The organism is Rheinheimera sp., from assembly GCF_030690345.1.
Taxonomy (GTDB): domain Bacteria; phylum Pseudomonadota; class Gammaproteobacteria; order Enterobacterales; family Alteromonadaceae; genus Alishewanella.
In genome coordinates this window covers 57348-115018 of sequence record NZ_JAUYGV010000001.1, presented here as the reverse complement: position 1 = coordinate 115018, position 57671 = coordinate 57348, and the positions used below count along the sequence as shown (strand labels likewise).

Below are 57671 nucleotides of genomic sequence, written 5' to 3'. Positions count from 1 at the left end.
ATGAAGGCGTGATTAAAACCAGCGACACCGAACACAGTGTGCGGCAATTTGTGCAACAAGCCGCCGCGCTTTGCAAAGCGTTAGTGCGCTTGCAGTTGTTCACGCACGGCAATTTACTGATCAGCGGCGCCGGCTCTGCCTGGTACGATATTGTTGGCGCTGAACTTAACAAAGCCACCTTGCCGGCCAGTATGCAAATAGTCCTGCGGCCCGGCTGTTATATCAGCCATGATCAGGGTATCTATCAACAGGCACAGCAGTTAATTGAACAGCGCAGTGTGCTGGCCTGTAAAACAGGCGACAGTTTGCACAATGCGTTGGAACTGGCGGTTTATGTGCAATCAATGCCACAACCCGGGCTGGCGGTATTAGGCTTTGGTAAACGCGATGCCGCCTTTGATGCCGGACTGCCGCAGGCGTTGGCTATTTATCGTGATGGCCGCTTAATCAGTGACCAGCTGCAGGACTGCCATACCACTAAGCTGATGGATCAGCATGCGTTCTGGCAATACAGCAAGGATCTGACACCACAGATTGGCGATATAGTGCTGCTTGGCACCTCGCATCCGTGCCTGACCTTTGATAAATGGCGCAGCTTGTGGCTGGTAGATAACCAGTACAACCTGTTGCAGCAAGTAGAAACCTGGTTTTAGGCTTGCTGCAACAGGCTTTCCAGGCAATGCTCGCTAATGCCGTAAAACTGTTTAATATCAGCAATTTGCTGCAATATTTTACTGTTATCACGCGGCTGTTTACGTTTGGTGGCGAGGATCATCTTATTTTTGCTGGTATGCTCCAGCGAGATAAATTCAAATACCTTGGTATCATAGCCGTACGCTTCTAACAGCAGTGCCCGTAAGCTGTCGGTGACCATTTCAGCTTGCTGGCCCAGGTGAATGCCGTGGATTAACATTGGTGCCAGTACCGGTGGTAATTGCATTTGCGGCCGGATCTGTTTGTGGCAGCACGGTGAGCACATAATAATGTCGGCGCCGGTGGCTATACCCATATGAATGGCATAGTCGGTGGCGGTATCACAGGCATGCAGCGCTATCATTACGTTAATACCGCGGGCTTTAAAGTGTTTAACATCACCTTGCTCAAAAGCAATACCCTGCAGGCCCAGTTTGGCAGCCGTACCGTTACATAAATCGACCAGGTTTTGCCGCAGCTCTACGCCGGTAACTTTGGCGTCCAATCCCAGGCTATTGGTCAAATAATCATGCACGGCAAAGGTTAAATAAGCCTTACCGGAGCCAAAATCAGCCACATGCAGCTGTGTATTGCTACTCAGGCCGGTATCCTGCACCGCGCCGGAGAATATCTCGATAAATTTATTAATCTGTTTCCATTTACGCGACATGGCGGGGATCAGCTGCAGCTGTGCGTCGGTTACCCCCAGCTCGCGCAAAAATGGCCGTTCAAGGGTTAAATAACGCAGCTTTTCGCGGTTATGCTCTGTTGCTGCGGTGTTCAGCTGCTTACTCAGGCGTTTTTGTTGGTACAACACTTTACCTTTTTTACTGATACTCAGCTGCACTTCTGTTTCAGCGGTAAACAAATTAGCCGCACTGAAACTTTGGCCCAGTAAGGTTTTAATTTCGCTAAGCGCCGCATCGGCACTGAAATTACGTGTCACATCGTTGGTTTGGTATTTATAGGTAAAGCTGAGTTGCCAGTGCTGCTTTAGCATAACCGGGCGAATTTGCAGCTGTTTTAATGGCTCAGTGCCGTGGTATTTACTCAATACCAGTTTATGCAATTGTTGGCCGGTGATGGCACTGCTCAATTGCTGTAAAAAAGGTTCAAGTTCAGCTGCAACAGCGGCTAAGGCAGACATAGGTGGTTCCGCGACAGTAAAAATTGCCGCTAGTGTAGTCGGATCTGCCGCTAAGGGAAATAACGCAACTGAAAATCAGGCGCTGTGACGGTATGGAATAGCGATATTGAGCGGGCTGACCCGATTGCGCAGTACACGGATCACCTGCAAACGTGGCAGCTGTTTGCCCGCCAGGGTACTGAGCTCACCCAGCAGTAAACAGTTTACGCAGTCGCTGTCAGCAGACAGCACTAAAGCATACTGGCTGCTTAAACCACGCAGCATGACTACGTCATACTGCGCCGAATCAGCGCTGCTGCCCTGCTGAAAATACCAGCTTTTATGCGCTTGCTGCTGCAAAAACGGCGCACAAAGAGCCGTAAGGCATAGCTCCAGGCGCACAGCCGCAGGCATATCTAACTGTTGCAGGCTGTCTTCTATCAATTGAAAAGCTTCAGCATCAGCCATGGTCAGCGCTTGCTGTCGCGGCTGTTGTACTAACTGTGAGGCGCTAAACGGCGAGCAAAATTGCGCCTGGTCGCTGATATCCAGCAACAAGCGGTCTTTTTGCGGACAATAGGTCCAATACCAACGCTCTGAAGGCCTGAGCATACAACTTCCTGCCGGTTAAAATACGATTATTTATTAAACATTTACAGAGATACACTAAGCTGATCAAGATGTTAAAGACTATTTTGTTCTAACTGTGCAGGATCAGCTATTGATCCTTATAAGCTGGTAACGATCTGTTTAACCAGCTCCGGGCCACGGTAAATAAAGCCGGTATACACCTGCAGTAAATTGGCTCCGGCGGCGAGTTTTTCCTGTGCCGATTGCGCGTCACTAATACCGCCGACGCCAATAATCGGCAGTTGAGGCCCCACTGCTGCGCGCAGCAGGCGCAGCACTTCGGTGCTTTTATCCCGCACCGGCAAACCGCTTAAACCGCCGGCTTCATCAGCATAACGCTGGCCCTGCACTAAGCTTCTGTCCAGCGTAGTGTTAGTGGCAACCACACCATCCATTTTGCTTTTTAACAGGGTTTCCGCTACTTGACTAACGGCCACCGGATCCATATCCGGGGCAATTTTTACAAACACCGGCACATATTTATCGTGCTGAGCCTGCAAATCCAGTTGTTCATTCTTCACGCTTTGCAGTAAATCCAGCAGTGCATCACCAAATTGCAAATCGCGCAGCCCGGGCGTATTGGGTGAAGAGATATTTACCGTGATATAGCTGGCATGGGCATACACTTTACGCATACAGTAGATATAGTCATCTTTACCCTGTTCATTCGGCGTGTCTTTGTTTTTGCCGATATTAATACCCAGTACGCCTTTGTAGCTGGCGTTTTTCACATTTTCGACCAGATAATCTACGCCTTTGTTATTAAAACCCATACGGTTAATAATGGCTTGAGCTTGTGGTAAGCGGAAAATACGCGGCTTGTCATTCCCCACTTGCGGCCGTGGAGTTACCGTGCCCACCTCAATAAAACCAAAGCCCATCTGGCCAAAGGCATCAATACACTCGGCATTTTTATCCAACCCGGCCGCTAACCCCAGCGGGTTGTCAAAACGGATCCCGGCCACCGTTACCGGTTTTAACGGTAACTGCTGTCGCCATAAACCGGCCAACGGTGTATGCGCCAAACGCTTTAAGCTACCCAGCGCGAAGTTATGTGACCATTCAGCGTCACAAGCGAACATTAATTTCTGTGCAATCGGATAAAACATAGCCTGCCTTATAGAAACAAAAAAATACCCCGGACCAGCCGGGGTATTGTAGCTATTACGCTGCTTATTTTACAGGGTCACAATGATGACTCAGCAGCATTAATTCACGCAGTGCCACCGAGAACTTGGCAAACTCATGGCTCTTCGTGGTTTTAAACTCGGCCAACATTAAGCGCCAACGCTCTAACAAGGCATCGTGCTCCGTTAACCAGCTGTTGATCACTTCGTCTGCGGCACACACTTTACCACAGCTGCGTACGACAACGGCTGACAAGGCCCGTTGCTGCCAGTCCAGCTCTTCGCGGTACGACGCCCTGGCCAAGGCCTGCCAATGGTTTGCCACCGGCTGATTGGTAATTTGCTCCAGGAACCAGTGCAAATCCATTTTGTCACCCAGCTTGAAGTAAATTTCTGCCACCATTGCCAGCGGTACTTTTTCGGCATCGGCAACCTGGGCAATATCCATGGCCGAGAATACCGTGCTCAGTTGCGCCAGATACTGCGCCACGTCTTCCGGTACGCCCTGCTCTGTTAAGCCGCTTTGTTTTTGTTGCAGTTGTTCTACTTCTGATGCAGCCAGATAGCTGCTCAGTTCTTTGTTTAACTGCTGGTAAGCCGGCTTAAAGAATGCCAGGGTTTGCTCAATATCCAGCGCCTTGTTGCGATGGCGCACAAACCAGCGTGTCGCACGGCGCATGGTACGGCGCAGCTGATGTAACAGCTTGCTTTGTAATGCAGCCGGGATCACGTTATCTAATTGCTCCAGCTTGCGCCACACCGCAGACATATCGAACAGCTCGCGCGCGATGGCATAACACAAGGTTACTTCGCCAACACCGGCACCGGTTTCTTCCAGCATACGCTGGGCAAAATTCGGCCCCATCTCGTTCACCAGCATATTCGCCAGTTTAGTGGCGATAATTTCAGCCTTCAGCGGATGGTTTTCCATCTCTGCAGCGTATTTATCCTGCAGCATCTGCGGGAAGTTAGCGAACAACTGCCGTTTAAAGTAGGCATTGTCGTAAATTTCCGGCAGTACCAGACGCTCTTTTAACACCATCTTGCCGTAAGCGGTAAGAATCGACAGCTCCGGCCGGGTTAAGCCCTGGCCTTTAGCCATGCGCTCTGCCAGCTCATCATCTGATGGCAAAAACTCCAGTTCGCGGTTTAACTTACCTTCTTTTTCCAGCGTGTGGATAAAGCGGGTGTACTCTTTTAGCTGCTCTGCGCCCAGTAAAGATGAAATACTGATGCTCTGCGTTTGACGATAACAATCTTTAATAACAATGGCAGCAACATCTTCGGTCATATCCAGCAGTAACTTATTGCGCTGTTTCAGCGTTAAATCACCGGCTGCAACCAGGGTGTTAAGCAAAATTTTGATGTTAACTTCGTTATCAGAGCAGGTAACGCCACCCACGTTGTCAACAAAGTCGGTATTAACCAAGCCGCCGTGCATAGCAAATTCGATACGGCCACGCTGGGTTGCCCCCAGGTTACCGCCTTCACCAAAGATTTTCGCTTTTAACTCTTTGCCGTTAACCCGCAATGCTTCAGAGCCGCGGTCACCCACTTCGGCATGGCTCTCGCCACTGCCTTTAACATAAGTACCGATACCACCGTTCCAAATTAAGTCCACCGGCATCATCATCGCTTCACGGATCAATTCGTTCGGTGTCATGCTGGCTTTAGTGGTACCCAACATTTCTTTCATTTGCGGTGACAATTTAATTGCCTTAGCACTGCGCAGGAAAATACCGCCACCTTCTGAGATTAACGACTTATCGTAGTCATCCCAAGTTGAAGTTGGCAGGTTAAACATACGGTTGCGCTCTTCCCAGCTCTTTGCTGCATCCGGATTCGGATCAACAAAAATATGCATATGGTTAAACGCTACCTGCAGGCGAATATGCTTTGACAGCAACATGCCGTTACCGAACACGTCACCTGCCATATCGCCAATACCAACACAGGTAAAATCGGTAGTTTGGCAATCTATGCCAATTTCACGGAAGTGGCGTTTTACCGACTCCCAACCACCGCGGGCAGTAATACCCATTTTCTTGTGGTCGTAGCCGTTTGAGCCACCGGAGGCAAAGGCGTCGCCCAACCAGAAGTTATACTCTTCTGAAATTCCGTTAGAAATATCAGAGAAAGTAGCAGTACCTTTATCGGCCGCAACAACCAGATAAGGGTCGTCTTCGTCATGGCGCACCACGTCTTTGGGCGGCACTATAGCGCCCTGCACGATGTTGTCGGTAACATCCAGCAAGCCACGGATAAAGGTGCGGTAACAGTCTTTACCTTCATTAAGGAAGGCTTCGCGGCCACCGGTTTCCGGTAACTTTTTACAAACAAAACCGCCTTTAGAACCGGTGGGCACGATAACGGTGTTTTTCACCTGCTGTGCTTTTACCAGGCCCAATACTTCGGTGCGGAAATCTTCGCGCCGATCTGACCAACGCAAACCACCGCGCGCCACTTTGCCAAAGCGTAAATGCACGCCTTCCACCCTGGGTGAGTAAACAAAAATCTCAAACATTGGTGTGGGTAACGGCATGTCCGGAATAGCGGCAGATCTGATCTTGAACGAGATATAAGGCTTATCATCGCCCTGCGCGCTTTTCTGGAAATAGTTGGTACGCAAAGTTGCGTTAATCATGTCGACAAAGCGGCGGATAATGCGGTCATCATCCAGGTTCGCCACGTTTTCCAACTGCGATGCAATTTGCTCTTCCAGCTTTTCAATAGTCTTGGCAGCAGTTTTAGATTTAGGGTCAAATTTGCTGTTAAATAATTGCACTAACAAACCGGCCAGGCCAGCATAACGGGCAAAGGTGCTCTCAACGTAGGACTGACTGAAGGTACCGCCAATCTGGCGTTTGTATTTAGCAAAAGCCCGCAGTAAAGACGCTTCACGGCCGCTTAAACCCGCGCCCAGAATTAACCGGTTAAAACCGTCATCTTCCAGTTGGCCATTCCATACTTTGGCAAAAGACTCCTGGAAAGATTGCTGCGCTGCAGCAAAGTCAGCCGGTACCGCGCAGTTCAGTTCCATAGCGAAGTTCAGCACCCAACTAACCGAGCCATCGGCGCACTTCACGGCGTAAGGCGTTTCACCAATCACCCGCATGCCGAAGTTTTCCAACATTGGTAATACGTCTGACAAATGAATAGGATGGTCTTTATGGAACAGGTTTAACCGCACGGCTTTGCTGTCCGGCTTCTCTTCCTGTGGCCGGTAAAACAGCATTTCCAGTTTGTGGTCATCATTCAGCGCTTCAAGCTTGCCGATATCCACCAGCGCATCGCTTGGCAGCATCTCTTCTTTATAGCTACGCGGAAACGCATTAACGTACTTACGGATCAGTTCGCGACCTTTGGCCTCACCATAAACTCCGATGATGGCGCTTTCTAATTTATCTTCCCAGGTACGGGCCGCTTCAACTAAATTACGTTCAATTTCTTTCACTTTATACTCGACATGGCTATCGTTGATCCGCACCAGGTAATGGGTACGCGCCAACACAGATTCAGAAAAATAAGTGGTAAATTCCACCGGCTCATCCGAGCCCAGCGCACTTTGCAAGATTGCCTGGGTTTCTTTACGCAACTGGGTGTTGTAACGCTCGCGTGGTACGTACACCATAGCGGTAACAAAGCGACCAAAACTGTCTTTTCGCATAAATAAACGCGTCATATCGCGTTCCTGCATTTGCAGTACGCCCATAGCAACATGCAGCAACTCGTCTGCGGTAGCCTGGATCAGTTCATCACGCGGATAAGTTTCCAGAATATTCAGCAAGGCTTTATAAGCATGAGTACCGGCCGCAAATTCGGACTTTTGCATCACCGTCGCCAGCTTACTTTTCAACAGCGGAATATCTGCGGCGCTGTTGTTATACAGCGATGACGAATACAGACCAATAAAGCGATCTTCACCGATAACCTTGCCGTCTTTATCAAACTTTTTCACACCGATATAATCGATGTAAGCTGGCCGGTGTACGCGTGATTTATTGTTGGTTTTGGTCAGGATCAGCAAAGCATTATTAATCGCCTGCTTACGCCCGCTTTCCGGCAGTTCAGACAGCATCAGATCGCGGGCAGCAGAACGGCGCATCAGGCCCAGTGAACTGTCGTCTATACCACTGATTTTGTAATCGCCTTTCACCGGGCTAATGCTGTATTCGCGGTAGCCCAGTAAGGTGAAGTTGTCTTTAGCCAACCAGTTTAAAAACTCACCGGCTTGTTGTATTTCTTCGCTGCTGGCTTTGCCGCTTTGCTTAGGCAGAGCTTTGATCACCTGCTGCAGCTTTTCCCGTGCCGGTTGCCAATCCTGCACCGCCAGCGAGACATCTTCCATCACAGAGTGCAGCTCTTGCTTTAAGCCATCAATAGCCGCGGTGTCGGTCAGACGATCAATTTCAATATGAAAAACCGTTTGCTCGGTGCTGGCCTTTGCTTTACTGCCCAGTTTGAAGAAATCGCTGATTTGGCCTTTAGCATCACGCTCGGTTTGCAGCGGATAATGCAGTAGCAGATGTGCAGCAATACTTTGCCGGCTTAATGCCATGCGCACTGAATCCACCAGAAACGGCATGTCCTGTACCACTATTTCTACGATAGTGTGTTTAGACTCCCAGCCGTGCCTTGCAATTTCAGGGTTATACACGCGGATTTTAGCGCCGGCTTCAGCATGGGCATTAAAGGTTTGCCATAAACTGAGCGCTGCGCCATATAAGTCACTGTCGTTACGGCCAACCAGGTCTTCGTTAGACATGTTGCCGTATAAAGTGAAGGCGAACTTTTCAACCAGGGTCACCTGGTCCTTAACTTTTTGTTTAATGAGTTTGCTTACGTTTTGTAGTAGTACAGAGGGTTGACCGTCTATCAGAGCCATTTTTGTATCCTTTTTGCAGTCACTGCTTTTAACAGCAGGCGCTACCGAACAAACCAGATCGTGTCAGCTGCGCAGTGTAGTGCCAATTGTAGCGCTTTTCGAGCACTATTTTCCGCTTTTATGCTGGTTAAACCAGTGATTTTTAAGGCGTCTGACAACTTATTCACCCTGTTTAAATAGAAAATGGCCTTTCGGCCATTTTCGTGTTTATTCATGCAGAAAATAATTTATTGCTTACGCCACAAAAAGGCGGCTAATGCCGGTAATACCACTACGGCACCGAGCATATTTACAATAAACATAAAGGTTAGCAGTATCCCCATGTCGACCTGGAACTTCAGTGCAGAGAATACCCAGGTGCTTACGCCTATTGCCAGGGTGATACCGGTAAATAGCACTGCACTGCCGCGCTCTTTTAATGCCTCGAAATATGCCTGGCGCAGTGGCGCACCATCACGCAGCATCTGTGTCATATTCGACAAGATATAAATACCGTAGTCCACCCCGATACCCACGCCCAGTGCGATAACCGGTAAAGTCGAGACCGTTAAGCCAATCTGCAAATGCGTCATCAACGCTGTGGCCAATACCGACACCACATACAGCGGCAATATAACGGAGATGGTAGCGCGCAATGAGCGGAAACTCAGCAAACACAGAATAATAACAGCACCATACACATACCACATCATCGGCTGCTGTGCTTCTGCCACCGCTTCGTTGGTTGCCGCCATCACGCCCGCCGGACCGGAGGCCAGCATAAAGCGGGTTTGCTCATCGCCAAGCTCTGCACCGTAACGTTTTGCTGCAGCAACCACCCGCTCCATGGTTTCAGCTTTATGATCTTGTAAAAACAGGATCACCGGCATAACCGAGCAGTCAGCATTTAATAAGCCGGTGCTGGTTTCTACTCTGGATGATGCCTGCACCAGGCTTTGGGTATTACGCGGCAGTACCCGCCATTTCACGTTGCCTTCATTAAAAGCGGCGTTAATTGACTTGGACACCGACGCCAATGACACCGCAGATTGCACTCCTTGCACGTTTTCCATTAACCACTGGAAGCGGTCAACTTTGTCCATAATACTGTGCTCGGTACAGGCGCTGGGAATGGTTTCCACCATCACGTTAAGGTAATCAACAGAGATGGCATAGCGATCGGTGATCAGGAAAGTATCCTGGTTATACCGCGAGTCTTCATGCAATGCCGGCGCACCGGCATGTAAATCACCTATTTTCAGCTGCTGGCTTTGCATATAGCCCAAGGTAAACAGCACCGCAGTAAGCAGTAAAATAACAGCAGCATATTTGCGGGTAGCAAAAGCTGACAAGGCGAACCAGATTTTTTCTGCCTTAGGCGACGACGCCGCAGCGCGGGCTTTGTAGCTTTGGCTAAAGCGCACAAATGACATCAGTACCGGCAGCAAAATAAGATTAGTTAAAATAATGACAGCAACACCTAAGCTGGCGGTAATAGCCAACTCACGAATGACACCAATTTCAATAATCAATAAGGTTAAAAAACCTACGGTATCAGACAGCAGCGCTACGCCGCCCGGCACTAACAGTTTACGAAAGCTGGCCTGAGCCGCAGTTTTCGCGTCCATACCGGCAGCAACCCGTTTACCGGTAGAGTTAATCATCTGCACGCCATGGCTTACACCAATGGCAAACACCAAAAACGGCACCAAAATAGACATAGGGTCGATGCCAAAGCCCAGCGCAGACAATAAACCCATCTGCCAGACTACGGCAATTAAAGAACAGGCTATCGGCAGGATGGTCAGCATCAGCGAGCGGCAGAAAAAGAACACCATCACCGAGGTAACTGCGATAGCGATAGCAAAAAACATCAGTACGCCTTTGGCACCGTCAGCAACGTCACCAACCATTTTGGCAAAACCAATAATATGCACGCTGACGGTATCACTTTGATACTTAGCGCGGATGTTTTGCTCTAGTGTTGCGGCAAAAGCTATCGTATCCAGCTTCTGTCCGGTATCCGGGTCAACTTCCAGCAGTTGTGCTGAAATCATGGCGCAGCTGTAATCATCTGCCACCATGCGACCAACAATACCGGCTTTTTCGGTATTCTCTTTTACTTTGGCCAGCCCTGTTGCATCAGCGACAAAATCTGCCGGGATCACCGGGCCGCCGGCGAAGCCGTCTTCCACTACCTCAACAAAGCGGGTACTGGGGCTGAATAAAGACTTAACCTGCACTCTGTCAACGCCTGAGGTATAAAGCAGCTCATCATGGGCGCGGCGCAAGGTATCAAAAAAACCGGCATTAAAAATGTCGCCGTTGCTGTCGCACAACGACACTAAAATATTATTGGCGCCACCGAAATCCTGCGCATGACGCAGGTAAGTTTGCATATATTCATGCTTTAACGGAATGTTTTTGGTAAAGGCCGCATCCAGTTTAATAGTGGTCGCCTTAAACAACAAAAACAACGTGGCCAGGATAAAACCTGCAATAACCAGCGCTCTGTGCCGGAACAGCGCGTACTCAAACTTGTTAACCAGTCGATTAATACTCATATTATTCTAATTCACTCAGGTTGATCGTTTTAATGCCGGCCTCAGTCACCAGCAGTAACTGCTCACGCCACACCAGGCCATTGACTATCGCCTTCCCATCTGCCCGTGAATAGTCAGTGAAAGTAGCACCGTCATCCCGGCTGACAAGTAAACTGCCGGCATTACCAACCAGATAAATCGCACCGCGCGGGCCGGTAAAGGCACTGTTTAATGTTGCCGTTTCCGTCAGCATAATTTGCTGCCAACTACTGCCTTGATCGTTACTGAGAAAAGCATGGCCGCGTAACCCTGCGGCCAGCAGAGACATTTGCGGTGTACGGATCAGATCAAACAACGAGCCGTTATAAAACTCCTCCAAGCGCTGCCAGTTGGCACCCATGTCGGTGCTTTTAGCGACAAAACCGGCTTCGCCTACCATGTACAACACATTACCATCGGCAAATAAACGGTTGAAATGTGGTAATAATGCTTCAGATTCTGACTGATAACTGTCCGGATCGGTTTCTTTCAACTCGTCCAGATATTCACGGTCCTCGTCCAACAACAACTCTGCGTGAAAATGTGGCTGCCAGCTGTTACCGCCATCTTCGGTGCGTAAAAACATGCCGTAGGCGCCAACGGCAATACCCTGCTGCGCATTAGCAAAATAAATATCAAATAAAGGTTTATCGGTTTCTGGCGCAAAATGTTGTATCTGCCAACTGGCACCGCCGTCTTCTGTCAGCAAAATCGTGGCATCATGGCCAACCGCCCAACCGCGTTGTTTATTAATAAAAAATACGCTGGTTAAATTAGACTGCACCGGCACCTGCGCTTGCGTCCAGTTTAGCGCGTCATCGCTAAACAGAATATGACCACGCTCACCGACCACAACCAGTCGTTCCTGCACACTAACAATATCGGTCAGCAACGCAGCACCGGCCAACGGCATTTGATAAGCGGCGTCCGGTTGTACACTATCGGCTGCCCTGGCTAAAAATGAGGCTGCGGATACAGCTGTGCACAGCGCCGCTAACCAAATGATTTTTCTACACATATGCTGAGTTTTTACTCTATAAAAAGTTAAAAATAAAAACGGTTGGCACCAGGCCAACCGTCGTTACATCACGATGAAGTTACCGCGTTCCTTCACGACGCAGTGCAGCCGGCGTGAAATCAGCATCACTCAGGCTAACACCGAAATCATACATCTTATCTTCGTTGTCCAGGCCGATAGCAATGTAACGGCGCGAATTAAGATCATGATATACCTCAAGCGTACTCCAGTGCGTTGGCACTTCATAATAGTTCAAGCCATGCGCTACAGCGACCCGATACAGCTCATTTCTGTTGTCATATAAATCTGCAACATGGATTTGCCAGCTATCTTCGTCAATATAGAACACGCGTTTACCGTATACATGGCGGGTGCCATCTTTCAATGTGGCTTCAACCACCCAAACGCGGTGTTTTTCCCAGCGTACATGTTCAGGGTTAATATGACCGGCCATCAATAAGTCAGCATACTTCACGTCATTGCCGTGCAGTTTATAGCTGTTATAAGGAATATAGAGTTCCTGTTTACCTACCAGATTCCAGTTATAGCGATCCGGTGAGCCGTTAAACATATCAAAATCGTCTGTGGTACGCAGACCATCTGATGCTGTACCCGGCGCATCGTACGCTACGTTAGGTGCACGACGTACACGGCGCTGACCGGTGTTGTAAGTCCATGCCTGGCGAGGTGTTTTTACCTGATCCATCGTTTCATGCACCAGCAAGGCGGTACCGGCTAAGCGCGCCGGCGAGGTTACGCCCTGCTTAAAGCGGAACAAAATGTTTTCAGCGGTCAGCGCTTCAGCCGTAGCATTGGGCTCTGAGTACTTGAACATAATCTGTTCATCAAAACCAATGATAGTATAAGCACCGGCAGCAGTAGGTGCAGCCTGGCCACCATTACGGCTGGCAGCTACACCACGAAAACGCAGCAAATGGTTCCATACTGCTTCCAGACCGTTTTGCGGCACAGGAAACGGAATACCAATAGCAGCATTAATGATACCGTTGCCGCCTTCAATCAGCTCAGCTTTGGTTGCAATGTTTTTTGTTGCATCATAGACATACTGTGGGTAAGACGCAGTACGGCGCGATTGATAAATATTCATCTTGTAAGTGTCAGGATAAATCTCAAACAGCTTAATTTGTCCCGGGCTTAACAGGCTTTTGTATTCATTCACATTGCTGCTATCGATGGTCATTAACACTTTATCCGCAGCAAACGGATCAGGGTGGTGCATACCGGCGGTATAACCCGCTGGTGCTGTAGTAATACCACCGGTCCAGGCCGGAATAGAGCCGTCAGCATTGCCGGCTTTTTCCGCACCCAGCGGAGTTAAATCGTTGCCCAGTCTCGCTGCTTGCTCCGGGGTTATTTTTGCGGCTACAGAGCAGCTTAATACCAGGGCAATAGCCGATGAAATTAGGGTGAGTTTTTTCATAATAAGTTCTCGTCCCTTAAATAGAGTACTTGATGTTAAAAGAGATAAAGTCACGGTCTTCTACGTTGTTTGTTGTGCCCTGACCGCCCCAGAATACGTTGTATGACAACTCGCCTGACCATTTGCTCAGATAATCAAAGCTAACGGCATAGGCAAGAGACTTGCGATCCTCAACAAACATAAACAACGGATCCGGCGTAATACCATTTACGTCATGCGAAAATACCACGCGTTGTGACAGGTTAACACCGGCAAAGACGTTATTGTAATCCGCTTTGGCCAGTAAACGATAACCCCAGGCAGATGCTGTCGGAAACGGGTTAGTTTCCGCGCCGTCTGATAAACCTGTATGCAAGCCTTGAATTTCAACGCCATCAGCATTTAGCAGCGGAGCACCACTACGGTCTGTGTTCGGGCCGTTTAAGCGCAGCACATTTTGATCAGGCATATCCTGAATACGGATACCGCCAACCTCAGCTAACAAGCTGACATTATCAGATCCCCATGCCGGGCCGACTAAATGCGTAAAGGTCATTTGCGCCTGAAGGGTATCAGACAGAATAAAGCCCTGAGCTGATTGACCAGGCCCCACTTTAGTACCGATATCACGGCCAATTTGTGAGATTCCGTTTAAATCAGGCCGTATCCCGGCATTGGCTAACTGCTCAGGCATACCGGCATACAAAATTTCCACGTCGTCGATTTGCAGCGGCTCATCCTGGCGATAAGCAATTTCACCGGCAACAGAGGTTTCACCCAGTGTAGTGTTAAAACTAAAACCATAAAGTTTTATGTCTTCCGGGTATTCAACCAATGCTTTGGAGAACATGGCTAAGTTCGAGATATTATCAGCGGTGATCTGGCCCTGGTTAGCTGCTAAGTAGCCTAATGACTGCAGCAAACCGGCAGGATTACCCTCACCATCAACAACACGGAAGTCTGACGCGATACCTGAAATTACCGGCACACGGCTATGATAGTTCATGTAGTAGATAGCAAACTCAGTGTCATTAAGCTCCGGCGAAAAGTACTCAAATTTAATACCGTACTCACCACCATCTTTTGGCTTAATTTCACCGTCCGCGCCATCAGGGCGTAGGGTTACTTTGGTTGGATAAGCAATAGCCAAACTTATAGCATTTGCTCTTTGTGCCGCAGTGCTGTCCGGATCGCTGATAACCGCCAGTAAATCCGGCGCGATCATCGATAAGGTATTCATTTCACTTACCAAAAATGGCAGATCAATATCCGGGTTACCGGCAAAACCTAACTGTACGTTTTGGTTGTAGCCACCTTTACCGGCAAAATCATTGGTAGAAAAATACGAACCCGGCACCGGCAGGTAACTGTTTTCCCATTGATACTGATAGAACAGTTCAGTTGATAAATTGTCTGTTAAACCAATATTCAGCGTTACCATCCCTACCGGAATGTAGGCTTCTTTCAACTCTGCGCCTGGCGCACGGGCGACACCTACATCGATAGGTGTAATATTAATACCGTGCTGAATTAATGTACTTTCACCCCAGCTCAGTACTTGCTGGCCAATTTTTACCGTAACCGGGTTCATGCCATCGTTAAAGCTGAAATTGCCGTATACATATGCATCCAGCAGACGGATATCACGACAAGCTAAATCCCGCGCTTCACTATCACCGCAAGGATCAACGCGATTGCCGGACAGAGGATTGGTATAAGCACCGTCCTTGTCCATCAAAGCAAAATCATAGAAATACATAAAACGGGTAAACAAGCCGATATTGTCTTTTTTGATCGACAACTCATGCAAACCTTTAAACAGGCTGCTGAACATATCGCCGTTATCATAGTTCAAGTTGCCGGCATCACCGTTGCTGGAATAGGCACCGGGCTCAGCCCAAATTTGTGAGCTGGTATAAACAGAATTAAACGGCATAGCTGCATTGGTTAAATCGTAGCCGTAGCCTTCCCAATTAAACCGTGGATGATTAACTTTACTGATTGTGTTGAAGTCACGATCTTCTGTCCGCCAGCTGCCGCCGTATGAAAATGTAGAATCAAAAGTGATATCAACATCACCGAAGTTCCAGGATGCTGCTTGCGCCGGTGCCATTGACAAGGCAAACAGCGCTGAAGCAACACCTATAGCTAAGGGCTTCTTAGCAAAGGTTATTGACCTTTTATTCATCTTGTTATCTCCCCCCCTGTCCCGCAGGTTTTTATAAGTGTCTTTTTAATTATATGACCAGACTGACTGATCCGAGCTCAGCTTACTTCATTAAAATAATTACATCATTTCAAGCTGCAAGCAAGGCTTGCTGTCACGTAAATCTGTTGATTTTTCTTCAGTTTTTTCTAAAAACGCCTAAGTTTCAGGCTTTTTTACCCTGCACCAGTTTAATCAATTTAAGCCGGCGCCAAATAAGTTGCTATAAGCTAATGAAATTAAAGGTCAAACCAGCTGTAACTGCAAGCCATTGTTTTAATTCACCGTTTAAAGTATATGCTCTAATTAATTTTTTCCAGGCTGATAAAAGCGGCATTATTGTCCAATGTCAGCCTGAATCTGCCCCGTATGCCGCTGGCAGCAACAAAGGGTTGAAAATGACGAAATTGCAGTTGTATCCGCTCACCATTATCAGCTGTTACCACAACATATTTTACATCGCCACGATAGTAGCTATAACACTGCTCAGCTGTGAGCATAGCGTTAAAAAAATAGCGCCGCATCATTTCAGGCTTCTGTTTACCTTTTCATACACATCATTGCTCAGGCCGGGCAAAGCTGCCAGGCGCTTTAACGCAGCCCGGATTAAGTCCTGCCGCACCGGATCAAAGCGACGCCAACTTAATAAAGGTGTAACCAGCCGGGCTGCCACTTGGGCGTTCACACTGTCCATACGGGTAACTACCTGCTCTAACAGGCTGTAGCCGCGGCCATCAAGCCGGTGAAACTGCTGCGGATTACGCATGCTGAATGCCAGATACAGTGCTCTTACCCTGTTCGGATTTTGCCAGCTGAACAGCGGATGGCGTAGCATGGCTTCGATACCGTCAAATACCTGCTCTGCCGGATCTGACGCAACCAAAGAAAAACATTTATCCATCACCAGAGCATCATGCTGCCAACGTCGGGCAAAATCGTCGATTAAGGCGCTAAATACTGCTGGCTGTGCCTGTTGGCTGGCCGCTAACGCCGCCATTGTATCAGTCATATTGTCGGCATCGTGGTAATGTTGCTGCAGTAAATCTGCCGCCTCTGTCGCAGACAGTGCCAAATACTGTAAACACAAGCCACGCAGTCTGCGCTGTGCTGCAGCAGCTTCATCATAACTATACGCTGACACCGGCAAACACCGGTAACATTGCAATAAAGCGGCGTGCAAGCGCTCAGCCAACAATTGCTTAAAGCCGGCCAATGCGGTAAGAATAGTATCGACCGGAATTTGCGTGTATTGCTCAGCCAGGGTGTCAAAGTCCGGCAGTGACAGCAGTTCAGCGGTTAATGCCAGGTCCGCTTGCGGCTGTTGCAACCAGGATATCATCATATCAAACAGTGCGTCTGGCAGCAGCTGATCCGGCGATTTACCGGCTATGACCTGCGCTATTTTCCGGCCCCAGAACTGCTGCATGGCGTCCCAGCGCGCCACACCGTCTGACGCATTGCCAGCGATAAACAGCAAACTGCTGTCGTCGATATCGGCAATCAGCTTAACCGGTGCTGAGAAATGTTCCAACCACACCACTACAGGCTCGGAGGGCAACGATTTAAATACAAACTGCTGCGCTGCATCATTCAGCACCAACAGCTGTCGCTGTTTGCTACCGTCCTTAAATAACAGCTCTACCTGCACCGGCAGCATTAACGGCTGCTTCTGCGCCTGGTCGGCAGTTGCCGGCGTCTGCTGGCTCAGGCTCAATGTTAGCTCAGCAGATGCGGCACTATAGTGCTGGCTTACCGAAAGCTCCGGTGTACCGGACTGGCTGTACCACTGCGCAAAACGGCTTAAATCTGTGCCGCTGGCATCTTGCATAGATTGAACGAAATCATCGCAGGTGACTGCCTGGCCGTCGTGACGTTGCAGATACAACGCCAGACCTTTGGCAAAGCCATTGCGGCCGAGCAGGGTTTGCAGCATGCGGATCACTTCCGCGCCTTTGTCATATACCGTCACAGTATAAAAGTTGTTCATCTCCAGCACTTGCTCCGGCCGGATTGGATGCGCCATTGGCCCGGCATCTTCAGCAAACTGGGCGGTGCGGATCAGCTTTACCGCATCTATACGGCACAACGTCGGCGAGCCCATATCGGCACTGAATTCTTGATCGCGAAATACCGTTAAGCCCTCTTTTAAACTGAGCTGGAACCAATCACGGCAGGTAACGCGGTTACCGGTCCAGTTGTGGAAATACTCATGGCCAATAATCGATTCAATATTAAAGTAATCTTTATCTGTCGCTGTGGCGGCGTCGGCTAACACATATTTACTGTTAAATATGTTCAAACCTTTGTTTTCCATGGCGCCCATATTAAAAAAGTCGACCGCCACCACCATGTAAATATCGAGGTCATATTGCAAATTAAAGCGCTGTTCATCCCAGCGCATAGCACGTTTTAGTGCCTGCAGGGCAAAATCACCTTTGCTCGCCGCGCCTTTATCGACATATAACTCTAAACTGACGTCACGGCCCCCTTGTGTGACAAAACTATCGGTTAAACGATCGAAATCACCGGCGACCAGGGCAAATAAATAACAGGGTTTAGCAAAGGGATCGTGCCATTGCACTACACGGTTACCGGCGCTATCAATATATTCGGCAAGCTTATTGCCGTTCGACAGTAAAAACGGATAACGCTCTGCCGGCGCAATAATCGTGACAAAATACTCGGCCAGCACATCAGGCCGATCTAAGAAGTAACTGATCCGGCGAAAGCCTTCAGCTTCACACTGAGTGCAAAAAGTCTCGCCGGCCAGATAAAGCCCTTCTAAGGCGGTATTGGTTTGCGGAGATAACTGAGTAACTATGGTTAATTCAAACTGATCAGGCACGGATGGCAGCGTAAGGCTGTTGTCATCCAATTGGTAATCGTTATCTGACAACGCCTTACCGTTTACTGCCACGCTTAACAGCTGTAAATGCCGGCCATCCAGCACCAGCGTAGCATCTTTTTGCTGCCGCTGTAATTGCATCACCGATGTCACCTTTGTCGCGGTATTGTCCAGCTCAAAACACAACTTTACTGTGCTGATACTGAAAGCCGGCGGCCGGTATTCGTGGCGGGATTTGACAGTACGGGTGTTGGTATTCTCGGTCATACAAACGCCTTAATAAATTGCGGTTAGCGTAATTGAGTATAATGACGAAAAAGCCTGATTAGATCAGGCTTTTTTGGCTTCAGGCTTTGGCGGCAGCTTCCTGCACCACCGAGTCGGGTGGTGTTAATTTCAGGATCTTAATGCCACAGTAAGCATAGATGATCGCCAGCACCGGGTTGATCAGGTTAAAAAAGGCATACATAGCATAATCCAGCGGGCTTACCTGTAGTACGCTGTGCATATAAGCACCGCAGGTATTCCAGGGGATTAACGGGCTGGTAATAGTACCGCCATCTTCCAACGTACGCGACAAATTCACCGGTGCCAGTCCACGGCGCTCATACTCTTCTTTAAACATGCGCCCGGGCATAACAATAGACATGTACTGATCAGCTGTCAGCACATTAGTGGCAAAACAGGTGGCAATAGTGCTGGTGATGAGTGAACCGGTACTTTTAGCAAAATGCAGGATCGATTGCACAAATTTACGTAACAGGCCGATTTTTTCAATGGTCGCACCAAACATCATGGCACAGAACACCAGCCAGACTGTGTTCAGCATACTGGCCATACCGCCACCGCTAAGCAAGTCATTTAAGCTGGCGTTACCGGTATCGATACTGAAGCCGGCATGGAAGGTATGCCAAATCAACTTCACCGCACCTATGCCGTAGCTTTGCTCAGTTCCCACCATTTTGGCTATCAGCTCCTGCTGAAACAACAGCGCCCAGACTGCTCCAAGCATAGCGCCGATAAATACGGTTGGAAATGCCGGCACTTTTTTAACTGCCATTGCCAATAACACAAACAACGGAATTAACGACAGAAAACTGATAGAAAAATTCTGCTGTAATACCACGCTGATTTGTTCAATGCGGGCAAAATCAGCGCTTACATCTGAGCTAAAACCAATGATAGTAAACAGCAACAACGCTAAAGCAAAGCTCGGTACTGTGGTCCACAACATATGCCTGATGTGGTCGAACAAATCAGCGCCGGCTACCGCCGGGGCAAGGTTGGTAGTTTCGCTCAGCGGCGAAATTTTATCACCGAAATAAGCACCCGATACAATAGCGCCGGCGGTAATGGCCGGTGATAAGCCAAGCCCTGCGGCCACACCAATCAGTGCTACGCCTATAGTAGCTGCGGTAGTCCAGGAGCTGCCGATGCTCATGGCGACAATACCGCATAATAAACAGCTGGCGGCGTAGAACCAACTGGGACTTAGCAGCTGTAAACCATAATAAATTAAAGTAGGTACAGTGCCGGACAACATCCAGGTACCAATAAGCGCGCCTACCGATAACAAAATAAGTACTGCACCCAACGACAGTGAAATGCCCTTCACCATCGCTTTTTCAATCACCGACCAACGGTAACCGTTCTTTAAGCCAATAATTACAGCCACAGCTGTTGCCATAAACAACGCTATTTGATTGGGACCATAAGAAGAGTTGTCACCAAACAAATACACAGATGCAGATAGCAGCACAACCAGTACCAGCAACGGCACAGCGGCATCCAGAAAACCGGGTTGTTTTACAGACATAGAATTGATGCTCCGATTAGCAAAAGACGCCGAAGCGCCTTTCGTTTTATTCTTGTTATAAATAGTGATTTACCGCAGTTTACAAAGAGCGGTAAAACATCAGCACGATAATCAACGGGCAGACAAACTTGACGTACCAGGGCCAGATGCGCCAGAAAAAGCGCTGCTCCGCGTGCGCATCACCTTTTTTCAGTTCTTGCAGTATGTCGTTTCGCCGCCAGATCCAGCCGGCAAACACACACAACATCAGCCCCAGCAAGGGTTGACTGTAGCGGGTAGTCAGTGCAATAACAAAACCAAACAAGCTGTCAAAATTGATAATAATCAAACAGCTTAGCGACAAGATAACGGCAGCTATCAGCCAGACGGCCTTCTGTCTGACCACGTTGTGCTTTTCCACCACGTAGGAAACCGGTACTTCAAGCATCGAGATAGAGGATGTTAAAGCGGCAATAGACATCAGCAGAAAAAAGGCAAAAGCAACAATACCACCAACAACGCCCATAGTGGCAAACAGCGATGGCAGCACCGTGAAGATAAGCGTGTCTTCAGACAATAACCGGCCGTTTTCAGCAAAAATCTGCACACCATTATTCAGTGCTACATACATTGCAGGAATAATCAGCAAGCCCGCTAACACGGCCACTCCAATATCCACCAGCGATACCGCTGCACCCAGCCGTGGCAGGTTTTCGCTGTGACTGACATAAGAGCCATAAATCAGCATAGTTCCGACGCCGAGCGACATCGAAAAGAACGCCTGTCCCATCGCACTTATCAGCAAATCGGGGTTCAGTACCTGGGTAAAATCAGGTAACAAATATACTTTTAAGCCGTCAACAGCACCATCTTGTGTCATCACGTAACCAAACAGAATCAACATGATGATAAACAGCGTTGGCATTAAACGCACTGACCAGCGCTCTATGCCATTAACCACGCCACCACTGACGATGCCAACGGTCAGGAGCATAAACAACGCGCAAAACAGTAAATTTCGTTCTAACGAAAACGCTGTTAACCACTGCGACAGCTGTTCCAGCCCTGCCAGATTAACTACAGCTTCTATCGTATAGGCCAGCATCCAGCCACCCACGATACTGTAGAACGCCAGAATAAGAGATACCGTCACTATACCCCAGCCACCAACCAGCCGCCCTGATATGCCTCTTGATACCTGACCTAAGGCATCAACCACATTCGACTTAGTGGCACGGCCAATCAACAGCTCTGCCATTAACACCGGGTAAGCCAGTAAAAAAGCCAAAACAAGGTATACCAACACAAAGGCTGCGCCGCCATTGCTGGCAACCTGAGTGGGGAACCCCCAGATATTGCCAAGTCCGACTGCTGAACCGGAAGCAGCCAGAATAAAGCCTATTCTCGATGAGAATTCACCACGTGTAGTCATAGTTAACCTTTATAATTATTATGTTTTACAATTCGACATTAACAAAAGGCGGTAATAATACCGCCTTATTCAACTGATAAAACCCTGTTTGTTATTTTTTTGCCAAACGACTGATCATTTTTAAATCCGCCGTAATGTTGGCCGCTTCTTCTAAAAATGGGTCAATTTCTTCCAGCTTTTCCGGCACATCATCAAGTGAGGTTACCGCCGGTAAACCAAAACGTTTCAGCCGTGCATTTACCCGAACCAGCTGCTCTGCTTTGCTTTTATCACGCTCGGCCACCCGCTCGGTTTGCTTTAATGACACGGTTTTTTCGTCCAACTGCTGCCGGTATTCAGCGATATCATCCAGTAAATACTGAAATTCTACTTCATTGCTGATGCGGGCGTTATGCTTCTCGCGCAGCGCAGGCACCAGCATTGCCAAGTCGTTTAACGCTTCATATTTCGCAGCATTAATAGAATCCCACGGCAGTGCATACTCTTCTTTACTTTCCCCCCATTCGGCAGGGTCTATAGCGGTAGGGAACTGAATATCAGGGATCACGCCTTTGTGCTGCGTACTGCCACCGTTAATACGGTAAAATTTGGCAATGGTGTATTGCACGCTGCCCAGCGGACTGTCAAACATGTCATAAATACGGCCTAAACCGCGATGCTGCTGCACAGTGCCTTTACCGAACGTTTGCTCACCTACCACTAGCGCACGGCCATAATCCTGCATGGCTGCAGCAAAGATCTCCGATGCTGATGCACTGTAACGGTCAACCATAACGGTTAACGGGCCATCATAGTAACTGACGCCATCATTATCCTGCGATACGGAAACCTTGCCGTCACCCTCACGAATTTGCACCACCGGGCCACGATCGATAAACAAGCCGGTCAGTAAGGTGGCTTCTTGTAATGAACCGCCGCCGTTACCGCGCAGGTCGACAATAATGCCGTCGACTTTACTTTCGTGCAGTTCCACCAGCAGCTTCTTAACATCTTCAGCCAGATTGTTGTAAAAACCCGGAATGCTGATCACGCCAATCTTTTGATCCAGCTCCGACAACTGCGGCTCAAACACTTCAGCTTTTGCCGCCCTGTCTTCCAGGCGAATTTTATCGCGCACTATGCTGATTACTTTAGCCTGACTGGTGCCGATATCATTGGCGCCAACAACCTGTAACCGCACTGTACTGCCTTTAGGGCCTTTAATCAGATCGACCACATCATCCAGCCGCCAACCGATAACATCAACAAACTCGGCGTTATCTTGTGCCACACCGATAATTTTATCTTTTGGCTTCAGTTTCTGTGTGGTGTCAGCCGGGCCGCCTGGCACCAGGCTTTGGATCACGGTGTAATCTTCATCCGCGCGCAGCACAGCACCGATACCTTCGAGTGACAGGTTCATTTCCTGTTGGAAACGATCAGCATTACGGGGTGATAAATAAGAGGTATGGGCTTCAATACTGCGGGCAAAAGAGTTCATTACCAGCTGAAACACATCTTCGCTTTCAGTTTGCGTCAGCCGTTTTTGCGTATTACGGTAGCGTTTGGTTAAAACGGTTTTTGCTTCTTCGTCTGTTTTACCGGCCAATTTCAGATTAAGTACATCAAACTTAACGCGTTGGCGCCATATTTCGTTTAATTCAGCTTTATCTGCCGGCCAGGCTACATCTTCACGATCATATACGTACTGATCATCGACAGAAAAATCGAAATCTTGTTCTAACAAGCTCAGTGCATAATCAAACCGCTCAGAACGCCGCTCCAGCGTCAGGTTAAACATATCAAAAGCAAAACTCAGATTGCCTTTATTGATGCCGTCATCGAATTTGTCGCGATATTGTTCAAACAAATCAACGTCAGCTTTAGTCAGTACATTGCGATAGTAATCCAGGTTTTTCAGATAGGTATCAAACATTCTGGACGACAGTTCATCATCAAGCTGCACCGCGGAATAATGGCCACGGGTAAATAATGCAGTGATCCTTTTACTCGCTGTCGCGTGCTGATCCCCTTGTGTAATAGCAGGTAAAACCAGCGCCTCGGTTTTTGAATCAGGAGAGGCGTTTATGCTAAAAGCAACGATTAAAGCTGTCGCAAGTACTGATAATTTTTTCATAAGCTACTCTGAGTTGTTCACGCCAAATACAAACTGTCCTGACGTGTTTTTATCACCATACCAGACCCGAGTTGCACAGTCACATCGTCTTTGCTGACTTCCAGCACTGTCGCTAACATCGGGCTTTGGCCGAGCTTCAGCAATACTTTGCCGCCTACTACCACTTGTGCTGCGCCGGCAGGTTGTAACTGCACCGCAGCTTTGGCTTGCTCTGCCTCTGGCTTAACCGGTTTTTGATTAACCTTAGTGCCTTTAGAGGAGACAGCAGGCTTTTTGTTCGCTGTTTTTTTGTAACCAGGTTTGTCTGTCGCATTTTGCGGCGGGTTTTTCGCTTTGGCTTCCGCTATTTTCGCTTTGCGTTTTTCCGCTGCTTTGGCTTTACTCTCTTCCAGGGTTTTCAGCGCATGTTCGGCCTGGGCCTCATCTATCATTACGCCGGTAACGCCATCCAGATCAACCCGGGCCACGCCCACTTTGGTGGCTTCCAGATAACGCCAGCTTGACGTGTAAACACGCAAGGCCTGGCGCAATTGGGTTTTACTTACCGTAGTATCTTCGTGCAAGCGCTGCGCTAAATCCTGGAAAATACCAATTTTCAGTGGTTTGGCTTCTCCGGTCAGACTAAAGCAGGCCGGAAACTGACTGGCAAGATAAGCCAAAACATCTTTCACTGAAGTGGCTTTAACATGTTGTTCGGTTGGGGTGGTCATTAACGCTTCACTCTTCTTCATCTGCGGCATCCGTTTCCGGTACGCCTTCTTCCAGCTGTTGGCGAACATAAGCCAACGCCCAATCTATTAATTCATCTTCATCTGCTTCGAGCAGCACAGTGCCGCCGCGCAGTTCATTCCAGATAGCCGGCAAAAGCTGTTCTACCTGGTAAGGCGTAATATTTTCCGGTAAAGCGCTCCATACAGCATGATAAACAGCATTAATTTTATCTGTTACCAGCTCTTCTTCACCTTCCCAGTCACCAATATCTGCCATATCGAACAGGTAATCGTGAATTGAGATTGCATCTTTCATAGCGTAACGGCCAAATGCTGCTCAAATATGCGGATTAGCTGCTCAAGCCCTGCCTGATCGTCGGCATCAAACCTTGCCAGTTCCGGGCTGTCGATATCCAGCACCGCGATAATCTCGCCGTTGTGGCGCAGCGGTAACACAATTTCAGAGTTACTGGCGGCATCACAGGCAATGTGGCCCGGAAATTCGTGCACATCTTTAACCAATTGCACCTGACCTGTGGCAACAGCCGTGCCACAAACGCCCTTACCCACGGCGATGCGAACACAAGCAACCTGGCCCTGAAATGGCCCTAACACCAATTCAGCGCCACGCATGATATAAAACCCTGCCCAGTTTAACGCCGGCAGCTGGTTAAATAACAACGCACTTAAGTTCGCCATATTGGCAATAAGATCGGGTTCCTGCTCAATTAAAGCCTGCGCCTGCTGATTCAGCAGCCGGTATAACGCGGTTTTCTCACTGGACATGAAATATGGGATTCTGACTAAAGCTCAAAACCCGTACATTACTCGTTTTACCTGAGAATTTAAACCACTTCAGGGCAAAGATTTCCTGACATCGGCTGTTTTATTGCCGGGCAGCCGGTGTTTGCCTGATATTTATACAAAATTTCAGCCTGGCACACTATCTGCTTTGTGCGGATTGGCCGGATAGTAGCATACCGGCTGCTGCGCCTGATGGCTGAAAAAGCGGGTATCTTTGTAAGGCAGTTTCATAAAACCGCCCACGCCCTCGCCGCTTATCAGCGCCACTTTATGCAAAATACTGTGCAATAAACGCTTAAACTCCGGTTCTGCAACCGGGTCCAGCAAACGGTAGTAACTGTGAACTTTCATATACAAGGCGCTAACTTCGAAAATAATGCAGCCGGTATGGCGGATTAAATTCAGTTTGGCAATGTCGTCCATAATGGCGTCCGGCAGTATCAGCTGCTCGTCCGGGTCTTTACCATCTTCAAAGTATGAGTGCTGCTTACTGGCATCTTCATTACTCAACACCGGCGCCAGCTGATAAGGAATAGCCGCGTCTGCCGGTGCCGTGAACGGCTGTGCGACACTGTTACGGCTGATATGAATGGTGTTACGGGCGTTAAATAAACAGGCTTTAAAAATACCTACCTTAGCGATAGCACGGGCCAGGGTAACCACATTATTTACCGACAAAGCAAAAGACTGCGCCAAACGCTCGTCATACAAATTCAGGCTGGAATCTATATAGATCCCACCGGCTTGCCAGTGAATAGCCAGACCACCTACCACCGGGAAGCGCGCCAGCCGGCTTACCGCTGCAACAAAGGCTTTTTCTGTTTCGCCCATGCCTTGCAAATAATTTTTGTAGTAGCGCTCTAATTGCACATCATCGACATAGGCAATGCCTTCTTCTTCGCTGTGCTCGCGCAAAAACGACTTTCGTGATGAATACACTACTGTATCCAGCTCCCGCACCTGCGGGCTTACCCACACCGGCAACAGCGGCGCATCATCAAACTGTGGCAGGGGCGGCAGCACCAGATGCTTTAACCTGGGCATTTGCTGTAAAAAGTAATCGCCGGCCTGAGCGCGCAGCATCGCATCGTCTGATAACATACTGTCGAGCAAGGTAGCAAATTCTACCGGTAAACCAAGGCTGCGCGCCGGTATGGCTTTACAACCAAAACGGCAGGACTGGCCGGAGGCCAGCGCATATAAAGTGCCGGCAACACCCTGCTCATCAAAGCGCGGGCTGGACAGCGCGCCGATACGCTGCTCCGGTCCGATAAAATACACATCACCCATTCGTGCATTGGAGCTTTGCAAGTCGGCCGACATCAGCTGCATTACATTGTTGGACAGATACTGGCCCTGTGCATCAAGCTGGGCAAACACCGACGAGCCCCAATCAATTAAACTGACCAGGCCGCTTTGCTCATCAAACACCAAATTCGACGGCTTAACGTCGCCGTGTACTATTGGTATTAGCTCACCGTCTTTAACATGGCTGCGCAGCGCCAGCAGTACGTCTGCCAACTGGCAGGCAATATCAATTAACAGCCTGGCAGTTAAACGGCCGTGCTTTAAGCTGTAATGCTCCAAATCCATGCCCTTGCCGCGTTGCATCATCAGAATGCCCTGCTTTTTTACCACCTGGTAGGTGATATAGCGCGGTACATTCGGGTGTTGCACCTGGGATAACATATAGGCTTCGTCGGCCAGACGATCCTGAATATGCTGCGGCAAATTGATGCGGGAAAACTTAAATACACAGGCCTGGCCGCTGCTATCCAACCCGGCGAAGGCAAAACCATAAGCGCCCTTGCCTATCAGCTCTATTTGGCTGTAACCCAGTTTTTCCAGCTCAGAAATACACAGCGCCACCCAATCTTTCAGCTTTTTGGCATCATTGGCGTTAAGCAGATAAATTGACTGCTCTTCCGGAATATAGAAGTTTCGCAGCTGGTTCTTATATTGCATCTGCACTAGGCCTTAACACAGCGTTCAAGCGCCCATTGGCGCAGCGCATTTATCTGCTCTGCCATTATCACCGATAGCGGCTGGGTAGCAGACAGCTCTGTAACCAAATGCGTCAGGCTGAAGTCAGCGTTATCTGCACGAGCACGGAAACCGGCACCGACTACCGCTTGCTCTAATTCCGCGCCGGAAAAGCCACGGCATAGTGCCAGCGCCGACTGCAGCGCCTCGTCAGTTAAGCTTAGCCGGCGTTTTGCCAGATGCAGTTTAAGCAGCTGTAAACATTCGTCTTCGGTGGGTAAATCAACAAAGAAAATCTCATCAAAGCGGCCTTTACGCAACAGCTCCGGCGCCAGCTCATGGATGTTGTTGGCGGTAGCCACCAGAAAAACCTGCGATTTACGCTCAGATAACCAGGTGAGGAAACTGCCGAGTAAACGCCGTGTCACGCCGTTGTCGCTATCGCCACCGGACAAGCCTTTTTCAATTTCATCGATCCATAACACACAGGGCGACATCGCATCGGCCAGCGCCAGCGCCTGGGCAAGGTTTTTTTCGGTTTCGCCAATGTATTTGTTATACAACCCGGCCATATCCAAGCGCAGCAGCGGCAAGCCCCAACTACCGGCAATGGCTTTGGCTGCCAGACTTTTACCGGTGCCCTGCACTCCGGTTAGCAACAACCCTTTGGGCGTGTCAGCTTGCTGCGTCACAAAGGCCTGATGGCGCTGCGCTATCCAATGTTTAAGGTTGGCCAGGCCAATCACGTTGTTAAAGCTAACGCTGTCAAATACCTGCGACAGCACACCGTCGGTTTGCAACAAGCTGAACTTGGCGCGGTTAATTCGCGGAATATCTGCCGCAGTAACAGCACCATCATCAGCAATGGCTTTGTAGGCTAAGCGCTTCACCTCTTCAAAGGTTAAACCACGCAGATTTTGTACTAACAGCGTCAGATTTTCCGGCGTCAGCTCTGCCGTTATGCCCTGTTTAACCGCATAGCTATCGGCCATTTCATGCACTAACTGGCGGATTTGCTGATCTGACGGCAAGCTCAACTCAAAGCGATAACATAAACGGGCCAGCTCGGATGGCACCTCTATCGCGTGGCTTAGCAACATAATAGTGTGACCCAGTTGCTCATGCGCCTGCGCGATTTCTTTGATATAGCGTACATGCTTAGGCTCGGCTAAAAACGGATGAAAATCGCACAACACAAAGATACCGGGGTTGCGGGTAGCTTTAATTTGCGCCAACAAATTAGTCGGATCTGCATTAAAGGCCTGAGCACTGTGCTCACTATCCAGCCGTTGCAGGCCTTCGGTAATGGTCCACTTAAACACCGGGCGCATTAAATTTACTGCCAGCCGTTTTATCAGCAACAGTGCGCGGGGTTCTTCATAACTTTCAATTACAATCAGCGGGCTGTGTGCCTGCACCAGTACCCGTAAATCATCAAATTCGTGCATAGCTGTCCCTGAGCAAAGAAAATAAAAAAACCCACTATAATGAGTGGGTTTTAGCAGAAAGCGGCTTAGCTGCCAAGTACAAACTGTTGTCTGTCAGCGCATTGCTACCAGCATGGCTGAAGGTTGCTCCAGATACTGTTTCCACAGGTTGGTAAAGCGCGCTATGGTGCCACCATCTATAACCCGGTGATCGCCCGACCAGCTGATTTGCATCAGTTGGCGTGCTTCCACTTCACCTTTGGCGTTAAAGCGTGGCAAGGTTTGCACCTTACCCAGTGCTACTATCGCCAGTTCCGGCTTATTGATAATGGGCGTAGCAACAGTACCGCCAATGGCACCGATATTAGAGATACTGATAGTACCGCCTTTTAAATCAGCCGGGCTGACACGACCTTCACGGGCCTGCTCTGTTAAGCGGGTTAAGTCGTTAGCAATATCAATAATAGATTTACGCTGACAACCTTTGATATTCGGCACCAACAAACCAATTTTTGAATCTACTGCTATGCCGATATTGTGATCGTCAAAATAGGTCAGCTCAGTGCAGTCCTGATTCACTTTGGCATTCATAATCGGGAACTGATTAATCGCCAGCGACAAGGCCTTAATAAAAAACGGCATCATGGTCAGTTTGATGCCCTGTTTGGCGTATTGATCTTTTAAGCCGGCACGCAGTGCTATCAGTTCGGTTAAATCAATCTCTTCACAGTAGGTAAAATGCGGGATGGTTGAAACCGATTCCACCATTTGCCGCGCCATCGCCGCTTTAATGCCTTTAATCGGCTCGCTACGGCTACCTCCACTGGTTGTTGCAGCCGCAGAGGCTGTTACTGCATTGGTTGATACAGTCTGCGTCGGTGCAGTTTGTACTTTACCATCAGCAAAAGCACGTACATCGTCTTTGTATACGCGGCCTTTGTCACCGCTGCCCGGCACCTTGCTGATATCAATACTCAGCTCGCGGGCTAAACGACGTACTGCCGGGCTGGCAAGTGCTTTACCATTAGAGCTGACATTAGCGCTAACAGCGTCATTTTTTTGCTGTAGTGCACAGGCAGCTTTAGCCGGCGCAGCAGTTGCCGTTGCAGTAACAGCAGCTGCTTGCGGCGCTGATGCAAGGCCGGCGTGTTGCATAGCAAACAGCGGCGCATGCACTTTGGCAATCTCGCCCTTAGCGTAATACAGCTTAGTCACTTTACCTGAGTACTTGGCCGGAATTTGCACCAGCGCTTTGTCGGTCATCACATCGCATACCGGCTGATCTTCGGCAATATCATCGCCTTCTTTCACTAACCAGTCGACAATTTCACACTCTACTATACCTTCGCCAATATCCGGCAGGATAAAATCTTCGCTACCGGCAGAAGCTGCTACGGGCGCAGCAATAGCTTCCGGCTGCGCCACAATCGCAGTGTCATCAGTGCCGGCCACTTGCATTTCAAACAGCGGCGCATGCACTTTGGCGATATCACCTTTAGCGTAATACAGTTTACTTACCACGCCGTTATGCACCGCCGGAATTTGCACCAGGGCTTTGTCGGTCATCACATCGCATACCGGTTGATCTTCAGTGATGGAGTCACCTTCGGCAACCAGCCAGTCAACAATTTCACACTCAACTATACCTTCACCGATATCCGGCAGAATAAAATCTTTTTTCATTGCTGCCTCCGTTAAAAGTTAACTGAGCGTTTTATCGCTTCATAGGTTTTTAAATGATCCGCCACGTACTCTTTTTCCAGCGCCAGCGGGTATGGCGTGTCCATACCACAGACCCTTTCAATCGGGCTTTCCAGGTGCAGGAAGCACATCTTTTGTATGGTTGCGGCAATTTCACCGGCAAAACCGCCGGTTAACGGTGCTTCATGGTTAATAACCAGCCGGCCTGTTTTCTTCACAGATGCGGCGATAGTATCGGCATCCCACGGCAATATGCTGCGCAGATCTATTACTTCACAGGAAATGCCGTCTTTTTCGGCCATCTCAACCGCTTTTTGCACGATTTCCATCTGCGCGCCCCAAGCCAGTACGGTAATATCTTTACCCTGTTGTGTTACCTCGGCTTTGCCCAGTTCAATTTCGTAGTACTCTTCGGGTACTTCGCCGGTGGAGGCGCGGTACAGCTTTTTCGGTTCAAAGAAAATAACCGGATCCGGGCTGGCGATTGACGCCAGTAACAGGCCTTTGGCCTGATAGGGATCACGCGGGATCACCACTTTTAAACCCGGGGTATGAGCAAAATACGCCTCCGGTGACTGGCTGTGATAATGACCACCGGCAATACCGCCACCATACGGGCTTCTGAACACCAAACCACCGACATTAAATTCATTACCTGAGCGGTAGCGGAACTTGGCTGTCTCGTTAACAATCTGGTCAAAGGCCGGGAAGATATAATCGGCAAACTGAATTTCCGCCACCGGCTTCATGCCTTGTGCGGCCATACCGTTAGCAAAACCGGCAATGCCCTGCTCGGTTAATGGCGTATTAAAGCAGCGCGCTTTGCCGTATTTTTCCTGCAGTTTGCTGGTGGCACGAAACACACCGCCAAAGTGGCCTACGTCTTCACCAAAACACACTACGCTGTCGTCTTTGGCCATGGCTAAATCAAGCGCATTATTAATGGCCTGCAACATGTTCATTTTTGCCATTAGTCTAGTCTCCCCGCCGTTACCGGATACGCTTCCGGGTAATTACGGATATGCGCTTTTAATTCATCTAATTGTTGTTGTAATGCCGGTATCGGCTGTGCGTACACATCAGAAATAAGGTGTTCAATGCCGGGCTTGGCCACTTTTTCCGCCACTTTTAACGCATCGAGAATTTCGGTACGCAGCGCTTCAATAGTGGTTTTATCGTCGGCTTCGTTCAGCCAGCCTTTTTCTACCAGCCATAAACGGAAACGGGCGATAGGGTCGTTCTGACGCCACTTTTCTTCTTCTTCTTTTGAGCGATAGCCACTTGGATCATCCGATGAAGAATGCGCGCCCAAGCGATAAGCGATAGATTCAATCAACACCGGCTCGTTATGCTTAAGTGCATGGTCGCGTGCCATTTTAGTGGCCTGGTACACCGCTAAAATGTCAGCACCGTCTACCCGCAGCGCTTTCATACCGTAACCGACTGCGCGACAGGCAATACCATCGCCGACAAACTGCTCACTGGCCGGCGTTGAAATGGCATAGCCATTGTTGCGACAGAAGAAAATCACCGGCGCCTTGTGTACCGCAGCCATATTTAACCCGGCGTGGAAATCGCCTTCTGAGGCTGCACCTTCACCGAAGTAACAAATAGTGGTGTTAGCTAAACCGCGCAGCTTTTGTGCATAGGCATAACCACTGGCCTGCGGGATCTGTGTGCCCAGCGGTGACGAAATGGTCATATAGTAAATGTCTTTACTGCCGTAATGCACCGGCATCTGCCGGCCTTTACCCAAATCTTTCTCGTTTGAAAACAGCTGGTTCATAAACTGCTCCAGCGTAAAGCCACGATAACGCAGTGCACCCTGTTCGCGATACTGCGCCATGATCATATCTTGCTCTGCCAATGCTGCGGCGCTGCCTACCGTAGTAGCCTCTTCGCCTAAGCATTGCATATAGAAGCTGATGCGGCCCTGACGCTGAGCGGCCAACATGCGCTCGTCCAACACGCGGGTAAACACCATGGTATCGTACATTTTAATGGCGGTGGCTTTATCCAACTCCGGCGCTACCGCACCTTCGTACAGGCTGCCATCGTCACGTAAAATGCGTAGTGTAGGAATTTTTAACGCATCACCGGCGGTAAACTCCGCAGTGTGCACCGTGGTAATGGTGGCGTTATTTGGGTTAGTCATAGGGTGTCTCTTGTTTGTTATACGTGTCAGACAGCTGGCTGCCCCGCCAGCCCGGCCTTGGTATCAGGCTGGCGGAACTTAGCTTATACCGTCCAGTATAGCGGCTTTAACCGCTCTCCCCGTTTTGTGCCTGGCGTTAGCCGGCACCGGTGTGTTCTGATTATTATCGGCGGCAACTTTACCTTTACGTAAACTGCATTGCAACCGCCGGCCAGGTTTGCCCCGGCCGGCGGCACGAGCGACTGTCAGCTTAAATTTACTCTTTACAGCAGTTTACTGCGGTAATTGGCAGTTAAGCGATATTGTGCGCCACTGTAGTGGGCACCACCATCAGCATAGCGCGCTGGCCTATGGCCACTTTGGCATTGGGGAAAATAATGGCTTCGCCTTCACGCTCTACTCTGTACTCAATATCACCGTCTGTCGCCAGTAAGGTGCCTTGCGGATAAGCAGTAAAATTTTCTACATCATCGGCAAAGTGCAGTTTAAATTCCTGCGTTTGCTTATTGATCGCGCGATACACCTGATACAGCTGAAATTGCTGCTCATCAAAATGTACTGTGCTCACCGCTGCTTCGCTAACCAGCTGGCGCAACGCAGCACGTGCTTTGGCAAAACGTTGCATATCGTTCTGGCCAAACGGCTGCACCTTGCCCAGCTCAATGGTAAAGGCATCGGCGCCATGGCTGTTAGACGCGTAGTAACTAAAGGTAGACGCCGGCGTTTGCATTAACAGCACTGTCGTGACATCACAGGCCTGTAAAAACTCAAACTCGGCCTTTTGCCACGGCTTATTATGCAAGAACGGATACACAGCAAATTTTTCAAACCGCGAGCCGCGAATAGCGGTGTGTAAGTCATACAAATAACGGTTACGCGGCACCAAATTGGTTACGCGTACTTCTTGATAGAAACGGCTGACATAGTCTTCCAACGCCTTGGCCCGCTTGCGCTCAGCGTTAATCAGGCCCGCCCCCAGGCTATGGTGACCGGAAAACAGCCGGTTCAGGTTTTCGGTAATTTCGCGCGTACCGGCATTCATCGCGGCAGGGTTGCCAAACAGCACTAACAAGCGGTGTTTAAGTTGAAGCTGGCCGGTTAGCAGGTCTTTTACCAGCTCCGCGCAAATTTCTATCGGCGCCGTTTCATTGCCGTGCACGCCACAAGATAACACTATATCTTTTTGGCTCAACTGCGCTGGTGTAAAACAGATAACGCCAGTGTCCCAAATAGCAACTGAGGTGCCATCTGCCAGATTAAATTGCGCCGGTGCCAAGCCATCAGGATTGGTAAGAGTAAGCTTGAAAAAGTCACCGTGTTGTAGCAGTTGCTCTTGTAATAATGATTGCGCCATGCGCCAGCTCCCTGTTGTCGGATTGGCGCAGATTCTACCCCGGTTCAGCTGTGCAACAAACCCCGCAGCAGCTATACCGTGCAGCTAGGCTGAAAAAGCCATTACCTGGTCACGGCCAGCTTCTTTAGCACTGTACATGGCGTTATCAGCATCGGCTAACAACTGCTTGAGCTGATAACCGGAAGTATCAGAGCCGCACACACCGAAGCTGGCGCTAAGCGGGAATTGTTTACCGCAGTCTGTACTATCAATACCGGCAATCGCATCGCGGCAAATTTCAGCCAGCAATACCGCTTTATCGGTTTGGCAGCCCGGCAGTACCACGGCAAACTCTTCCCCACCGATACGGCCAAATACGTCATTATTGCGCATAAAGTTACGACAGGTTTTCACCACTTGCTGTAAGGCCCAGTCACCCGCAGCATGGCCGTGCAGGTCATTAATATTTTTAAAGTAATCTAAGTCGAACAGTATTACTGCCACCGGCTTGGCGTTCTTTTCACAGTATTCCAGCGCTACTTTGGCCTGGTTGTTAAAGTGGTACCGGTTACTGATCCCCGTTAGCTGGTCGTACTCGGCAATTTTCTTAAAGCGTTTACGCCCGGACATGCCGCGATAGGCCAGAAAAGACGCCAACACTAATACCGACAGCAGAACAATGGTAATCAACCGGTTCTGCTTCAATTCCTGCTCGTACAGATCTTTTTGCAAAGACAACAGTTCATTATCTTTATCCAGCAAGGCAATGCGCTGGTTCTTAATTAATATCTCACCTCTGGAAATATGGAATGCTATCTGCTGTGCTCTGTTGTCATTCATAATAGCACTTTCAATATCTCTTAACTTTTCAGCGTACAGTAAAGCATCCTTTAAGCGTCCAGCATTCTTTGCTGATTTGTATAACGCTCTGTATGCAGAAAGTACCGCAGGATCATTACGATTTTGAGATATCATTGCCAAAGCGTCATTAGCGAGCTTGAAAGCTTCGTTATCATTCCCTAACTGAGAATATGCTTCTGACGTTGCGGCATTAAAACCAGAAATAAGAATAGGGTACTTTGTTTCCAAAATAGCTGAATGATATTTCTGATAAATTTCGATAACTTCATCAGCCTTATTACGCTCCAACAAATAGAACATCCGGTCCCTCAACGCCAGATAATAAAATGTCGTTTCTTTCGCTGCTGAGCAAATTTCTGTTACCTGTTTGAATTTATCTTCATATGCATCAAAGTTTTTCTGCTTATAAATTCCGGTCAATTTAAAAATAGTTAACCTGCAACGAAGCAGCTCATTGGACACGTTCCCAAGAGCATCATCAACCAGCTTGTTTACAATATCAAATCGTTCAATCTTACTGTAGAGCAACGCAACAGGACCAATTAACTGATACTGCAACATTTCGTCCTGTACGTTTGGTAGCGCCATAAGTAGCGCTTCACTTTTTTCAAATGCGTCAAGGTATCTAAAACTAATGAAATCAATATTTACTTCCAGGCTTCTTGCTCTAAGTGTAATAACATCATCATCTTTAGATTGATTAGAGCCAACAATATCTCTGACGACGAGTAACGCATCCTCCAAATTACCGTTAAAAACCAAATCATACGCAATCAGCAAATCCAGATAACGCTTTTCATAGTCAGAGTATTGTTGTTCTTTATTCTGCAGTAATTTATGCAATGCAGTGCTAAATTCGCCGCGACTCTGCAGTCGTAACTCATCTACAGCAGTCAACTGCTGCAGGTTAAATGGACTAGCTGACAAACCAAAGCAAAAAGAAAAAGAAAAAGTGAGGGCAAAAAGTGCCCCCACAGTAATTAGCGAAAAAGAACGACACATAAATGCCTGAAAATTAAAAGTTAGAAACCTTGGTTTCGTTCCCATTTTCATCTGGTTCTTCTTCAGAGGGTTCTGGCTCCTGTTCAGCCGGAACCACCACATAACAAATGATTTTATGCCGCGTATCCAATAATTGTTCCAACTCAGCGACGTTACCTTCCTGTAAAGCCAGGCGCACAGCATCTGTCAGTTGGCTATCATTAACCATTTCGCTCAACTGCTCTGCTGACAGGCTTTTTAATTGAGCATCCTTTCCCAGGCGCTCCAAAAAATTAATCACATTCTTCATATTTATCCTTAATTTCAAGATTTTTTGGTTTAACCTACTGTATCACTTTATGCCGTGTTAACAACATAATAATACAGCTGTTGATTATTTTCGGCCGGTTTATAACCTATATTTACTGCTGATGTAATCGCAGCAACATTCCGCGGATCTATATACTTTTCAATAATTTTTACACCATTAACAGCCACTAATCTATTGGTCAGCGCCATGCTTAAACGTCGTCCCAAACCTAATCTCTGGTATTGAGGCAACAGCATTCGCCCTATCTCGACTATTCCTGTAGCACGTTCAATTTTATTAATAGCTGCAATGCCAATCTCTGTGTTGTTATGTTCAACAACCAGATACAAACGGGTGAAAAGTTCGTCATTATTTATGCTTGTCGCAAGATGAAAACTTGTATGCGCTTTTCTGTCGGGAAAAGGCTCACTAATAAATTTCATGACCGCGGCATCACTAAACAGCTGACAAAACAGCGCTTCATCAATCGATGTCAGAAGCCGGAATGACAACTCATCACTGCTAAACTGAAAGTAATCTGCGTTAACAGTTTTAATGGAAAGCATCACCAAATCCTCTGCATTAATCAGCGGAGCTGAGTAAACCGAGCTTATCCAGCACAACTTGGTTTGCAACCATCTTCGCTGCCGGCGGCACAATTAACGTCGTTTTACCACTGTAGCTTGCTGTCGGCAGCTCGCTGATTGTCAGATACTTAAACATGGCTCTTTCGATGGGTAAACAAGCTGCTTCGTACAAAATCACTTCATGTTCAGCCGGATAATGCTCCGTTAATAACTCAACAAGAATTTGCCGGTACGCGGAATCGGTAGAGTGTTTTGCCAGCGATCTGTCGCCCGCTACACCTACCTGCCATAAAATCAGGTAAGCAGCAGTATCAATATTGCGTTTATAAAACATAAACTGGCTGGTTTCGTAGTGCTGACAGCCGTAGGTGCCGGGATCGATACCTAAATCAGCATACAGGCAATCTTCTGCTGAAATACCAGGTTCCATATGGGCGTTGTAACCCAACTCACGCGCTTGCTTAATAGCATTGTGCGGTACCCAGGCAAATACGCCGGGGTGGCCGTAAAAGGCCCCGACTACTTTTTTGCCGGCGCTCACTTCAGCCAACATCGTCGCGACCATCTCACGGTAGGTGATCATCCGCGATTTACCTTCCAGATAGTACGGCTGCAATGAGCGCACATCGGCGTTCATCTGCTCTATCCATTGCTCGGTAATACCATCGGCCACCAACACAAATACTACGTCGGCCTGTTCGATATAACTGCGGGAGAGCGGGCTTATATGAGAACCTAATGTCATGCCGGTGCCGACACAAACTAAACTACCTGACTGCAAAATACGTCCTTGCTGTTTTTCTTTGCACTATAAGGTTTTTTCCGCCTGCCTGACAAGAGGAGCTTACACCTTGTTGAGAAAAGTAAAAAGCCTGTCATTGACAGGCTTTTTTTACGACGTTAGTTGCGTTTTACAGCACATTTCTCCAGATGCCATACGCGGCTGACATAGTCTTCAATCGAGCGGTCAGAGGTAAACTTACCTACCAAAGCAGTATTGAGCATGGCTTTCTTTGCCCAGCCGGCTTTGTCGCGGTACCACTGATCAACTTTTTCCTGCGCTTTAACATAGGTTTCAAAGTCTGCCAGTACCAGATAAGGATCACCGCCTTCGAGCAGGCTGCGCTTAATTGCGGCCAGCTCACCGGGTTTGCCGGGAGTAAAGTAATCTGTTTCCAGCCAGTCCAGAATGGCTTTAATCTCCGGATTAGCATAGTAGTAATCCATGCTGTTGTAGCCGTTGGCATGCAGTGCTTTTACTTCATCTACCGTTAAACCGAAGATAGCAATATTGTCTTCACCCACCTCTTCAGCTATTTCGATATTAGCACCGTCCAGGGTACCAACCGTAATAGCGCCGTTTAATGCCAGCTTCATGTTGCCGGTACCGGACGCTTCTTTACCGGCAGTAGAAATTTGCTCGGAGACATCCGCTGCCGGGATCATTTTCTCCGCCAGGGTCACGCGGTAGTTCGGCATAAACACCACTTTAATACGGTTTTTAATCCGCTTATCGTGGTTAATTTTATCGGCTATCTTGTTGATAGCGTAGATAATCTCTTTTGCCAACTTATAGCCTGGCGCTGCCTTGGCGCCAAACAGAAACACCCGCGGTACCATGTCGTAATCCGGTTCCTGCAAAATACGGCGGTATAAGGCAAGGATATGCAGCAGGTTCAGGTGCTGGCGTTTGTATTCGTGCAGGCGTTTAATCTGAATATCAAAGATTGCATGCGGATCAATGTCGATATTGGTCAGCTTTTTCACTACTGTGGCCAATTCCGCTTTATTTTGCTGCTTAATCGCCATAAAGGCATCCTGCACAGCAGCATCATCAGCAAAAGCAGCAAACTTAGATAATTGCTTCAGATCGGTGGGCCAAGCCGTGCCGATCTTTTCATCCAGCAGCTTAGCCAGCTTCGGGTTACAGGCTTTTAACCAGCGTCGTGGCGTCACACCATTGGTCACGTTGGTAAATTTGTCCGGCCACAGTGCCACCATTTCTGGGAACAAATCGGACTTAACCAGTTGTGAGTGGATTTCGGCCACGCCATTAACACGGAACGACCCCACCACAGATAAGTGGCCCATGCGCACCATAGGATCGTGGCCATCTTCAATAATCGACAGTTTACGCTTTTTGTCGTTATCACCGGGCCACAACACATCCACCTGCTCAACAAGGAAGCGGCGGTTAATCTCGTAAATAATTTCCAGGTGACGCGGCAGTACTTTTTCAAATAACCGCACGGCCCATTTCTCTAACGCCTCGGGTAACAAGGTATGGTTGGTATAAGCAAACACCTGCTGACATAAAGCCCATGCCTGATCCCACTGCATTTCAGCGCGATCAACTAAAATACGCATCAGCTCGGGTATGGCAACCGCCGGGTGAGTATCATTCAGTTGGATCACCACCTGGTTGGCAAACTCGCTCCAGTCATCGCCGTGGCTACGTTTATAGCGGCGGATAATGTCTTTTAACGAACATGAGACAAAGAAGTATTGCTGAATTAAGCGCAGCTCTTTCCCGGCGTCGGTTTCGTCGTTCGGGTACAGTACTTTGGAAATGGTTTCGGCTTCGATATTTTCGCGCGCCGAGTCAATATAACCACCGGAGTTAAATACGTCCCAGTTAAAGAAATCACTGGCCCGGCTCTCCCACAAGCGCAGCACATTTACTGAGCTGCCGTTGTAACCCACTACCGGAATATCCCATGGCACACCTTTAATGATACGGCCAGGGTGCCAAACCTTTTTCATCTTGCCCTGCAGGTCGTATACAGTCTCGACATAGCCATACACCGAGATTTCCTGCACCGATTCCGGCCGGCAAATCTCCCACGGGTTACCATATTCACGCCAGCTGTCCGGTCGCTCAATTTGGCGGCCATCCTGGAAGCTCTGGCGGAATAAGCCATGTTCATAATGAATACCATAGCCAATTGCCGGGTAGTTTAACGTGGCCAGCGAGTCGATAAAGCAAGCGGCTAAACGGCCCAAACCGCCGTTACCCAGTGCCATATCTTCTTCTTGATCTTCCAGGTCAGCGATATTCATGCCCAGCTCACTCAGGGCTTGCTTAGCCTGGCTGTATAAGCCCAGGTTATGCAGGTTATTGCTGAACAAGCGGCCCATCAAATACTCAAGGCTGAAATAGTGTAAGGCGCGGGTGTTTTGCTCATAATGCGTGCGCTGGGTATTGCGCAGGCCATCAAACACCTGCTCGTTTACTGCTGCGCATGTCGCGCTCCACCACGCTTGGGGGCTGGCTTTATTTACGTCCGTACCGAGGGTTGAATGCAGGTGGCGGATGATTTGTTCTTTCAGCTGTTCGGTATTAATTTGCGTAATACCGCTGCCGGCAGTTGAGGTATGTGTTTTCATTACAAATCCTGATAGTTTGCTGCCTGTGATAGTCACATAATACTGCTAAGTGTAAAATTATTACAAAAAAATACCCTACTACAGCGTTTCAGGCAAAATTAAAGGCCATGAATGTAATTTAATTACACAGTGAATCATAGCCTTTGAGCTCGTTAAATCTGACTGAATACGTATTCAACGAACGCTTTGGCGTCATGCTCTAACTGCAGCAGATGCGCCTGATCAACAAAACTTTCCAGATAAATTTTATAGGCATTCTCGGTGCCGGACGGCCTTGCAGCAAACCAACCATTGCGGGTTACCACTTTTACGCCGCCGATATCGGCATTGTTGCCGGGCGCCCTGGTCATCACCGCGACAATATCATCCCCGGCCAGACTGGTTTGCTGCACGCTGCTGACATCGAGCTTTTTCAACGCTGCTTTTTGCTCCGGGCTGGCCGGTGCATCTAAGCGCCGGTACAGTGGCGAGCCTAACTCTTTGGTTAATGCCTGATACTGCTGGTAGGGATCAACGCCGGTTTTCGCCAGCATTTCTGCCGCCAGTAAGCCGAGAATAAAACCGTCTTTATCGGTTGACCAGGCACTGCCATCAAAGCGCAGGAAACTGGCGCCGGCGCTCTCTTCGCCGCCAAACGCCACTGTGCCTTTGTGTAACCCGTCAACAAACCATTTAAACCCAACCGGCACTTCCAGCAGGTTACGGCCACGTGCTGCCACCACACGGTCAATCAAAGCACTGGACACCAGGGTTTTACCAATCGACAGCTGTTCAGACCAATCCGGCCGGTTCGCCAGTAAATAGTTAATAGCCACTGCCAAATAATGATTCGGGTTCATCAGGCCGCCGCTGCGGGTCACAATGCCGTGGCGATCAAAATCCGGGTCGTTACCAATGGCGATATCAAACTGGTCTTTTAACTGAATAAGGTTAGCCATGGCATAAGCAGACGAGCAATCCATGCGGATTTGGCCGTCTTTATCCAGCGGCATAAAAGCAAATGCCGGATCGACTTTATCGTTAACTACGGTAATGTTAAGCCCGTAACGCTCGGCAATACGTGGCCAAAATGCGATGCCTGAGCCGCCTAACGGATCTACACCAATACGGATACCGGCTTTAGCAATGGCGGCCATGTCGATAACATTTTCCAGATCATCAACATAGTGCTGAATATAATCAATATGCTGGCAATAACCGGATTGCAGCGCCAGCGCATAAGGCATCATTTTTACACCGTCGAGATCTTTGGCCAGTAACTCATTGGCGCGCTGCTCTATCCAGTTAGTCACATCGGTATCAGCCGGGCCGCCGTGTGGCGGGTTGTACTTGATGCCGCCGTCCTGCGGCGGATTGTGCGATGGCGTAATAACAATACCGTCAGCCAGTTGGCCGGTTGCGTCTTTGTTTTGCGTTAAAATGGCATGCGAAATTACCGGCGTGGGCGTGTAACCCAGATCTTTTTGTATACATACCTGAATTTTATTCGCGATCAGCACTTCCAATGCGCTTGCAAACGCCGCTTCTGATAAGGCGTGGGTGTCTTTGCCCAAAAAAAGCGGCCCGGTAATGCCGTTCTTTTTACGGTAGTCGGCAACAGCCTGGCAAATCGCTAACACATGCGGCTCGTTAAACGAGCAGTTCAGTGCACTGCCCCGATGCCCTGAGGTACCAAAGCTGACTTTGTGATCGGCATGCGTATGCACATCGGGTTCCAATACATAATAAGCGGTCATCAACCGGCTGATATTCGGAATTAACGATGTGGGCACCTGTTGCCCGGCCAGCGGGTGTAAAGCCATAACTTTTCCTTTTATAACAAATCGCGAATACGCTCTGCATCCTGTTCACTATAGCCGAGTTTAATTGCTGTCTCGGTAAGCATCATTTTTTTGCGTGTGGTGTTTGAATTGGTAATCACCCAAAAGCCGGTATTCGGGATTGGCTTAGGGTTAGTGCTGCTGCCGGCTTCAGATAACTCCTCTGCGGTACGGCCAAAATACAAGCGATTACGGCCTTTAATATCCAACACCTTGTCAAACTGCTTTTTATGCGCTCTGGCCAGGGTAGACAAAATAAACAAAAAGCGGCCGACAACACTCGATTCCGCCTGTAAATCTTGCTTGTTTATTAAGTCAAAAATATTACTGTTTAGCACCACCTCTGGCGCTGCAGCAACCGGCTCTGCCGGCAGCACTACCTTAGCTTCGGCATCACCGAGCAACAAGCGGCGTAATATTTCCGAAGCGCTTTCGCCGATTTTTTGAGTCTGGCCGGCAATGTACTGATACAGCTCGTCATCTATTTCGATGGTTTTCATATATTTATTCCGCACGCTAAAAGTGGCATCATTATATAAAGCCTTATCGGCTGACGCCAGCGGCATGATGCGCAAGGCGCCGGCACTTGTTAACCGGATGCATTTTTATGCTTTTACATACCCACAGCAGTGGTCAGCAAGACAGTAACACGGTGCCGGTGGTACTGATACACGGCCTGTTTGGCAGTTACGAGAATTTGGGCGTTATCGAGCGCAGCTTAAGCGAGCAATATCGGGTGCTTAATGTTGACGTGCGCAATCATGGCCGATCCGGCCACACTGAGAAAATGAACTACGCGTTGATGGCAGAGGATTTGGCACAAACGCTGGATCAGCTGAATATTCCTGTCGCGGTGTTATTAGGCCATTCGATGGGCGGTAAACTGGCCATGGCCTTTGCATTGCAATACCCGCAGCGGGTGAGCAAACTTATTCTGGCCGATATTGCACCGGTAGCTTATCCGCCCCGGCACAACAGTATTTTTGCCGGCTTAACTGCTGTTGATTTAGCCGGCATCAGCAGCCGTGCGGATGCTGACAAACAGCTGGCGCAACATATCAGCGAGCCCGGTGTACGGCAATTTTTGCTAAAAAGTTTGGTAAAAGAAGATGATAGCTTTCACTGGCGCTTTAACCTGGCGGCGTTACAGGCGAACTATGCGGCACTGGTAGACGCGCCGCTGACAGAGGGCAGCTATGATGGCCCGACACTGTTTATTAAGGGCGGTGATTCCGATTACATACTGCCAGAGCACAAAGCGCGCATTATGCAATTATTCCCACAGGCGCAGGCAAAAATTATTCAGGGTACCGGCCATTGGCTGCATGCTGAAAAACCCGCAGCTTTTACCAAGCTGGTACAGGACTTTTTATTGAGCTAACGCACTAATTTTTTGCCGAAGTTATGCTATAGTGCGCGCACTTTTTTGCAGGTCAGGTAAAACAGGATGTCTTTAGAGCAATACGAGGCTATCGGTTTATGGCTTGGGCTGGGTATTCTGTACCTGTTTATTGTAATGGCAATACGTGATGTGCTGAAGAAAAGTAACGCGCCGAAGCTGGGGCAGTTTTTTGTCTGGCTGGTGCTGTTTCTGTCGCCGGCGGTATTTATTATCAAAAGCGTAGTGCCCTATTTTATCGAGTAGTAAGGTTAGGGTTAATGGCGAAGATAGCCACTGATCGCACCACGATTGATTTATTTGCTCAGGAAAAGCGCCCCGGCCGGCCGAAAACCAATCCGCTGCCACGGGAAGAACAGCTGAAACTAAACAAGCGTAATCAAATCAAACGTGATCGCAGTAAAGGTTTAAAACGCATTGAATTTAAAGTGTCTGACCAGCTGTACGCAGCGCTGAGTCAGCAGGCCGACCAGGCCGACATGACACGCAGTGCGTATATCGAACATATTTTGACACAAGCGTTAACCAGGTAAGAAGGTTAGATTAATGGCAACTGTAGGCATTTTTTTCGGTAGCGATACCGGTAACACTGAACATATCGCCAAGATGATCCAGAAAGAACTGGGCAAACACTTGTTCGACGTGCGTGATATCGCCAAAAGCAGCAAAGAAGATATTGCCGGCTTTGATTTACTGTTACTGGGTATTCCAACCTGGTATTACGGCGAAGCACAGTGCGACTGGGATGATTTCTTCCCCGAGCTGGACAATATCGACTTCAGCAACAAGCTGGTGGCTATATTCGGCTGTGGCGATCAGGAGGATTACGCAGAGTACTTCCTTGATGCTATGGGCACACTACGCGATATTATTGAGCCTAAAGGCGCTATTATCGTCGGCCATTGGCCAACGGCCGGATACAATTTTGTTGCCTCCAAAGCACTGGCAGACGATAACCACTTTATTGGTTTGGGCATCGACGAAGATCGTCAGCCCGAGCTTACCGCGCAGCGGGTAAAACAGTGGTGCAAACAGATTTATGACGAAATGAGCTTAAAAGAGTTTGAAGCGTTATAACGCTGATAAAAACAAAAAACCGGCGGAGATGCCGGTTTTTTTCTGCCTGGTGTTTATCGCCGTTAACCCGGCCGGTATTTGGCTTTTTTACGCACATATACCGTGCGGTTTACCTCGGCCACTATCTGATTTTGGCTGTCTTTAATGTGCACTAAAAACTGCGGAAAGTGTTTTTCTCCGCTGTCTGTCGCCGCTTTAATTTGCTCAACCGTATCGTCTGACAACCAAAACTCAGCCGTCAGTTTGCCTTTGCCAGGGGTAATAAAATCAATATCAGCTTGTTTGTCCCACACCAGATACTCTTTGCCCAGCGCGCCCATCAACATCAGCGGATATATCGGATCAGTCATGGCAAACATGCTGCCGCCAAACTGGGTGTTATTAATATTACGTGTCCAGGGCCGCGATTTCAGCTCAACACGACAATAGCGGTAGTCGTTAGCTAACTCCGCCACTTTTATGCCCGGAAATAAAAATGGCGGCCAAAAGTTGAGTAAGTGCCGCATCACAGCGGGGTTAAATGCCCATTTCATAAATTCACTCTGGTATGACCTGTTTAGCGCTATTGTACTTTGCTGATTGTGCAGCACAAGCCCCACCCCGGCAATAAGAAGCCGTTTTTACCATTTCATTCCTGGCATAATGTCTTTATAATCTTTTGCATAGATAAGCCAGAGTTAGAGTTTTTATGTCAGATCACAACAGCGAGTTACGTAAAGCAGGCCTCAAAGTTACCCTACCACGGGTAAAAATTTTAGAGATCCTGCAAGATCCGAATAATCAGCACATCAGTGCAGAAGACGTATACAAGCTGCTGCTGGAGATCGGCGAAGATATTGGCTTGGCCACAGTTTACCGCGTATTAAACCAATTCGATGACGCCGGTATTTTAACCCGTCACCATTTTGAAGGCGGCAAATCGGTATTTGAACTGACCGGTGGCAGCCACCACGACCATCTGGTGTGTTTAAAATGCGGTAAGGTAATCGAATTTGAAGACGACGTGATAGAAGCCAAACAGCTGGAAATCGCGGAGCAAAACGGCATTAAGTTAACGCATCACAGTTTATACCTGTATGGCGAGTGTACCGACACCGTACAGTGTAAGAAAAACAGCGAAATGAATTAATCTTGTTTTGCTGAAACCGGCACCTGAGGGTGCCGTTTTTGTTTGGGGCGCCTTGCGGCTAAGCCCCTGCTATACCGGTATTAATCCGCGCCATACTCAGCGCACTAACGTAATTACCGTACTGAAACGCAAAGTCACTCAGCTCGGCTTCTACTTCAAAACCAAAACGCTCATACAAGGCGATAGCCGTTTCGTTGCTGCTGTATACTGTCAGCTCCACCCGACGGATATTCAACCAGTTATCGGCCATTTCCAGCGCGGCACGCAACAAAGCAGAGCCTATACCGCGGCCCTGAAAGTCTTCCGACACGCCCATACCCAGCTCAGCCACATGGCGCCGGCGCGGGTTCTGACACACCTGTAACCCCAGCTGCCCCACCACTTTACCTTCAGTTTCCGCCACCAGGTTATAAAAACCGGCGCCTGCATTATACAGCCGTTGCCAGTTTGCTACCGGCTGATACGGCAGTTGCAGCGTATTAGCGTACACAGTGGGTTGATCATAAATCGCTTTAATAGCATCAATGTCAGCAGGTTCGGCATGACGGATCACAGCAGGCATAATGGCGTCCTTTACAGTATGAGGAGATTATCTTAATGTGGTTTCGTTCAGCTCAACAAGAGCCTGAACGCAAAAAGCCGGCACAATGCCGGCCTTTTCTGACATTGCTCCGGTTTACAGTTGCTGCTCGAGCTCCGGCAGCACAGTAAACAAGTCCGCCACCAGGCCGTAATCGGCGATCTGGAAGATCGGCGCTTCGGCATCTTTATTAATTGCCACTATCACTTTAGAGTCTTTCATGCCGGCTAAATGCTGAATTGCACCGGAAATACCCACGGCGATGTACAGCTCCGGTGCCACTATTTTACCGGTTTGGCCAACCTGCATATCGTTTGGTACAAAGCCGGCGTCTACCGCAGCACGTGAGGCACCGATAGCCGCACCTAACTTGTCGGCAATACCGTTTAACAGCGCAAAGTTCTCACCGTTTTGCATACCGCGGCCACCGGAAATTACCACCCGCGCTGCCGTTAACTCCGGCCGCTCCGATTTGGTCAGCTCAGCCCCGACAAAGCGTGATACACCGGCATCTTTAACTACAGCTATTGCTTCAACCGGAGCATTATTACCGGTTTCTGCCGCCCGAAATGCCGCCGGGCGCACTGTCAGCACTTTAATACTGTCGGCAGATTGCACGGTAGCAATGGCATTACCGGCATAAATTGGCCGCACAAAGGTATCGGCGCTTTCAACAGCAATAACATCAGAGATTTGAGCCACATCCAACAGCGCCGCTACACGTGGCAAAAAGTTTTTGCCGGTGGTGGTGGCCGCCGCCAAAATATGGCTGTAGTCTTTGCCCAGCTCTGTCACTAAAGCGGCAACGTTTTCTGCCAACTGATGCTCGTAAGCGGCATTGTCAGCCACTAACACTTTAGTTACTCCGGCAATAGTGGCGGCTTCATCTGCAGCGGTGCCGCAGTTCAAACCGGCTACCAATACGCTGATATCAGCGCCAATGGCCGTGGCAGCCTGCACCACTTTATGCGTTTCACCTTTCAGGCTTTGGTTGTTATGCTCTGCAATAATTAAAATCGCCATTAGATCACCTTCGCTTCATGCTTTAATTTGTCTACCAGCTCTGCCACAGACTCTACTTTAACACCACCCTGACGCATGGCTGGCGCGGCAACTTTCAGCAGCTTGACATTAGATTGCAGGTTTACACCGAAGCTGTCTGCGGCTTTCACATCCAATGGTTTCTTTTTGGCTTTCATAATATTGGGCAACGAGGCATAACGCGGCTCGTTTAAGCGTAAATCGGTAGACACCACCGCCGGCAATGTCAGCTCAACGGTTTGCAGACCACCGTCAACTTCACGGGTAACCTGTACTTTGCCATCTGCCAGTACCACTTTAGACGCAAAAGTACCCTGCCCCATGCCGGTTAACGCTGCCAGCATCTGGCCTGTTTGGTTATTATCAGAGTCAATGGCTTGCTTGCCCAAGATGACCAAACCGGGTTGTTCATCCGCCACTACTTTTGCCAGCAACTTAGCCACTTGCAGTGAATCCGGATTTAAATCCGTTTCGATATGCAAAGCACGGTCGGCGCCTAATGCCAAAGCCGTGCGCAGTTGCTCTTGTACTGCGGCAGTGCCGATAGATACTACTACCACTTCTGTCGCGCTGCCGGCTTCTTTTAACCGCACCGCTTCTTCTATCGCGATTTCGCAAAACGGATTCAACGCCATCTTGACGTTTGCCAGGTCTACGCCTGACTGATCAGCTTTTACCCGTACTTTTACGTTGTAATCAATAACCCGTTTTACCGGCACCAATATTTTCATAAATTCCTCGTTCTTTCCCCTGCAACAAACTGACAGATTTCGCTACAGGTTTACGTTAAGGTAAAGCTACAATGGTTTAGTTTGCCACAATCTACTTACTGTTGACGTTAACGTCAACCTGCAATACCCTAAACGGCATGATAAAAGCAGCCTAAGCTGTAAATAATAAACTCCAAGAGGTCAGTACTGTGCAAAGAGAATCAATGGAATTCGATGTCGTGATAGTAGGTGCCGGTCCTGCAGGACTGTCGACCGCCATCAGATTGATGCAACAGGCCAAAGCTGCGGCAAAAGAACTGACTGTATGTGTCGTGGAAAAAGGCTCAGAAGTGGGCGCACATATTTTATCCGGCGCCGTTTTTGAACCCAGGGCATTAAACGAATTGCTGCCGGATTGGCAGCAGTTGGGCGCACCGGTGACGACCCCGGTTACTCATGACGATATTTACCTGCTTAAAGACGCTGAGAAAGCCAGCAAATTGCCGGGCTTCTTAGTGCCTAAAACCATGCACAACAGTGGTAACTATGTGGTATCGGTGGCCAATTTGTGTCGCTGGATGGCACAACAAGCAGAGCAACTGGGCGTGGAGATTTTCCCGGGCTTTGCGGCCAGTGAAGTATTAATAGAAGAGGATATCGTTACCGGTATTCTGATTGGCGATATGGGCCTGGATAAACACGGCCAGCCGAAAGACAGCTTTGTGCCGGGGATGGAACTGCGCGCTAAATACACTGTGTTTGCCGAAGGTTGCCGCGGCCACTTGGGCAAACAGCTGATTAAACATTTTGCTCTGGATGCCGGTAAATCGCCGCAGCACTATGCGCTGGGCTTTAAAGAAATTTGGGATGTGTCGGCGGCTAAACACCACGCCGGTTTAGTGGTTCACTCGGCTGGCTGGCCACTTACCGGTGATACCAACGGCGGCGGCTATTTGTATCATGCTGAAAACCAACAAATTGTAGTCGGGTTAATTGTCGACCTGAACTACAGCAACCCTTATTTGAACCCGTTTGAAGAATTTCAACGTTATAAGCAGCACCCGGTGATCAGTCAATACCTCAACGGTGGTAAGCGCATAAGTTACGGTGCCCGCGCCATTGCCAAAGGTGGCCTGAACAGCCTGCCGAAAATGAGCTTCAACGGTGGCCTGCTGGTGGGCTGTGATGCCGGCACCCTGAACTTTGCCAAAATTAAAGGCAACCACACGGCGATGAAATCCGGCATGCTGGCCGCCGAAACGCTGTTTAACGCCCTTACGCAAGACGATAACGGCGGTAAAGACTTAACCGCTTTTGCTGATGCCATTAAAGCCAGTTGGTTGTATGAAGAATTGTACTGCTCACGTAACTTTGGCCCGGCAATGCACAAATTCGGCACCTTTTGGGGCGGCGCTTTTAATACCCTGGAGCAAAATTGGTTTGGCGGTAAGCTGCCTTTTACCCTCAAAGATGACACACATGATTATGCCCAACTTAAACCGACCGCTGAAGCCGAAGCAATTCACTATGCCAAACCGGATAATGTGTTGAGCTTTGACCGTTTATCTTCGGTCTATTTGTCCAATACCAACCATGAAGAAGAGCAACCCTGCCATTTAAAACTGGCTGACAGCAGTATTCCTGTAGCAGTGAATTTAGTGAAATATGCCGAACCGGCGCAGCGTTATTGCCCGGCCGGTGTGTATGAGATTATTCAGGACGATAATAATCAGCCGAAATTTCAAATCAATGCGCAAAACTGCATTCACTGCAAAACCTGTGATATTAAAGATCCGGCGCAAAATATTACCTGGGTAACCCCGGAAGGCGCCGGCGGCCCGAACTACCCCAATATGTAAAGCTGCTTGCGGCGCACCGTATCAGTATCAGGCTTTTACCGTGCGCCGCTTTAATAAGCTATTGTTTTAACAAATCTTCCGTATTGTATCTTTTCAGCACAAATCACATCATTTTTAGCGCTTTCGTTGGCTTAATTTTAAACAACTACTACTTTTAATACTGACCGTAATTTTTATTACCAGCAGTAAAGCCTCGCCAGAGACAGGAAGTAGCATGATGAATATCAAAACAAAAACAGACCAAAGCGCACAAGATGATGTGGTTATTGTTAAAACCGCTGCGAAAAAAACGCCGCTTCCACCAGTAGCGCCGTCTTTTGCCAGCGATCGCTATATGTATTTTACGGAACGCGATATCAACAAAATTCTGACTAATCTGGATGCTCTGCGCAGCAGTGTGTTTCCGGTATCGAACCCGGATAATGAAATTCAAAGCCGTAAGCAGCAACATTTTCCGTCAGTATGCTTAATTGGTCTGGGTCGCTGCGGCTCTAACATTGCGCTGGATGTCGCCTCTTTGGTATACAACGCGCGTAACTTCTATTTGAGTGAATTTAACAACGAAGAAAAACAAACCCGCGAGCAGGAATACCGGCCGATGCGCTGGATTAAACGCAGCCTGCATTTATCTAACTCGCAAACCGTAAAACCGGTGTTTTTAATTGAACCACTGGTGATGCTCGGTGACTTGGATAAAGATATTGAAGGTCGCATTCGCTTTTCGCATAAAGGTGAAAAAAGCGGTTTTCTGCATGATTACACCAAGATGAAAATTATGGACTTATCTGAAGTGCATGCCGGTGGTGCCGGTAATGCGCCTATTTTAGGTCAGTATCTGGCAAAGATTATTCTCAATAAAGACACACAACGCTTTGCCAATGCCGATTGGAAGCATATTCACTCTTATCTGATTGATTCTTGCGGCATTAAAGCCAACCAATCACGGCTGTATTTCTATATTTTCAGTGCCGGCGGCGGTACCGGCTCAGGTATGGCGTCAGAGTTTGGTTTGGCCCAGCAGTATGCTTATATGAGCAAAACCTTCGATACCCGCACTATGGGCGAAGATGAAGAAAACCGTGGCCACTCTTTTGTGTTTGAGCCCATTTTTACCAGTGGTATTTGTATTTTGCCGAACATTTCCGACCACGGCGTGGAAATGTCTGAAGCGTTGCATATCAATGCCGGCCGGCTGTTGTGTAAGTATTTGGCTGAAGAGTGGGATTTCTCCTACAACTTCGACAATGAAGACAGTAGTGAGTCCAGTGTAATGCACCGCATCCGGCCCTGGAATGCCATGATGCTGATCTCTAACGATATTATGCGCTATGCCGAAGAAACCGATGACGGCGGTATTCAGCATATCGATGTCAATGCCATGGAAAAATACGCCAACCAGTATATTTCGCAGCAGATCTTCAACATTTTAACCGCCCAGGCAGTTACCACCGACTACGATGAAAACTACTTCCGCCGCGCCGGTATCGATATCGGCGAGACCATCCGCTTAGACGCCAACGACTTGTTTATGAGCCTGGCAGGACCGGTAGCCGTAGCGTATGCCGAGTCTGTGGTACCAGGCGACAGCAGCGCAGAAAAACTGAAGTTATTTGATAAAGCGGGCGGTGGTCTGAATATTGATGATTTATTTTTCCGCTCTATCGACTTACCGCACTTTAACAAAGTAACCCAAGCCATTGAGGGTATCAGCTTGCTGCCGATTGAGTCCGGCCGCTATCGCGAGACCCTGAGCAGCTATGTGAAAAACGGCTATAACGCCGCAGAGCTCAAAGATCTGCATTTCTTTAAAAACTGCTCTTCTGTGGTGTCTATTGTCTCGCTGCCAAAAGACTATAAGTTGTCGTATATGGATTTAAACCGGTTAAAATCGCACTTAAATTCGTTGTTCCCTAACACGACATTAAAACGCTATGCCCTGGTTATCGGCGCCTCAGCTAATATTTCACTCACCACACTAATCGTGAAAAGCCCGTGTTTAAGTGACGATTTTCTTACCTTGATTGTCGCTTTTATCAAACGCTGTTTTGCTAAAGACAATTACCGCTTTGATGAGCAGTTGGATAAGGCGATGCTGGAGTTTATCCGTGCTAATGACTTTGACGAAGCCGCGCTGGACAATATGCTGCATGAGTTTGAAAACCCGGCAAAAATTCTCGATACCAACTGGTATGCCATCAAGCCGATGTACGAGAAGAAATACCGCGAACTTATTCATAATAAAGATAAGTTTGTCTCTATCAACGATATACGCTTAAGCCGCGACAGTGTAAAAAAAGCCATAAAATACCTGCGCGAGATTTACCGGCATAAAATCAGCAAAACTAAGGTTATCTCACTTAACCCGCAACAAACTAAAAAAACCGAACCGAAAGACTAACAACAGTTTCCGGTTAAAAAAGGCCTGGCAAATGTCAGGCCTTTTGCTTTAACGCGGTAGCGCAAAAGCGCTTAAGCCCCTACACTATCGCCACTATTTAATTGCACCGGAAAGCATCGTTTTTATGTCTGACGCCACCCTGTACCGCTTAAACAAATTTATCAGTGACACCGGCTTTTGTTCACGGCGTGAGGCCGACAAGTTTATCGAAAATGGCCAGGTTATTGTCAATGGCACTGTCGCGCCGGTAGGTCTGAAAGTCAGTGAGGGCGATCAGGTGCTGATTGACGGTAAGCCGTTAAAAGCTAAACCAAAGCGGGTGTATCTGGCGTACAACAAGCCGGTGGGCATTACCTGTACTACCGAGCGGCATATTCACGGTAATATTATCGATGCCATTCGCTATCCGGAACGGATATTTCCGATCGGCCGGCTGGATAAACCGTCAGAGGGGCTGATATTTCTGACTAATGACGGTGATATCGTGAATAAAATACTGCGCGCCGGTAATGCCCATGACAAAGAGTATGTGGTAACAGTCAATAAACCGATCACTGAGCGTTTTATCCAGCAAATGAGCCGTGGCGTACCCATCCTTGATACGGTCACCCTGCCCTGTACCGTACAACAGCGCTCGAAACAGAGCTTTTCTATTATCCTGACCCAGGGCTTAAACCGGCAAATCCGCCGGATGTGCGAATACCTTGGCTATGATGTGCAAACATTGAAACGCACCCGCATTATGCATATTCGGGTCGCCGGGTTAAAACCCGGTCAATGGCGGCTGTTAGATGATATTGAAATACGCATGCTCGAAGCGCAACTATTGACCTCCAGCAAAACCGCGGACGGCGCAGCAGCTAATAATAGCTTTGATGATTAACACCACAAGGACCCGGTATGCCTTTTCAGTTTAAATTGCCTTACTATATTACGCTGCTGGCCGGTCCTTTATTGTTTTTACTCACGCTGCTAAGCCCGCCCTGGTTTACCGGCATGTCTGCCAATGCCTGGTTAATTACCGGGCTCACCGGCTGGATGGCACTGTGGTGGATCACCGAGCCGGTGCCTATTCCGGTTACCGCCTTGCTGCCGATTATAATAGTCCCCTTGCTTAGCCTGGACAGCATTGGCAATGTTACTGCGCCTTATGCACATCCACTGATTTTCCTGTTTCTCGGCGGCTTCGTGCTGTCAATTGCGATGGAGCGCTGGAACCTGCACAAACGTATTGCGCTAATGACCATGCTGCTTGTGGGCAGTAAACCCAGCCAGCAAATTGCCGGCATTATGCTGGTGACGGCCTTTTTGTCGATGTGGATGTCTAACACCGCCACCGCCGTGATGATGTTGCCGATTGGTTTATCCATTATTGCTATGCAACAGGAGCAAGGTGTCAGTAACGATAATTTTGCCAAAGCCATTTTGCTGTCTATCGCTTATGCTGCCAGTATCGGCGGTATTGCGACGTTAATCGGTACACCACCCAATGCATTACTGGCGGCTTATCTGGAGCGCAGTTATCAACTGCAACTAAGCTTCAGCGACTGGATGCTGTTTGGTGTGCCACTGTCAGTAAGCTTGTTGTTGGTGTGCTGGTTTTGGCTGACAAAGGTTCACTTCAGACTGGATAATATACCTGCGGTAGACAGCCGCACGCTGTACCGGAAAAAACTTACCGCACTGGGTGCTATGCACACTGCAGAAAAGCTGGTGCTGGCGGTATTTATGTTGGCAGCATTTTGCTGGGTTTTTCGTGGCCCGCTAAGCAGCCTCAGTGGTATCAAGCTGGATGACACCCTTATCGCAGTGTTTGCCGCCACCTTGCTGTTTGTACTACCGGTATCACTGCGCTCAGGCCAACGTATTTTACAATGGGAAGATTGCCAAAAATTGCCCTGGGGTGTGTTGTTGCTGTTTGGCGGCGGGCTAACCCTGGCCACGCAAATAGATAATTCCGGTTTATCCGGCTACATTGCCGGCCAAATTGGCCAGCTTGGCAGTATCAATCTGGTGTTGTTAATTGTGCTGGTAACTACAGTGATTATTTTTCTTACCGAGATCACCAGCAACACAGCCACTGCTGCGGCTTTCTTGCCGCTACTGGGACCGGTCGCGGTATCATTGGACACCTCTGCAGCCATGTTGGTGATCCCGGCAGCTGTGGCTGCCAGCTGCGCCTTTATGATGCCGGTCGCCACGCCGCCCAATGCCATAGTGTTTGCTTCAGGCAAGCTAAAGATTATCGATATGGTAAAAGCCGGTTTAGTGCTTAATATCGCCGCCATTTTCTTTATCACCCTGGCAGTACTAACTTTAGCGCAGTATATCTTTGATTTTTAACGGATAGCAGAAACGAAAAACGCAGCCAACAGGCTGCGTTTTATCGTATTTGGAGCGAGTAACGAGGTTCGAACTCGTGACCTCGACCTTGGCAAGGTCGCGCTCTACCAGCTGAGCTATACTCGCGAAAATCTGGTTAGTTACTGTTAAAGCAAATGGTGCCCGGGGCCGGACTTGAACCGGCACGCCCTTTCGAGCGAGGGATTTTAAATCCCTTGTGTCTACCGATTTCACCACCCGGGCAGACAACTTTATTGTGTAACTATTTTAATGTGTCACTTTGTAACACTAAACCACAGTGTGTAATGGAGGCGGGTCCCGGAGTCGAACCGAGGTGGACGGATTTGCAATCCGCTGCATGGCCACTCTGCCAACCCGCCAATCAAACAATTTGCACTCTTTGAAAGAGTTGGAGCGAGTAACGAGGTTCGAACTCGTGACCTCGACCTTGGCAAGGTCGCGCTCTACCAGCTGAGCTATACTCGCGTCACTATGGCCATGTGCCTTAACACGAGACGCATTCTACTGTTTTAATTCAGCCAGTCAATAATAAATTTTTGCTTTTATGACTGACTGATTAAAATTTGACTGAGTTGTGCTAATTAACAACAAAAACAGCAATTAATACACCAGATCACGCCAGGCCGCTTTCAAATAGCTATACATAGACCACAGTGTAAGTACGGTAGCAATATACAGTAAAATCATCCCTGCAGGAGTAAACCAGCTTACCAACCACAACTCCGGCCGCCAAATCAGGCCAATTAATGCCAGCATTTGGGCGATGGTTTTATACTTACCCATGTTAGACACTGCCACATTAGCCCGTTTACCAAGCTCAGCCATCCACTCGCGCAGGGCTGAAATCACTATTTCGCGGCTAATCATAATAATGGCCGGAATGGTGACCCACAGCGACATACTGTCGACAGCAATTAACACCAGCGCCACTGCTACCATCACTTTATCGGCTACCGGGTCCAAAAAGGCACCAAAGGGCGTGGACTGCTCCAGCTTACGTGCCAGATAACCGTCTAAGGCATCAGTAATTGCTGCCAGCCAGAATACAAATGCAGCCCAGAAGCGCGCATTTTCAACCCCCGAGTAAAAACACAGAATAAAAACCGGGATCAAAAACAAACGAAACAGGGTTAACAGGTTGGGAATATTCCACATCTTAAGATTCTCTACAGCAGTTATGCCGCTATGCTACTTGTTATGACAGGCTTGGTAAATGTTTTCTGCCTGCGCCTTTGATATGCCGGGTACTGAACTCAGTTCCGCAACCGAAGCCCGCATCACGCCCTGTAAGCCACCCAAATATTGCAGCAATGCCTGACGGCGTTTTTCACCAATGCCCTTTACTTGCTCTAACGGGCTTTTTATCAACGCCTTACCGCGTTTATTACGATGCCCGGTAATAGCAAAACGGTGTGCTTCATCACGAATTTGCTGAATTAAATGCAGCGCCGGCGCATCGGACGGCAAATTAATGCTGCGGCCACTTTGCGCCAATATCAGCGTTTCCAACCCGGGCTTGCGGCTGGTGCCTTTGGCGACGCCCACCAGCAGCGGCATTTTTTCATGCGGCCAGTCAGCAAATTGCGCTATAGCAGTGTTTAACTGGCCCTGACCGCCGTCAATAAAGATAATATCCGGAATTTTTTCTGTGTCCTGTACCTTGCCATAACGTTTGTTCAGCGCAAATTCCATAGCCGCATAATCATCTCCCCCGGTAATACCGGTAACATTGTAACGGCGGTATTCTGCTTTGTAGGGCCCATGGCCATCAAACACCACACAAGAAGCAATAGTGGCCTGCCCCATCGTATGGCTGATATCAAAACACTCCATGCGGCCTATCGGTTGCGGTAACTGCAGTAGTTGCTGCAATTGTTGGTAACGTAACGCCATTTTTTGCGCTAAAGATTGTTTGTTATCGCAAGACAGCTGAGCATTTTTTTGCGCCAGGCTTAAATACTGTGCTTTTTCACCACGTTGTGCGTGGGTAATTTTGACTTTCCTGCCGGCAATTTCGCTGATAGCAGCGGCCACAGCATCCATCTCAGGCAATGGCTGCGCAATAACAATCTCACGCGGCATCTGCTGGGTACCGTAGCCATCCAGATAAAACTGCAGTAAAAATGCGCTGAGAATTTCACTTTCTGCGGTATCGGCCGGCACTTTCGGGAAGTACGCTTTACTGCCCAATACTTTTTGTTCACGCACAAACAATACATGCACAGCCGCTACACCGTGTGAGTACACAAAGCCGATAACGTCCATTTCATCATGCTCACCGCTAACACTTTGTTGCTCCTGCACCTTGCGCAGGGCAATAATCTTATCGCGGTACTGTGCAGCCTGCTCAAACTGCAATTGCTCACTGGCCTTTGCCATTTGCTGCACTAGATCATCAATCACCTGCTGATCTTTGCCTTGCAAAAACAAGCTGGCCAGACGCACCTGGTGCTGATAATCCGCATCAGAAATTTTACCGACACAAGGCGCAGAGCAAAGCTTGAGCTGATACTGTAAACAAGGCCGCGTTCTGGCACGGTAAAAACCGTCCTCACATTGGCGGATAGGAAAAATTTTCTGCAGCGTCTTCAGGCTGTGCCACACAGCGCCGGCATTCGGGTAAGGGCCGAAATACTGACCGGCGGTTTTACGCGGGCCACGATGCGAGCTGATACGCGGATGCTTATGGTCGCTAAGCAGAATATAAGGATAAGATTTATCATCGCGCAGCAAGACATTGTAACGCGGTAAAAACTGCTTAATCAGGTTGTTTTCGAGGATCAGTGCTTCGGTTTCGCTGTGGGTCAGCGTGTATTCCACCTGCACTATCTGGCTAACCAGGGAGCGGGTTTTAACGCTATCGACGTTAGTACGGAAATAACTGCTTAACCTGGCCCGTAGATCTTTGGCTTTGCCAACGTAAATGACCTGTTCAGCCGCGTTTACCATACGATAAACCCCCGGCTGATGCGGTACTGATTTTAAAAAAGCTTTGGCGTCGAACATCAGGCTTTAGCGATGTCGATCATACCGTGGCGCAACGCCAGATGGGTTAACTCAACATCACCGCTGATAGCTAACTTCTCAAACATGCGATAGCGGTAAGAGTTTACCGTTTTGGCGCTGACATTAAGCTGCTCAGCAATGTCATTGACCTTCTGGCCTTGGGTAATCATCATCATAATTTGCAGTTCGCGGTCT

At 48.6% G+C, this 57671-nt stretch carries 46 protein-coding genes and 4 tRNA genes (2 of these 50 cut by a window edge); 10 read left to right on the top strand and 40 right to left on the bottom strand.

Translation table 11 applies throughout. From position 1 onward, the window contains the following. Nucleotides 1-653, top strand: the 3' portion of a protein-coding gene (locus Q8O77_RS00530) for an amino acid deaminase (protein WP_305550685.1). Its footprint begins 571 nt before the window's first position; the window shows 653 of its 1224 coding nt (coding positions 572-1224); its start codon lies beyond the left edge, outside the window; the stop codon is at nucleotides 651-653. On the opposite strand, the gene Q8O77_RS00525 is transcribed toward Q8O77_RS00530, so the two are convergent. From Q8O77_RS00525 to seqA, 29 genes are all read right to left on the bottom strand, one after another. Beyond that, nucleotides 650-1840: an SAM-dependent methyltransferase gene (locus Q8O77_RS00525; RefSeq protein ID WP_305550684.1), complete on the bottom strand. Its 1191-nt coding sequence runs from the start codon at nucleotides 1838-1840 to the stop codon at nucleotides 650-652. The genes Q8O77_RS00530 and Q8O77_RS00525 overlap by 4 nt on opposite strands. 75 nt (nucleotides 1841-1915) lie before the next feature. Then, complete coding sequence (locus Q8O77_RS00520; protein WP_305550683.1) at nucleotides 1916-2431, bottom strand: cell division protein ZapC domain-containing protein; 516 nt, start codon at nucleotides 2429-2431, stop codon at nucleotides 1916-1918. 116 nt (nucleotides 2432-2547) lie between these two features. Continuing rightward, entirely contained in the window at nucleotides 2548-3558 is a 1011-nt protein-coding gene (gene pyrD / locus Q8O77_RS00515; RefSeq protein ID WP_305550682.1) for a quinone-dependent dihydroorotate dehydrogenase, read from the bottom strand. Between the two features lie 64 nt (nucleotides 3559-3622). Next, nucleotides 3623-8461 (bottom strand): NAD-glutamate dehydrogenase, encoded by a 4839-nt coding sequence (locus Q8O77_RS00510; protein WP_305550681.1) that lies wholly within the window; start codon nucleotides 8459-8461, stop codon nucleotides 3623-3625. A gap of 227 nt (nucleotides 8462-8688) precedes the next feature. Beyond that, nucleotides 8689-11004, bottom strand: coding sequence for an RND family transporter (locus Q8O77_RS00505; protein ID WP_305550680.1), 2316 nt, complete (start codon nucleotides 11002-11004; stop codon nucleotides 8689-8691). A 1-nt stretch (nucleotide 11005) separates the two neighbouring features. After that, nucleotides 11006-12040: a YCF48-related protein gene (locus Q8O77_RS00500; protein ID WP_305550679.1), complete on the bottom strand. Its 1035-nt coding sequence runs from the start codon at nucleotides 12038-12040 to the stop codon at nucleotides 11006-11008. 79 nt (nucleotides 12041-12119) lie between these two features. After that, a complete protein-coding gene (locus tag Q8O77_RS00495) occupies nucleotides 12120-13481 on the bottom strand; it encodes a DUF1329 domain-containing protein (RefSeq protein ID WP_305550678.1) in 1362 nt (453 codons plus the stop codon). Nucleotides 13482-13497: 16 nt separating this feature from the next. Further along, nucleotides 13498-15648 carry a DUF1302 domain-containing protein gene (locus tag Q8O77_RS00490; protein ID WP_305550677.1) on the bottom strand — a complete coding sequence of 717 codons (2151 nt, stop codon included), beginning with the start codon at nucleotides 15646-15648 and terminating at the stop codon, nucleotides 13498-13500. Nucleotides 15649-15968: 320 nt separating this feature from the next. Next, a complete protein-coding gene (locus Q8O77_RS00485; RefSeq protein WP_305550676.1) occupies nucleotides 15969-16193 on the bottom strand; it encodes a DUF2835 family protein in 225 nt (74 codons plus the stop codon). Then, entirely contained in the window at nucleotides 16190-18778 is a 2589-nt protein-coding gene (gene pepN / locus Q8O77_RS00480; protein ID WP_305550675.1) for an aminopeptidase N, read from the bottom strand. Before pepN ends, Q8O77_RS00485 begins: the two co-directional genes overlap by 4 nt. Nucleotides 18779-18857: 79 nt before the next feature. Next, nucleotides 18858-20327 (bottom strand): Na+/H+ antiporter NhaC, encoded by a 1470-nt coding sequence (gene nhaC, locus Q8O77_RS00475; protein WP_305550673.1) that lies wholly within the window; start codon nucleotides 20325-20327, stop codon nucleotides 18858-18860. A gap of 79 nt (nucleotides 20328-20406) precedes the next feature. Further along, on the bottom strand, nucleotides 20407-21738 hold the full coding sequence (locus Q8O77_RS00470; protein WP_305550671.1) for a sodium-dependent transporter: 1332 nt from the start codon (nucleotides 21736-21738) through the stop codon (nucleotides 20407-20409). Nucleotides 21739-21829: 91 nt separating this feature from the next. Continuing rightward, nucleotides 21830-23854 (bottom strand): carboxy terminal-processing peptidase, encoded by a 2025-nt coding sequence (gene prc / locus Q8O77_RS00465; protein WP_305550670.1) that lies wholly within the window; start codon nucleotides 23852-23854, stop codon nucleotides 21830-21832. A gap of 17 nt (nucleotides 23855-23871) precedes the next feature. Then, nucleotides 23872-24585: an RNA chaperone ProQ gene (proQ, locus tag Q8O77_RS00460; RefSeq protein ID WP_305550668.1), complete on the bottom strand. Its 714-nt coding sequence runs from the start codon at nucleotides 24583-24585 to the stop codon at nucleotides 23872-23874. Then, the gene (locus Q8O77_RS00455; protein WP_305550667.1) at nucleotides 24572-24880 is read right to left on the bottom strand and encodes a hypothetical protein; all 309 of its coding nucleotides are present in this window, start codon (nucleotides 24878-24880) and stop codon (nucleotides 24572-24574) included. The genes proQ and Q8O77_RS00455 overlap by 14 nt, the downstream gene beginning before the upstream one ends. Continuing rightward, entirely contained in the window at nucleotides 24877-25350 is a 474-nt protein-coding gene (locus Q8O77_RS00450) for a GAF domain-containing protein (RefSeq protein WP_305550666.1), read from the bottom strand. Before Q8O77_RS00450 ends, Q8O77_RS00455 begins: the two co-directional genes overlap by 4 nt. Before the next feature lie 144 nt (nucleotides 25351-25494). Beyond that, nucleotides 25495-27333, bottom strand: coding sequence for a protein kinase (locus Q8O77_RS00445; RefSeq protein ID WP_305550665.1), 1839 nt, complete (start codon nucleotides 27331-27333; stop codon nucleotides 25495-25497). 5 nt (nucleotides 27334-27338) lie between these two features. Continuing rightward, complete coding sequence (locus Q8O77_RS00440) at nucleotides 27339-28799, bottom strand: AAA family ATPase (protein WP_305550663.1); 1461 nt, start codon at nucleotides 28797-28799, stop codon at nucleotides 27339-27341. A 93-nt stretch (nucleotides 28800-28892) separates the two neighbouring features. Then, nucleotides 28893-30461 carry a dihydrolipoyllysine-residue acetyltransferase gene (locus tag Q8O77_RS00435; protein ID WP_305550662.1) on the bottom strand — a complete coding sequence of 523 codons (1569 nt, stop codon included), beginning with the start codon at nucleotides 30459-30461 and terminating at the stop codon, nucleotides 28893-28895. Between the two features lie 11 nt (nucleotides 30462-30472). Then, nucleotides 30473-31450, bottom strand: coding sequence for an alpha-ketoacid dehydrogenase subunit beta (locus tag Q8O77_RS00430; RefSeq protein WP_305550661.1), 978 nt, complete (start codon nucleotides 31448-31450; stop codon nucleotides 30473-30475). Then, on the bottom strand, nucleotides 31450-32634 hold the full coding sequence (locus tag Q8O77_RS00425) for a thiamine pyrophosphate-dependent dehydrogenase E1 component subunit alpha (protein WP_305550660.1): 1185 nt from the start codon (nucleotides 32632-32634) through the stop codon (nucleotides 31450-31452). The genes Q8O77_RS00430 and Q8O77_RS00425 overlap by 1 nt, the downstream gene beginning before the upstream one ends. Nucleotides 32635-32926: 292 nt before the next feature. Continuing rightward, entirely contained in the window at nucleotides 32927-33988 is a 1062-nt protein-coding gene (gene astE, locus Q8O77_RS00420) for a succinylglutamate desuccinylase (RefSeq protein ID WP_305550659.1), read from the bottom strand. 84 nt (nucleotides 33989-34072) lie between these two features. After that, a complete protein-coding gene (locus Q8O77_RS00415) occupies nucleotides 34073-35881 on the bottom strand; it encodes a GGDEF domain-containing protein (RefSeq protein WP_305550658.1) in 1809 nt (602 codons plus the stop codon). Next, a complete protein-coding gene (locus Q8O77_RS00410) occupies nucleotides 35844-36119 on the bottom strand; it encodes a hypothetical protein (protein WP_305550656.1) in 276 nt (91 codons plus the stop codon). The genes Q8O77_RS00415 and Q8O77_RS00410 overlap by 38 nt, the downstream gene beginning before the upstream one ends. 47 nt (nucleotides 36120-36166) lie before the next feature. Then, entirely contained in the window at nucleotides 36167-36685 is a 519-nt protein-coding gene (locus tag Q8O77_RS00405; RefSeq protein ID WP_305550654.1) for a GNAT family N-acetyltransferase, read from the bottom strand. 16 nt (nucleotides 36686-36701) lie between these two features. Beyond that, nucleotides 36702-37487 (bottom strand): SAM-dependent methyltransferase, encoded by a 786-nt coding sequence (locus tag Q8O77_RS00400; protein WP_305550652.1) that lies wholly within the window; start codon nucleotides 37485-37487, stop codon nucleotides 36702-36704. A 119-nt stretch (nucleotides 37488-37606) separates the two neighbouring features. After that, nucleotides 37607-40093, bottom strand: coding sequence for a glycogen/starch/alpha-glucan phosphorylase (locus Q8O77_RS00395; protein ID WP_305550650.1), 2487 nt, complete (start codon nucleotides 40091-40093; stop codon nucleotides 37607-37609). A gap of 152 nt (nucleotides 40094-40245) precedes the next feature. After that, nucleotides 40246-41895, bottom strand: coding sequence for a phosphoglucomutase (alpha-D-glucose-1,6-bisphosphate-dependent) (pgm, locus tag Q8O77_RS00390; RefSeq protein WP_305550647.1), 1650 nt, complete (start codon nucleotides 41893-41895; stop codon nucleotides 40246-40248). Between the two features lie 11 nt (nucleotides 41896-41906). Continuing rightward, complete coding sequence (seqA, locus tag Q8O77_RS00385; RefSeq protein ID WP_305550645.1) at nucleotides 41907-42413, bottom strand: replication initiation negative regulator SeqA; 507 nt, start codon at nucleotides 42411-42413, stop codon at nucleotides 41907-41909. Between the two features lie 107 nt (nucleotides 42414-42520). Here seqA and Q8O77_RS00380 point away from each other — a divergent pair, with 107 nt between their 5' ends. The 4 genes from Q8O77_RS00380 (at nucleotide 42521) to fldA (ending at nucleotide 44389) form a co-directional block, all read left to right on the top strand. Next, complete coding sequence (locus tag Q8O77_RS00380) at nucleotides 42521-43294, top strand: alpha/beta fold hydrolase (protein ID WP_305550643.1); 774 nt, start codon at nucleotides 42521-42523, stop codon at nucleotides 43292-43294. Nucleotides 43295-43360: 66 nt separating this feature from the next. Then, a complete protein-coding gene (locus Q8O77_RS00375; protein ID WP_305550641.1) occupies nucleotides 43361-43558 on the top strand; it encodes a DUF2788 domain-containing protein in 198 nt (65 codons plus the stop codon). 14 nt (nucleotides 43559-43572) lie between these two features. Then, nucleotides 43573-43845 (top strand): LexA regulated protein, encoded by a 273-nt coding sequence (ybfE, locus tag Q8O77_RS00370; protein ID WP_305550639.1) that lies wholly within the window; start codon nucleotides 43573-43575, stop codon nucleotides 43843-43845. A 13-nt stretch (nucleotides 43846-43858) separates the two neighbouring features. Beyond that, on the top strand, nucleotides 43859-44389 hold the full coding sequence (fldA, locus tag Q8O77_RS00365) for a flavodoxin FldA (RefSeq protein ID WP_305550637.1): 531 nt from the start codon (nucleotides 43859-43861) through the stop codon (nucleotides 44387-44389). A 62-nt stretch (nucleotides 44390-44451) separates the two neighbouring features. On the opposite strand, the gene Q8O77_RS00360 is transcribed toward fldA, so the two are convergent. Beyond that, nucleotides 44452-44922, bottom strand: coding sequence for a DUF4442 domain-containing protein (locus tag Q8O77_RS00360; RefSeq protein ID WP_305550636.1), 471 nt, complete (start codon nucleotides 44920-44922; stop codon nucleotides 44452-44454). Nucleotides 44923-45077: 155 nt separating this feature from the next. Between Q8O77_RS00360 and fur the strand changes: the two genes are divergently transcribed. Then, entirely contained in the window at nucleotides 45078-45518 is a 441-nt protein-coding gene (gene fur / locus Q8O77_RS00355) for a ferric iron uptake transcriptional regulator (RefSeq protein ID WP_305550635.1), read from the top strand. Nucleotides 45519-45576: 58 nt separating this feature from the next. Here the strand turns inward: fur and Q8O77_RS00350 are convergent, their stop codons facing one another. From Q8O77_RS00350 to Q8O77_RS00340, 3 genes are all read right to left on the bottom strand, one after another. After that, complete coding sequence (locus tag Q8O77_RS00350) at nucleotides 45577-46080, bottom strand: GNAT family N-acetyltransferase (RefSeq protein ID WP_305550633.1); 504 nt, start codon at nucleotides 46078-46080, stop codon at nucleotides 45577-45579. Between the two features lie 114 nt (nucleotides 46081-46194). Beyond that, entirely contained in the window at nucleotides 46195-47121 is a 927-nt protein-coding gene (locus Q8O77_RS00345; protein WP_305550632.1) for an electron transfer flavoprotein subunit alpha/FixB family protein, read from the bottom strand. Next, the gene (locus Q8O77_RS00340; RefSeq protein WP_305550631.1) at nucleotides 47121-47870 is read right to left on the bottom strand and encodes an electron transfer flavoprotein subunit beta/FixA family protein; all 750 of its coding nucleotides are present in this window, start codon (nucleotides 47868-47870) and stop codon (nucleotides 47121-47123) included. The genes Q8O77_RS00345 and Q8O77_RS00340 overlap by 1 nt, the downstream gene beginning before the upstream one ends. 203 nt (nucleotides 47871-48073) lie before the next feature. Here Q8O77_RS00340 and Q8O77_RS00335 point away from each other — a divergent pair, with 203 nt between their 5' ends. The 4 genes from Q8O77_RS00335 to Q8O77_RS00320 all read left to right on the top strand — a co-directional run bounded on the left by Q8O77_RS00335 (nucleotide 48074) and on the right by Q8O77_RS00320 (nucleotide 54449). Further along, entirely contained in the window at nucleotides 48074-49708 is a 1635-nt protein-coding gene (locus Q8O77_RS00335) for an electron transfer flavoprotein-ubiquinone oxidoreductase (protein ID WP_305550630.1), read from the top strand. 217 nt (nucleotides 49709-49925) lie between these two features. Further along, nucleotides 49926-52106: a hypothetical protein gene (locus Q8O77_RS00330; RefSeq protein ID WP_371133438.1), complete on the top strand. Its 2181-nt coding sequence runs from the start codon at nucleotides 49926-49928 to the stop codon at nucleotides 52104-52106. Nucleotides 52107-52230: 124 nt separating this feature from the next. Next, nucleotides 52231-52989: a pseudouridine synthase gene (locus Q8O77_RS00325; protein ID WP_305550629.1), complete on the top strand. Its 759-nt coding sequence runs from the start codon at nucleotides 52231-52233 to the stop codon at nucleotides 52987-52989. Between the two features lie 17 nt (nucleotides 52990-53006). Continuing rightward, nucleotides 53007-54449, top strand: coding sequence for a DASS family sodium-coupled anion symporter (locus tag Q8O77_RS00320; protein WP_305550628.1), 1443 nt, complete (start codon nucleotides 53007-53009; stop codon nucleotides 54447-54449). 50 nt (nucleotides 54450-54499) lie between these two features. On the opposite strand, the gene Q8O77_RS00315 is transcribed toward Q8O77_RS00320, so the two are convergent. The 7 genes from Q8O77_RS00315 to uvrY all read right to left on the bottom strand — a co-directional run. Next, a tRNA-Gly gene (locus tag Q8O77_RS00315) sits at nucleotides 54500-54575 on the bottom strand. Nucleotides 54576-54605: 30 nt separating this feature from the next. After that, nucleotides 54606-54692 (bottom strand) — tRNA-Leu (locus tag Q8O77_RS00310). 63 nt (nucleotides 54693-54755) lie between these two features. Next, a tRNA-Cys gene (locus Q8O77_RS00305) sits at nucleotides 54756-54829 on the bottom strand. Nucleotides 54830-54859: 30 nt separating this feature from the next. After that, nucleotides 54860-54935: transfer RNA gene (locus Q8O77_RS00300), tRNA-Gly, on the bottom strand. Nucleotides 54936-55070: 135 nt separating this feature from the next. Then, complete coding sequence (gene pgsA, locus Q8O77_RS00295; protein ID WP_305550627.1) at nucleotides 55071-55625, bottom strand: CDP-diacylglycerol--glycerol-3-phosphate 3-phosphatidyltransferase; 555 nt, start codon at nucleotides 55623-55625, stop codon at nucleotides 55071-55073. 33 nt (nucleotides 55626-55658) lie between these two features. Next, nucleotides 55659-57476: an excinuclease ABC subunit UvrC gene (uvrC, locus tag Q8O77_RS00290; RefSeq protein WP_305550625.1), complete on the bottom strand. Its 1818-nt coding sequence runs from the start codon at nucleotides 57474-57476 to the stop codon at nucleotides 55659-55661. Next, nucleotides 57476-57671: the end of a UvrY/SirA/GacA family response regulator transcription factor gene (uvrY, locus tag Q8O77_RS00285; protein WP_305550624.1), read on the bottom strand. The gene runs 449 nt beyond the window's last position; 196 of the gene's 645 nt are visible here — the last part of the coding sequence; the start codon falls outside the window, past its right edge; its stop codon occupies nucleotides 57476-57478. Before uvrY ends, uvrC begins: the two co-directional genes overlap by 1 nt.

What these genes read in the sequence shown, in the direction of transcription:
- Q8O77_RS00470 (WP_305550671.1), bottom strand. Translation starts at nt 21,738, where the DNA reads ATGACTACACGTGGTGAATTCTCATCGAGAATAGGCTTTATTCTGGCT.
- Q8O77_RS00505 (WP_305550680.1), bottom strand. Translation starts at nt 11,004, where the DNA reads ATGAGTATTAATCGACTGGTTAACAAGTTTGAGTACGCGCTGTTCCGG.
- Q8O77_RS00450 (WP_305550666.1), bottom strand. Translation starts at nt 25,350, where the DNA reads ATGTCCAGTGAGAAAACCGCGTTATACCGGCTGCTGAATCAGCAGGCG.
- nhaC (WP_305550673.1), bottom strand. Translation starts at nt 20,327, where the DNA reads ATGTCTGTAAAACAACCCGGTTTTCTGGATGCCGCTGTGCCGTTGCTG.
- Q8O77_RS00455 (WP_305550667.1), bottom strand. Translation starts at nt 24,880, where the DNA reads ATGAAAGATGCAATCTCAATTCACGATTACCTGTTCGATATGGCAGAT.
- proQ (WP_305550668.1), bottom strand. Translation starts at nt 24,585, where the DNA reads ATGAAGAAGAGTGAAGCGTTAATGACCACCCCAACCGAACAACATGTT.
- pepN (WP_305550675.1), bottom strand. Translation starts at nt 18,778, where the DNA reads ATGACCGAGAATACCAACACCCGTACTGTCAAATCCCGCCACGAATAC.
- Q8O77_RS00490 (WP_305550677.1), bottom strand. Translation starts at nt 15,648, where the DNA reads ATGAATAAAAGGTCAATAACCTTTGCTAAGAAGCCCTTAGCTATAGGT.
- fur (WP_305550635.1), top strand. Translation starts at nt 45,078, where the DNA reads ATGTCAGATCACAACAGCGAGTTACGTAAAGCAGGCCTCAAAGTTACC.
- Q8O77_RS00440 (WP_305550663.1), bottom strand. Translation starts at nt 28,799, where the DNA reads ATGCACGAATTTGATGATTTACGGGTACTGGTGCAGGCACACAGCCCG.
- Q8O77_RS00510 (WP_305550681.1), bottom strand. Translation starts at nt 8,461, where the DNA reads ATGGCTCTGATAGACGGTCAACCCTCTGTACTACTACAAAACGTAAGC.
- Q8O77_RS00415 (WP_305550658.1), bottom strand. Translation starts at nt 35,881, where the DNA reads ATGAAAATGGGAACGAAACCAAGGTTTCTAACTTTTAATTTTCAGGCA.
- Q8O77_RS00345 (WP_305550632.1), bottom strand. Translation starts at nt 47,121, where the DNA reads ATGGCGATTTTAATTATTGCAGAGCATAACAACCAAAGCCTGAAAGGT.
- astE (WP_305550659.1), bottom strand. Translation starts at nt 33,988, where the DNA reads ATGGCGCAATCATTATTACAAGAGCAACTGCTACAACACGGTGACTTT.
- fldA (WP_305550637.1), top strand. Translation starts at nt 43,859, where the DNA reads ATGGCAACTGTAGGCATTTTTTTCGGTAGCGATACCGGTAACACTGAA.
- Q8O77_RS00335 (WP_305550630.1), top strand. Translation starts at nt 48,074, where the DNA reads ATGGAATTCGATGTCGTGATAGTAGGTGCCGGTCCTGCAGGACTGTCG.
- Q8O77_RS00485 (WP_305550676.1), bottom strand. Translation starts at nt 16,193, where the DNA reads ATGATGCGGCGCTATTTTTTTAACGCTATGCTCACAGCTGAGCAGTGT.
- Q8O77_RS00520 (WP_305550683.1), bottom strand. Translation starts at nt 2,431, where the DNA reads ATGCTCAGGCCTTCAGAGCGTTGGTATTGGACCTATTGTCCGCAAAAA.
- pgsA (WP_305550627.1), bottom strand. Translation starts at nt 55,625, where the DNA reads ATGTGGAATATTCCCAACCTGTTAACCCTGTTTCGTTTGTTTTTGATC.
- Q8O77_RS00375 (WP_305550641.1), top strand. Translation starts at nt 43,361, where the DNA reads ATGTCTTTAGAGCAATACGAGGCTATCGGTTTATGGCTTGGGCTGGGT.
- prc (WP_305550670.1), bottom strand. Translation starts at nt 23,854, where the DNA reads ATGAAAAAATTATCAGTACTTGCGACAGCTTTAATCGTTGCTTTTAGC.
- ybfE (WP_305550639.1), top strand. Translation starts at nt 43,573, where the DNA reads ATGGCGAAGATAGCCACTGATCGCACCACGATTGATTTATTTGCTCAG.
- Q8O77_RS00445 (WP_305550665.1), bottom strand. Translation starts at nt 27,333, where the DNA reads ATGCAATATAAGAACCAGCTGCGAAACTTCTATATTCCGGAAGAGCAG.
- pyrD (WP_305550682.1), bottom strand. Translation starts at nt 3,558, where the DNA reads ATGTTTTATCCGATTGCACAGAAATTAATGTTCGCTTGTGACGCTGAA.
- Q8O77_RS00410 (WP_305550656.1), bottom strand. Translation starts at nt 36,119, where the DNA reads ATGAAGAATGTGATTAATTTTTTGGAGCGCCTGGGAAAGGATGCTCAA.
- Q8O77_RS00500 (WP_305550679.1), bottom strand. Translation starts at nt 12,040, where the DNA reads ATGTGTAGAAAAATCATTTGGTTAGCGGCGCTGTGCACAGCTGTATCC.
- Q8O77_RS00435 (WP_305550662.1), bottom strand. Translation starts at nt 30,461, where the DNA reads ATGAAAAAAGATTTTATTCTGCCGGATATCGGTGAAGGTATAGTTGAG.
- Q8O77_RS00380 (WP_305550643.1), top strand. Translation starts at nt 42,521, where the DNA reads ATGCTTTTACATACCCACAGCAGTGGTCAGCAAGACAGTAACACGGTG.
- Q8O77_RS00425 (WP_305550660.1), bottom strand. Translation starts at nt 32,634, where the DNA reads ATGACTAACCCAAATAACGCCACCATTACCACGGTGCACACTGCGGAG.
- Q8O77_RS00525 (WP_305550684.1), bottom strand. Translation starts at nt 1,840, where the DNA reads ATGTCTGCCTTAGCCGCTGTTGCAGCTGAACTTGAACCTTTTTTACAG.
- Q8O77_RS00395 (WP_305550650.1), bottom strand. Translation starts at nt 40,093, where the DNA reads ATGAAAACACATACCTCAACTGCCGGCAGCGGTATTACGCAAATTAAT.
- Q8O77_RS00350 (WP_305550633.1), bottom strand. Translation starts at nt 46,080, where the DNA reads ATGCCTGCTGTGATCCGTCATGCCGAACCTGCTGACATTGATGCTATT.
- Q8O77_RS00320 (WP_305550628.1), top strand. Translation starts at nt 53,007, where the DNA reads ATGCCTTTTCAGTTTAAATTGCCTTACTATATTACGCTGCTGGCCGGT.
- pgm (WP_305550647.1), bottom strand. Translation starts at nt 41,895, where the DNA reads ATGGCTTTACACCCGCTGGCCGGGCAACAGGTGCCCACATCGTTAATT.
- Q8O77_RS00330 (WP_371133438.1), top strand. Translation starts at nt 49,926, where the DNA reads ATGAATATCAAAACAAAAACAGACCAAAGCGCACAAGATGATGTGGTT.
- Q8O77_RS00360 (WP_305550636.1), bottom strand. Translation starts at nt 44,922, where the DNA reads ATGAAATGGGCATTTAACCCCGCTGTGATGCGGCACTTACTCAACTTT.
- Q8O77_RS00495 (WP_305550678.1), bottom strand. Translation starts at nt 13,481, where the DNA reads ATGAAAAAACTCACCCTAATTTCATCGGCTATTGCCCTGGTATTAAGC.
- seqA (WP_305550645.1), bottom strand. Translation starts at nt 42,413, where the DNA reads ATGAAAACCATCGAAATAGATGACGAGCTGTATCAGTACATTGCCGGC.
- Q8O77_RS00325 (WP_305550629.1), top strand. Translation starts at nt 52,231, where the DNA reads ATGTCTGACGCCACCCTGTACCGCTTAAACAAATTTATCAGTGACACC.
- Q8O77_RS00340 (WP_305550631.1), bottom strand. Translation starts at nt 47,870, where the DNA reads ATGAAAATATTGGTGCCGGTAAAACGGGTTATTGATTACAACGTAAAA.
- Q8O77_RS00430 (WP_305550661.1), bottom strand. Translation starts at nt 31,450, where the DNA reads ATGGCAAAAATGAACATGTTGCAGGCCATTAATAATGCGCTTGATTTA.
- Q8O77_RS00405 (WP_305550654.1), bottom strand. Translation starts at nt 36,685, where the DNA reads ATGCTTTCCATTAAAACTGTTAACGCAGATTACTTTCAGTTTAGCAGT.
- uvrC (WP_305550625.1), bottom strand. Translation starts at nt 57,476, where the DNA reads ATGTTCGACGCCAAAGCTTTTTTAAAATCAGTACCGCATCAGCCGGGG.